Origin of the sequence: Pseudomonas sp. efr-133-TYG-23 (assembly GCF_030209215.1) — a bacterium.
In the GTDB taxonomy this organism is placed as follows: Bacteria; Pseudomonadota; Gammaproteobacteria; order Pseudomonadales; family Pseudomonadaceae; genus Aquipseudomonas; species Aquipseudomonas rhodesiae.
This window is the reverse complement of sequence record NZ_JARVSL010000002.1, coordinates 170226-227245: the sequence shown is the minus strand read 5'-3', so window position 1 is coordinate 227245 and position 57020 is coordinate 170226. Positions and strand designations below refer to the sequence as shown.

Genomic DNA, 57020 nt, shown 5'->3' with positions numbered 1-57020 from the left:
GGCGAAGCTCACCGGCAGCAGCCGGTTGGCCCAGAAAAACGCCGCAATGGCGATCAACAGCCCGGACATGCTGGCGATGTTCAGCACTTCCACCAGACGCAGTTCAAACGGCATCCCATCGGTTTTGGCATGTTTGAGTTGCCGCTTACCCAGCCAGATCACCAGCCCGGTGCCGATCATGGCCGTGCCCGCCAGGCCACAAATAAAGTACAACCAGCGCAACACCGGCCCGGCGAAATGGCCCATGTGCAGACCGTAGAAACTGCCGCCGACCACCGCCGGCAACGATGGCTCGCCGCTGACCCGCAGCAGCTCGCCGGTGGTGCCGTTGAACGACACGGTGCTGCCAAAGTCATGCACCACGCTGTCGGAACCGGCGCGGAACACATTCACTGACGCATTCACATCGCTGGGATTATTCACCGCCACACGTCCGACATGGCCGCCCGCCCACTGCGCTCGCGCCTGTTCGTACATCGACGCCAACGGCAGCAAGCGGCCAGGCTGGCCGAGGGCCGGGGCGTTATCGGTGGCCGGGAATACTTCGCTGAAGAATGCCCGTGTGTCGTTGCCGTAGGAGGCCAGGATCGGCGCCGGCATCACCATGCTCATGAAAATCACCAGGCTGCTGTAGGTGATCATCAAATGGAACGGCAATACCAGCACACCCACGGCGTTATGCCCATCGAGCCAGGAACGTTGGCCTTTGCGCGGGCGGAAGGTGAAGAAGTCCTTGAAGATTTTTTTGTGGGTGATGATGCCGGTGATCAGCGCCACCAACATCACCATCGCGGCCAGGGTGGACAACCAGCGCCCCCACGGATGGGGCATTTGCAGTTGGAAGTGGAAACGATAGAAGAACTCGCCGCCCATGCTTTCCCGAGCCTGCACGGCGAGGCCGGTCAGCGGGTCGAGGGTTTTCTGTATGAAATTGCCGCGTTTGCCGGGGTCAACTTTGTCTTGCCACATCACCGAGAGGCCGGGGTCGCGGGCATCCGGCAGGTTGATAAACCAGCGCGCGGCGGTCGGGGCGTTTTCCTGCAAGTACTGTTGCGCCACATTCAGGCTGCGCACGTCGTCCAGCGGATGCGCCTGTACTTCGGGCTGCATCCAGTGGCTGATCTCTTCCTTGAAATAGGCCAGGGTGCCCGTCAGAAAAATCGCGAACAGCAGCCAGCCGAAGATCAACCCGGCCCAGGTGTGCAACCAGGCCATGGCCTGACGGAAGCCTTCTTTCATGTGCGCGCCATCCAAAAGCCCAGACCCGCCAGGGTGGCAAACACCGCACTGGGCAGCATCACGCCGAGCCAGGCGCGCATGGCGCTACGGCAGGCGAAGCACCAGAGCACGGCCAGCAGATAGAACACAAAGGAACTCATCATCCCGGTGATCACCGCGTCGGCACGAGAAGTCGGCAACCACAGCGCCAGGCAGATACTGGCCAGGGAGGCCATCAGGTAGCCGCCAATGACCGCCGCCAACACACGTGACGTGACGGCAAAGCGGTAAGCCAGAGGCAGTGAGGGTTTGCTTTTCATGGGAGGGCGCCAGGTTCGTCAGCGCGCAATATTAATGATAAATATTCTCATAAGCAAAACAGAACGGATGAATCACCTCCCCGTTGCGATTGCCGAACCCCGTTGCCGGCCCTACAATGCGAACAATTCTTGTTCTCTAACGCCTACCGATGCTTGCGGAGTGTTCGCGTTGTCGCCGTCCAACACCGTCGAAGTTTTGTACAACGACCATCACCACTGGCTCACCGGCTGGTTGCGACGCAAGCTCGGCTGCCCGGAAAGTGCCGCCGACCTGGCCCAGGACACCTTTATCCGCGTGCTCACCGCCCGCGAAACCCCGACGCTGATCGAACCGCGCGCCTTCCTCACCACCGTGGCCAAGCGCGTGCTGTACAACTTCTATCGCCGCCAGGACCTCGAACGCGCCTACCTCGAAACTCTCGCGCAGATGCCCGAGCAGGTAGCGCCCTCGGAAGAAGAACGCGCAGTCATCCTGCAAACCCTGATGGAGCTGGACCAATTGCTCGACGGCCTGCCCGTTCAGGTCAAACGCGCCTTTCTGCTGGCCCAGCTCGACGGCCTCACTTACGCGCAGATCGGCGCCGAGTTGGGCATCGCCATCGCCACCGTCAAACGCCACCTGCATAAAGCGGCGCTGCGCTGCTACTTCGCCCTATGAACGTTTCCCACCAGGTGGCTGAACAAGCTGTGCACTGGCTGCTGGAAATGCAGCAAGGCGCGCTCACCCCGCGTCAGCAGGCCGCCTGGCAGCAGTGGCTGAACGCCCACAGCGAACACCAGCGCGCCTGGGAGCATATCCAACGCGTCAATCAACGCCTGCGCGGCATGCCTTCGCCTTTGGCCCACGCAGCGCTGAATGCGCCAACCTCCAACAGTCGGCGCCAGGCGTTGAAGTTGTTGTTGATCCTGGGTGCCGGCTCGGCCGCGGCCTGGAGCCTGCGCCAGCAGCATATCCTGCCGCCGCTGACCGCCGATTACCGCAGCCCCGTCGGCCAGCGACGCAAGGTACAGTTGGCGGACGGCAGCCAATTGCAGCTCAACACCGGCAGCGCGGTGGATGTGCATTTCGATGGCGAACAACGCCTGGTGCGCCTGCTCGAAGGCGAGATCCTGCTCAACGCCAACTCCGGCAGTAGCCCGCTGCAAGTGCTGACCGGCCAGGGCCTGCTCAGCAGCCAAGCCGCGCGCGTCAATGTGCGCCAGTTCAACGACCACACTCAAGTGGCGGTGCTCAATGGCCGCGTCGAGGTGATGCCCAACACCTACAGCGGCCTGCCGCTGACGGTGGAGGCGATGCGCCAGGTCAATTTCACCCGCAAGGGCTGGGACACGCCGCGCGCCACCGACGCCAACAGCGGCGCCTGGGCCGAAGGCATGCTGATGGCCGCCCATATGCGCCTGGAAGACTTCCTCGGCGAACTGGGCCGCTATCGCCGCGGCCAGCTCAATTGCGATCCGCAGGTGGCCAATCTGCTGATTTCCGGCAGCTATCCGTTGGATGACAGCGAGCGCATCCTCGACCTGCTGGAAATAAGCCTGCCGGTGAAAGTCCGGCGTTTCACCCGCTACTGGGTCACGGTGCAGGCGCGCGCTTAAATTATTTCCAAACACCGTGAGCCGTTTTCCGTACCTCGCGTGACAGAGAAGGAAAGCCCCCTTGATCCTTCCCTTCTCAGGACCGCCCGTCATGCCCCAGCAACCCACCCTTCTCGCCCGCACCCTGCGCCAACTGCTGCTCGGCGCCAGCCTCAGCCTGACGGTGCTGCCGTCGGTGATGGCGGCCGAGACCAAGCCTTATCACATCGCCCCCGCCTCCCTTGAGGCGGCGCTCAATCAATTTGGCCGCGAAGCTGGTGTGTTGATTTCGTTCGGCTCCGAGGTCACCGCCGGCCTGCAGAGTCGCGGCCTATCCGGCAACTACAGTGCGGCCGACGGCCTGCAAAAGCTGCTGGAAGGCACCGGCCTGCAAGCACGCGCCGAGGGCGACAACGCCTACAGCGTGCAACCGGCCAGCGCACCGGCCACTATTGAGTTGGGTACTTCCAGCGTGGTCGGCGACTGGCTCGGCGATGCGGCACAGACCAACGTATTCGAACACCCCGGCGCCCGCGACGTGATCCGCCGCGACGAGTTCGAACGCCAAGGTGCCACCCAGGCCCGCGATGTGCTTAACCGCATTCCCGGCGTCAACGCCCCGGACAACAACGGCACCGGCAGCCACGACATGGCGCTCAACTTCGGCATCCGTGGCCTCAACCCGCGCTTGGCCTCGCGCTCTACTGTGCTGATGGACGGAATTCCGGTGCCGTTCGCGCCCTATGGCCAGCCGCAGTTGTCCTTCGCGCCGATCAGCATGGGTAACATGGACGCCGTGGACGTGGTACGCGGTGGCGGCGCCGTACGCTACGGCCCACAGAACGTCGGCGGCGTGGTCAACTTCGTGACCCGTGCGATCCCGGACGCGCCCACTGTCAAAGGCGGCCTGCAGACTGAAACCAGCCCATCCTCCAGCCACGATGGCTTCAAGACCACCGGCAACTTGCTGGCCGGCGGCACTGCCGACAATGGCCTGGGCGGCGCGCTGCTGTACTCCGGCACCCGTGGCGGCGATTGGCGCGAACACAGCGACACACGCATCGACGACCTGATTCTCAAAGGCAGGTACCAACTCGACGACGCCAACAGCTTCAATGCCATGGCGCAGTACTACGAAGGCCAGGCCGATATGCCCGGCGGCTTGAACGTCGCGGACTACAAGGCCGACCCGTATCAGTCCACCCGCCCCTACGACAAATTCTGGGGTCGCCGCACGATGTTCAACGTTGGCTACCGCTACGAGCAGGACCGTCGCGAATTCACCGTCAACAGCTTCTTCACCAAGACCCTTCGCAGCGGTTACCTGGACCAGGGTACGTTCCTGTCGCTGTCGCCGCGTGAATACTGGGTACGCGGTCTGGAAACCCGCTTCGCCCAAGGCTTCGACCTCGGCCCGACCAGCCATGAAGTCGGCGTCGGCTACCGCTATATCAACGAAGCCGGCCACGAACTGCGCTACCGCACGCCGATCAACGCCAATAACCAGCAGCTCCCCAACACCGATAGCCGCAACGACCGCGACACCCGGGGCGGCACCGAAGCCAACGCGTTTTTCATCGACGACCGGATCGATATCGGCAAATGGACCCTCACCCCGGGCATTCGCTACGAGATGATCGAGTCCCAGCAGACCAACAACCTCACCAACGTCAAGTACAAGGGCGACTACAACACCGCGTTGCCGGCGCTCAACGTGCTGTATCACGTCACCGACGATTGGAACCTCTACGCCAACACCGAAGGTTCGTTCGGCAGTGTGCAATACAGCCAGATGCCCAATCGCGTGACCAGCGGCGAAGTCAAACCGGAAAAAGCCCGCACCTGGGAACTGGGCACCCGCTATGACAACGGCACCCTGCGCGCGGAAATCGGCGCGTTCCTGATCAACTTCGACAATCAGTACGAAAGCAACCAGACCAACGATTCGGTGATCGCCCGTGGCGAAACCCGGCACCAGGGCATCGAGACCAGCGTGAACTACGCCCTCGACGGTTTGAGCCCGGCCCTGGCCGGTTTCGACGTGTACGCGTCCTACGCCTATGTCGACGCCACCATCCGCGAAGACGGCCCAAACAAAGGCAACCGCGTGCCCTTCTCGTCCAAACACAAGGGCACGCTGGGCGTGGGTTACACCGAAGGCCCCTGGAAGCTCAACCTCGACAGCAGCTACCAGAGCAGCCAGTTTGCCGACAACGCCAACACCCGTGCCGAAACCGCCGACGGTGCCAATGGACGCATCCCCGGCTACATGCTGTTCAGCAGCCGCGCGGCATACGACTTCGGCCCGCAGCTGTCGGACCTGAACGTCGCGGTCGGGGTGAAAAACATCTTCAACAAGCAGTACTTCACCCGTTCGTTCGATGACAACAACAAGGGCAAATACGTCGGCGAACCGCGCACGGTGTATGTGCAGACCTCCATCGCGTTCTGATCAACTGCCCGCCAGGCACGAGGGCGTGCCGGCCACCAGCGCGTCGATGGCACAGCGCGTCTTGGCCGGCAGGTGAGTGGCCGTTGGCCAGATCACATGGATCGGTGCGGGCTGCTCACGGCAGTCCGGCAGCACCACCAGCAATTGCCCACGCAGCACGTAATGGGCAATCAACCAACTCGGCAACCACGCCAGGCCGACACCCGCCATCGCGGCATCGGCCACGGCCTGTAGGTCGTCCATGATCAACGGCGAGGCGATGCCGGCACGCTGCGTAGGTTGGCTGCGATAGGCGATGCTACGGCGACTGGCAAGGTCGTCGACATGATGGATCGGTCCCGTGCGTTGCAAGTACGCCGGTGACGCGGCCAAGCCCATCACTTGTTCGCCCAGGCGTCGTGCGCTGAGCCGGTCGGTATCGGGCAATGCGCCGATGCGTACGGCAATATCGAACCCTTCCTGCGCCAGGTCCGTCAGCCGATCGGCGAAGCAAATCTCCACCTCCAGCCCTGGATACCGGTCCATCAAGCCCCACAGCGCCGGCGCCGCGTAGTGATGACCGAACGCCAACGGTACGCTCGCCCGCAGGCGCCCGCGCGGTTGCTGCCGACCGCTTTGCAGCACCGATTCGGCAGCCTCCAGCTCCGCCTGGGCGCGCAAGCAATGTTCGTAGTACGCCTGGCCATCCTCGGTCAGACGTTGACGGCGGGTGGAGCGCTGTAGCAAACAGGTGCCCAGCCGCGCTTCCAGCCGCGCCAAGCCCTTGCCAACGGCGGACCGCGTGAGGTGCAAACGTTCGGCGGCCTCAGTCAGGCTGCCGCTTTCAACGATCTGCAAAAACAATTCAACGCCATCGAAACGGGGGGTGACCATGATGTGATTGTCGCCTTTAATTCCCTAACTGGCGGAAAACTTATCACGGATAAAGAATTCAATTCCCCTGAAAATAGCTAATCCATTTTTGTTTACAGGAGAATCCCATGCCCGCCGCCGATACCTTGACCGCCAGCCCCGCGCGCGCTCCCCGACAGGCCATCGCCCTCACCGCCGTGTGCCTGGTGGCGCTGATGTTCGGCCTGGAAATCTCCAGCGTGCCCGTGCTTCTGCCCACACTTGAACATGCACTCGGCACGGGTTTCCAAGACGCCCAATGGATCATGAATGCCTACACCCTGGCCTGCACCAGCGTGCTGATGGCGGCCGGCACCCTGGCTGATCGCTTTGGGCGGCGACGCGTGCTCGTGCTGTGCTTGTGGCTATTTGGGCTGGCGTCACTGGCCTGCGGGCTGGCCGACAGCGCCGCCACCCTGATCACGGCACGCTTTGTTCAGGGCATCGGCGCCGGGGCGATGATGATTTGCCAGTTCGCGATTCTCTCGCATCTGTTCCGTGAACCGGCGGCACGGGCGCGGGCATTCGCCATCTGGGGTGTGATCGCCGGTATCGGCCTGGGCTTCGGGCCGATGGTCGGCGCGTTGATCCTCGCGGTCGCGGATTGGCGCTGGGTGTTTCTGGTGCATGTGCCGCTGACACTGTTCACCCTGTTGCTGTTGCGCATCAGTGTGCAGGAATCCCGCGATCCGGCCGCCTACCGCCTGGATATCGGCGGCATGCTGACCCTGACATTGGCGGTGTTTGCCCTGGTGTATGTCATCACCCAGGGCAGCGAAAACGGCTTCGCCACGCCGGCGATGCTGGGCTGGGCCAGTCTGTCAGCGGCCGCCTTATTGTTGTTCGTGCAGATCGAACGGCACAGTGCGCACCCGATGTTCGATTTTTCGGTGTTCCGCATTCGCCGCTTCAATGGCGCGCTGATGGGGTCGATCGGCATGAACGTCAGTTTTTGGCCATTCATGATCTACCTGCCGCTGTATTTCCAGACCGGCCTGGGCTACGACACCCTCACTACCGGCGCTGCGCTGCTCGCCTACACACTGCCCACCTTGCTGGTGCCGCCTCTAGCCGAGCGCCTGGCATTGCGCCATGGTGCCGAGCGCATCATTCCGCTGGGCCTGGGTTTGATGGGGGCGGGTTTTCTGGCGATGGCCGCCGCTAACCAAGCCGAGCACGCCGCTGTCGGATGGATACTGGCCAGTTGTGTGATCGCCGGCGTGGGCCTGGCGCTGATCAATTCCCCAACCACCAACACCACTACCGGTTCGGTGTCGGCGGATCGGGCGGGAATGGCGTCGGGCATCGATCTGAGCGCGCGCCTGATTACGTTGGCGCTCGCTATTGCGCTGATGGGCCTGGTGGTATTGCTGGGCATCAGCCACTACCTGGGCAGTGTGCTGCCTGCCAGCTCGGCCCAGACATGGCCGGCCATCAGCCAGCAACTTGCAGCGGGCAAACTCAACGCGGCGGGGCTGACAACGGCGGATGCACAGGCGGCGCTGCGCCACGGGGCTGGCTGGGCGATGGTATTCGCGGGGTTGGGAGCGGCTGGGTTGGGGCTGTTGAGCGGGTACTTTTTCCGACGAGTCCAGTAACGAAAAACGGGCCTGCGTGTGCAGGCCCGTTTCCAGAGGGGATGACAGAACGGTCAGTGATCAGCCGTTGAAAACGGCGCGTTCTTTTTCCAGGAACTCCTGTTCAAGCTCATCTTCGTTGACTTTGGTGGTCGGCTGGCCTTTGCCGGCAGCGCGAGGCTTGCCTTGCAGTTTACCGAACAGGTGTTCCAGCGCGTGGTCCAGCTTGGTCGCTGCACCGTCGATCGCTTGTTCCAAGGTATCGGCCTTGTGCAATACCGACAGCGCTTGATGGCCTTTTGGCCGCGCTTCCAGGCGGCAACTCAGATCATGGGGGCCAGGCTTGTCGCCGTTCTCATCCCGCAGGTAGACCTCGACACGGGTCAGGTCTTCTTCATAACGTTCGAGCGTGCTCTCAATGGTAGTACGTACCCACTCCTCCAGTCGGATGCTGCTTTCAATATGGTTATCGCTATTGACTTGGATTTGCATAGTTCTTCCCTTATTTCAGCTAGCTCGCGAGAGATCACAAACTGCAACACCGTTGTGGTGAAACCATGACCTCTTGATTACACAATTGAGCACCTGCGGAAACAATTCAACCCCTTTGCAAAGATAAATCCTACATTACAAATTAACCCTGACGACAAGCAAAAACGCTGGTAGGGTGGGGAGTTAGTTACATCTTCTTACGTCCTATCGATCTTCATCATTGCGCCTCTCCCAACGGGTGCAAACTGCGAAAAACCCCCGCTTCCTCTACCAGCCAGTCATGTACCGCGCGCACGCCCGGGTGGCTCAACGCGCCTGGCGCGTACAGCAACACGTAACGTTTGTGGTTCGGCACGGCAAGGCCGAACGGCACGATCAAGGTGCCGCGCTCCAGCTCATCGTTGAGCAAGGTACGCCGCGCAATGGCCACCCCCATGCCGGCGATGGCCGCTTCGATGGTCAGGTGGTTGCGGTTGAAGGTATGGCCGCGGCGCACATCGGCGTCGTGACAGCCGATGGCATTCAAGTAGAACTCCCACTCGGCGTACTCATAACTCCCACGCCAGGCGGTGATGTCGTGCAACAGCGGGAAATGCGCCAGGTCGACGGGGCCATGCAACGGCGGGCGTCCGCGCAGCAGGCTCGGCGCGCACACCGGGAAGATCTGTTCGTCGAGCAAGGCTGTGGATAAAAGGCCAGGGTAGCTGCCGTCGTTGAGGTCGATGGCCAGGTCGAAGTCGCCTTCGTGCAGGGCGACGCTGCTGTCTTCGGCGACCAGGCGCAGTTGGATATCCGGAAAGCGTTGCTGCAGACGCGGCAAGCGCGGGGTCAACCACTTACCGAGGAACGACGGGATCGACCGCAGCCGCAAGGTGCCGCTGATCATGCCCGCGTCCAGCCGCCGCAACTCGGCGTCGATGCTGCCGTAGGCCTCCCCCACCGTCGCCGCTAATCGCTGCCCCTCGGCACTGAGTTCCACGCCCCGGGCGCGCCGATGGAACAGGCGAAAGCCTAGGCGCTCCTCCAATTGGCGAATCTGCTGACTCACCGCCCCCGGCGTGATGTGCAGTTCTTCGGCGCAGCGGGTGAAAGACAAATGCCGCGCCGCACAGGAGAAAACATGCAGCCAGACGTACGTCTGACCATGGAGTGGCCGAACCATAGGGTTTAGTCCTGCTAAAGGGTTTCTTAGGAGAATTCGTTGGTCAGTGGTGTTACAGGCGCTCAGTATCGCGCCAATTGCGCTCGTCCTACAAAAAATGGCAGCGATTCCCACTCCATTGCTTGTAAGGCTTTAGCATGGCTATCAGTGTTTTCGACCTATTCAAAATCGGCATCGGCCCGTCCAGCTCTCACACCGTCGGCCCCATGCGCGCAGCCGCGACCTTTGCCAAGGCGCTGACGGAGCAACAATTGCTCAGCCGCACCCGCCGCGTCGAAGTGCGCCTGTATGGCTCGCTGTCCGCCACCGGTGTCGGCCATGCCACGGATCGCGCCTGCTTAATGGGGTTGATGGGCGAGTGGCCGGATCAGGTCGACCCCTCCTCGATCAATCCGCGTATTCAGCAACTGCGCGACAGCGGCCGTTTACTGCTGGCAGGCACCGAGGATATCGCCTTCAACTGGCACGCCGACCTCCTGCTGCTCGAAGAGAGCTTGCCCTACCATCCCAACGCCATGTCCCTACATGCCTATGGCGACCATGGCCTGGTGAGTGAAGAAACGTACTACTCGGTGGGCGGCGGTTTCATCATCGAGGCGGCCGAGGCGGCGTCGGGCATCACGCCGGTCAGCGATGTGGCATTGCCTTATGACTTTTCCAGCGCCGCCGAACTGCTGGCGCTGTGCAAGCAGCACGGTTTAAGGGTGTCGGAGCTGATGATGGCCAACGAACGTGCGTGGCGCAGTGACGCAGACATTCGCAGCGGTCTGCTACATATCTGGTCGGTGATGCGCGAATGCGTCGAACAAGGCTTGCGCGATGAAGGCATCTTGCCTGGCGGCCTCGACGTTCCGCGCCGCGCGGCAAAATTGCACCGCAACTTGTTGGAAATCGGCAAACCGAATGTCATCACGTCCACCTTGTCGGCAATGGAGTGGGTCAACCTGTTCGCCCTGGCCGTCAACGAAGAAAACGCCGCGGGCGGGCGCATGGTCACGGCACCGACCAACGGCGCGGCCGGCATCATCCCGGCGGTGCTGCATTACTACATGAAGTTCAACGCCGACGCGTCTGACGACGACGTGGTCAATTTCTTTTTGGCCGCAGCCGCCGTCGGCATCCTGTGCAAGAAAAACGCCTCGATCTCCGGGGCCGAGGTCGGTTGCCAGGGCGAAGTCGGCTCGGCCTGCGCCATGGCCGCCGCCGGCTTGGCCGAGATCCTCGGCGCCACGCCCGGGCAATTGGAAAACGCCGCCGAAATCGGCCTGGAACATAACCTGGGCCTGACCTGCGACCCCGTCGGCGGCCTGGTGCAAGTACCGTGCATCGAGCGCAATGCCATCGCGGCGGTCAAGGCGATCAACGCAACCCAAATGGCCTTGCGCGGCGACGGCAAGCACTTCATTTCCCTCGACCGGGTGATACGCACCATGCGCGACACCGGCGCCGACATGCATGACAAGTACAAAGAAACCTCTCGGGGAGGCCTGGCGGTGAGCTGGGTGGAGTGCTGATTGCGCTGTGTGAGATCGTTTTGCCGGTAGTGCCCTGAAATAGATCACGGGCCTGAAACAATTGTGAGAGAGGGCTTGCCCCCGATGGCGGTGGGTCAGTGGTAGATGGGCTGACTGACCCAGCGCTATCGGGGGCAAGCCCCCTCCCACATTGGGATGGTCGGTATACGGCACGGCCCTTGCTGTAAGGCTCTTGAGGCAAACGGAATTTGTGCCCCTCAGCGACGAATTGGCCGGTGGTCAGGCAATGCGAACTAATCCAGACACCGGTCGTCAATGACTGCATGTTCTTATCAGGCGGTAACGCACCATGGACAATCCTTTTCAGATCATCACCGACACATTCAGCCCAAAATATCGCGTCAACCTGAGCATTCAACGGCTCGACGGCAGCATCATGCTCACCCTCTCGAATGAGACGGGCGTGGTAGCCAAGCGCATGATCAGTGCCGAGCAACGCAACGACCCCGAACGGCTCAAGCGCCTGGTGCAGAGCATCCAGTTCGGCATCGCCATCGAGCAGGGCCACAGCGCCATGGAAATCCTGGCGATCATGACCGACGGCGACAACCACAAACTTATGCAGCCACCGCCGGCCCGTGACCTGCCGTTCAGCGTCGGGCTTTAAAGCTCACCCTTCTCGGTCTCCAGGCTCGCCTCGCCTTTGCGCCGCGGGCTTTCGACCTTCACCGAAGGGAACGACGACGATGCGTAACGCACCACCAGGATCGCGAACGCTAACAGCAGAATCCCGCCGCACAGGTAGATGATGCCCAGGTCCGGCGGGTTGTGATGGGATACGTTGGAGATCAACAGACGTGTCAGCGCAGTGATCGCAACGTAGATCAGGAAGCGCACGGGCATGTGGTTGGTCTTGAAGTAAATCCCAACCATCGCGCCCAATTCCAAATAGATGAACAGCAGCAAGATGTCATCGATCTTGATGTGCCCGTTCTCCAGCATCCCCAGAAACTCCATCACCGCCGCCCAGGCCGTGACCGCGCCAATGGCGAACAGCGCCAGGTAGTGGAACGACTCCACAAACAGGTTCCCCAGCGACTCGGCCAGGCCATGGACCTGGTGGCGCAACTTTTCGGCCCAGTTGATTTTCACGATGATGCTTCCTTAGGTCGGTTCGACCGGATAATGCGGGTTGGACGTGACGGTTGTTCTGCATGCAGAAAAAAGGCCAGAGCGTAGAAAGTGAGATGATGTCAGCATGACATGAGGCACACCGGCAGCCTGATAGCCTTGATGCGTCGTCCCACACGTCCATTTCCCTACTACATTAAAAAACTGCTACCCAAACCCCACGGTTTGGCTTACCCTTTTCGCTGTATATAAATACAGTAGTCGCAAAAGACAACTATCGTGAAGGCATGTGAGGTGGTGAATGGCCGTCGAAGTGGTATACCGCAGCAGCCGAGATCTGGAGCGTTTGTTCATGGATAAAGCCGAAGCTGACCGTCATGACAAAATGCTTGAACTCGCTGAGTTGCTGGCAGAAGTGTTGCAGAAAGCCGTGCCGTCCTTGAGCGAGCAGCAGGTGGAGGAAGCCGGGATCTACATGGCGAAGAACCGCGATGTATTTGCCAAGGCATTCAAGAGTCAGCCGGACGCGTTGTCCGAGTTGCTCAACCCGCCGGCAGAGTAAAGCCCGAATTGAACAGGCCCTGAATCATTGATTCAGGGCCTTTTTAATCGCCGCTCATTGGTAGAGCAGGCGCTCGGCCAGTTCGTCCGCTACCCGTGCGGGCGAGCGTTTTTCGGCTTGGGCATGGGCATAGATTTCGGTCAGGCGTGAGCCAATGTTCGACAGGTGCGCGGTGATGGTGGGCAGTTCGGCGCCGCTGTGTTTGAGCGCGACGTAGATCAGGCCGCCGGAATTGATCACATAGTCGGGCGCATAAAGAATGCCGCGCCCCTCCAACTGATCGGCCACTTGCAGGTTGGTCAGTTGGGCGCTGGCGGAACCGGCCACGGCGGCGCAACGCAGTTGGCCCACGCTGGTACGGTTGAACACCGCACCCAGGCCGCAGGGCGCAAGAATGTCGCAGGGGGTGCTGAGCAAGGCGTCGTTGGCGATGGGGTGTGCGCCGAACTGCTCCATGGCCAGTTGCACCTTGCCATGGTCGATATCGCTCACCAGCAATTCGGCGCCGGCGGCGTGCAGCTGTTCGGCGAGGGCGTAGCCGACGTTGCCCAGGCCTTGTATGGCCACCCGCAGGCTTTCGAGGTTGTCGCTGCCCAAGCGCGCCATGGCCGTGGCGCGGATGCCGGTAAACACGCCCATGGCGGCGTGGGGTGCAGGGTCGCCGGCGGCGGTGGTGCTGGTGACGAAACGGGTTTGTTGAGCGATGCAATCCATGTCGGCCACCGAGGTGCCGCTGTCGATGGCCGTGATGTAGCGGCCATCCAGTTGTTCCACGCAGCGCCCAAAGGCTTCGAACAGCGCCGCGCGGCTTTCAACATGGGCGGGCCGCAGGATCACCGCGGTGCCACCCCCTACCGGCAACCCGGCCAGGGCGGCTTTATAGCTCATGCCTTGGGCCAGGCGCGCCGCATCGGCCACGGCCGTTTCGTCGTCGGGGTAGGCAAGGTAACGACAGCCGCCCAGGGCGGGCCCCAGGCGGCTGTTGTGAATAGCTATGACCGCCTTCAAGCCTGTCACCGGGTCGATGCTCAGGTGCAGCGATTCAAGGCGGGTGCGGTGCATGAGAGCAAACATCGTCGAGCTCCCGAATCACTTCTTGTGTCGCCAAGTATAGGCTTGCAGCAGAAAACTGCCGAAGTGCGCTGGAATAAGTCGTCCGATTTTGTAGGTTCTGCGACATAAGCGCGCAGGATCTTTCTTAAGTCACTGGACGAAAATTCCCAGCAAGGCTAAAACGGGGGCATCCGCCGGAGAATGCAATGAAGCCCCGCCAAGCCTTTTTCGCCTGCCTGGAACGCTCGCCCCCTGCACTGTTCGAGGCCGCGCTGTGGATTGCCGCCGAACATGACGCGACGGTGCAACCGTTGCAGATTCTGCAAGAACTGGGGTTGCTGCAACAACAGGTGAGCGCAGGCATGCCCGTGCTGCCGGCGGATGAATTGGGCCAACCGCTGCTGCGGCGCATGAACGATCTGGGGTTTGCCCAGGATGACTTCACGCCCCTGCGCCCCGCCGCTGCGCTGTTGGATAAAGTCCTGCTGCGCAAACGCGGGCAGCCCCTGGCCATGGGCTTGATTGCCATGGAACTGGCGCGGCGCCTGCACATTCCCATGGTCGGCGTGAACTTCCCAGGGCACTTCCTGCTACGCGTCCCCGGCGCTGATCACTTGTTGGACCCCTGCGGCGGTCGGCGCCTCTACACCAACGATTGCCGCGAACTGCTGCAACGCCAATATGGCCCCAACCTCAAGTTGCAGGCCGAACACCTGCATACCGCCGAACCGCGCTCGATGCTCCAACGCTTGTCGCGCAACCTGCGCCAATTGCACTTGGCCAATGACGATCCACTGGCGGCGCTGATCGACGCCGAGCGCGTGCTGGAACTGGGCAATGCCAGCGCCGCCGATTACCTGGCACGGGCCAGTCTGTATCAACGCCTGGACTGCCCCAACGCCGAACGCTTCGATCTGGAACATGCGCTGCTGCTCAGCGAAGATCCGATCCAACGCCTGCGCCTGACCGAGCGGTTGGGGCATCTGCCGCCCAACACGGTGGTGCATTGACCAACACGTTGGCTTCTAGTTAAGGCGCGAGGTTTTTTGTGGCGAGCGCACCTGGATGATCAACAACGCGGCCATCACCGCCGGAATCGCGCAGAAGAAAAAAATCTGCTGCACCGGTATCTGCATCGCCAGCAGCAGACTGCCCAGCAACGGCCCGAGGATCGAGCCGAAGCGCCCCACTCCCAGTGCCCAGCCCGTGCCGGTGGCGCGCACGTGGGCCGGGTAGAAGTTGCTGGCGAAGGCATTCAAGGTCAGTTGCCCACCGATGATGCAGAAGCCGGCGGCAAACACGCACGCCACCAAGTAGCGCGGATTATCGTGGTTCAAGCCCAACAGCACGGTGCACAGCCCGGCCGCGAACAACACGCCGCACAGCAGGCGGACTTTATTTTTCAGGCGGTCGGCAAACCAGGCCATGCCGATGGCACCCAAGGTGCCGGCAAACAGGAACATCGACGTCACCAGGTTGGCCTGCTTGAGTGCCAGGCCACTTTCCAACAGCAACGACGGCAGCCAGCTGATCATGAAATACAGCAGGATCAGGCTGACGAAAAAGGTTGCCCAGATCAGCAAGGTCGGGCGGGCGTAACCGTTGCGAAACAACTCAACCACCGTCAATTGGCTGCCCCGCGCCTGCTGGTCATCGGCGGTGCTTGCCAACGGCGGTTGCCAGTCGGGCAACAGGCGCGCCGTGACCCGCTGCAGACGCCAGTAAGGCGGCGCGTCCTGCAATAATCGCGGCAAGGATTCGGGCAGCAGCCACACCAGAAACGGAAACAACAGCAGCGGCGTAACACCGCCTGCCAGGAACACCGCCTCCCACCCGTAATGCTCAATAAATCCTGCAGCCACGAACCCACCCGCCGCGCCACCAAACGAAAAGCCGCACGCGGCCAAGGTCACCATCAGGGTGCGCAGGCGCGGTGGCGAATAGTCCGACATCAAGGCCATGGCACTGGGCATCGCCCCACCCATGCCGATCCCGCAGATAAACCGTGCGGCCATCAGCGTGGTCAGCGAGTCGGCGAACACCATCAGCACCGTGAGGCTGGCGTAGATCAGCACGCAGGCCAACAGAATCCGGCGTACGCCGAAGCGGTCCGCCAGTGGCGTCACCAGCAGTGAGCCAAGGGTGAGCCCCAGCAAGTTGGCACTGAATACCGGGCCGAACGCGGCTTTTTCCAGCCCCCAGTCCGCGGCCAGCGCCGGCACTACGTAGCCCAGCACTTGGGCATCGTAGCCATCGGTCACCAGCAGCAACGCCAGCAACAAGAGGATCAACCACTGGAAGCGCGACACCGGACGGGCGTCGAGTGCCGCGCGAAAGCTGGCAATCTGAGTGTGCATCGCAAGGTACCTGTCTTATTTTTATGGGTGTCGCACAGCGGATTTACGGGGCCTCAGGGGTATCCGGTTGATTGGCGGGATGGGCTTGAATAAACGCCGGATGCTGCCTGGCCAAGGCCGCAACACGGCCGATACGCGGGTAATCGGCCAGCGACACTTTGAACCGCTCGGCTGCGTACAACTGTGGGATCAAAAACACATCGGCCATGCCTGGCTGGTCGCCAAAACAAAACCCTTGATCACCGATCAGTTGCTCCACCGCGCCGAGGCCCTGGCTGATCCAATGCCCGACCCACGCCAGCACCTGCGTTTCGTCATGCCCCCACTGGCGCAACAGGTTCTGAGTGCTGGAGTTGTGCAACGGGTGGATGTCACAACCGATGATCGATGCCACCGCACGCTCGTGGGCGCGGGTCGCCAGGTCTTGGCTCAGCAGCGGCACCTGTGGATAACGTTCGTCGAGGTATTCGATGATCGCCGGCGACTGGATCAACAGGTCGCCGTCGTCAGTGCGCAGGGCCGGCACGCGCCCCTGCGGGTTGATGGCCAGGTACGCCGGCTGGCGGTTGGCGCCCCCTGCCGGCACCAGCAGGTTGACCGGCACCGCCGTGAACGCCAGCCCCTTGAGCGCCAAAGCGATGCGCACGCGATACGACGAAGTAGAGCGGTAATAGGTATAGAGTTCCATCCCCCGCCCTCCTCAGCGCGCTGCGACCACAGTGCCACGGCATTCGCCAAAACCGATGGAGGCATAGCCTTCACGGTTGCAGCGCGCACGCAGAATGATTTCGTCGCCGTCTTCGAGGAATTTACGCACTTCGCCGGACGGCAGTTCGATCACTTTTTTACCGCCCTCGGTGATCTCCAACAGGCTGCCGAGTTGGCTGGCTTGCGGCCCGGACAAGGTGCCCGAACCGAACAGATCGCCGGGCTGCAGTTGGCAACCGTTAACGCTGTGGTGGGCCACCAATTGCGCGGCGGTCCAGTACATATGCAGGCTGTTGCTCAGGGCCAGGCGATGGGCCGGCAGGTTTTGTTCGCGCATGGCGGCCGTGGTCAGTAGCACTTCCAGTTCGATATCCAAAGCACCGCCGGCCTGATCGCGTTGATCCAGCAAGTACGGCAGCGGCTGCGGATCGCCTTCGGGGCGTGCCGGTTGAGCCTTGCGGAATGGCGCCAACGCTTCAGCCGTGACCACCCAGGGCGAGACGGTGGTAATAAAGCTCTTGGACAGGAACGGCCCCAGCGGCTGGTATTCCCACGCTTGGATATCCCGCGCCGACCAGTCGTTGAGCAGGCAGAAACCGGCGATATGTTCGGCCGCGTCACCGATGGCGATCGCTTCGCCCATGGCGTTGCCCTGGCCGATCCAGATGCCCAGTTCCAACTCGTAGTCCAACCGCGCACAGGGGCCGAAGGTGGGTTCGGATTGGCCGGCAGGCAGGGTCTGGCCTTTGGGGCGACGCACAGCCACGCCCGAGGGGCGCACGGTGGAGGCGCGGCCGTGATAGCCGATCGGCACATACTTGTAGTTGGGCAGCAACGGGTTGTCGGGGCGGAATAGCTTGCCGACGTTCTGCGCGTGTTCGATACCAACGTAGAAGTCGGTGTAGTCGCCGATTTTGGCTGGCAGGTGCAGTTGGCAATCAGCCGCGCGGTGCAGCACCTGCGCCTCGCGGGCTTGCAGCGGGCTGCCCTCGACCAGCAGCTCCAGCAGGCGCTCGCGCAGGGCCACGCGTGGGCCGCGGCCCAGGGCGAACAACCCGTTCAGTTGACCGCCGGCAGTCGCCTCCACGGCACGACGGGCCTCGCCGTCGAATGCGTCCAATGCCGCGTGAAGATCCAGGATGAAATCCCCAATCGCCACGCCGCTGCGCGGGGGCTCGCCATTGCGACTGAAGATGCCCAGCGGCAAGTTCTGCAGCGGGAAATCCGCGTGACCGTTGGCGGACGCTACCCAACTACGGGCAGGGGTGGGCTGAGTCATGGGTTATCTCCGATTCGGGTTGAAGGTGACGGGCAGCGAGGCCCAGCACGCGTCGTAAGCAGGTTGCAGGTGCGGACAGTCCAGGGCGAACTGGGTGGGACGCAGCACTTGGCTGGTCTCGAACATGAACGCCATGGTGTTATCGATCTTGTGCGGCGCCAGTTCCACATTGATGGCCTTGGTGCAGGTTTCGCCATCCGGGCCGTGGGCGCTCATGCAGCTGTGCAGCGACGCGCCCCCGGGCAGGAAACCCTCGGCCTTGGCGTCGTAGGCGCCTTGGATCAAGCCCATGTATTCGTTCATCAGGTTGCGGTGGAACCACGGCGGACGGAAGGTGTTCTCGGCCACCATCCAGCGCGGCGGGAAAATCACGAAGTCGAGGTTGGCCAGGCCGTGCACGCTGGTGGGCGAGGTCAACACGGTGAAAATCGACGGGTCCGGGTGATCGAAACTGACGGTGCCGATGGTGTTGAAGCGGCGCAGGTCATATTTGTACGGCACGTTGTTGCCGTGCCAGGCCACCACGTTCAGCGGTGAATGGTCGAGCTCGCAGGCCCACAGTTCGCCGAGAAACTTCTGCACCAACGTCGTCGGTTGCCGCAAGTCTTCGTAATGGGCGACGGGGCTGAGGAAGTCCCGTGGATTAGCCAGGCCGTTGCTGCCGATGGGCCCCAGGTCCGGCAGGCGCAGCGGCGCGCCGTGGTTCTCGGCGATGTAGCCGCGGGCCTGAGCGTCCAGCAGTTCGACGCGGAATTTAAGGCCACGGGGCAGCACCACGATTTCCAGCGGCTCCACTTCCAGCACGCCCAGTTCCGTGACGAGACGCAGGCGCCCCTGCTCGGGGACGATCAACCATTCGCCGTCGGCGTTGAAGAACACCCGCTCCATGGAGCGATTGGCGCGATAGTGGTGGATGCTGATACCCGAGGGTTTCTCCGACGCCGAATTGGCGACCATTGCGACCAGACCATCAATAAAATCGGTCGGTTTGCTAGGCATATCCAGTGGGTTCCAGCGCAGCCGGTTGGGCGTCACCGCACCCAACGGACCGCCGGCCAATTGCCGTTCCAATTTGGCGAACGCTGGGTGATTGGCCGACGGCTGGATGCGGTACAACCAGGTACGCCGGGCTTCGCTGCGGGTCATGGTGAACGCAGTGCCGGAGAACAGTTCGGTGTACAGGCCGTAGGGTGCTTTTTGCGGGGAGTTCTGGCCGACCGGCAAGGCGCCGGGCAGGGCTTCGCTGGCGAATTCATTGCCGAAGCCCGACAGGTATTCGAGGGTCATGGATCGTCCTCTGAGCGGAAGTTGTTTTTATCGTAATCCAGTTACGCATAACGTAATTTGATCACCGTCGAGCGTCAAGCTATAAAGACGCCCATTCATCTTTCGGAACCCCGCCCCTCCATGGAAAAGCCCCGCGACACCGGTAAACAAAAAGTCCGTTCGGCCGAAGTGGGCACCGATATTCTCAAGGCCCTGGCCGAACTATCCCCGGCCACGTCGCTGTCGCGCCTGGCCGAGCATGTGCAGATGCCGGCGAGCAAAGTGCATCGCTACCTGCAAGCATTGATCGCCTCGGGGTTCGCCGAACAGAACACCGCCACCAACCATTACGGCCTGGGCCGCGAAGCGTTGCGCGTGGGCCTGGCTGCGCTGGGCAGCATGGACGTGCTGAAAGTCGGCGCGCTGCCCCTGGCGGAACTGCGCGACCAACTGAACGAGACCTGCTTTCTGGCGGTGTGGGGCAATCAGGGCGCGACCGTGGTGCAGATCGAGCCGGCGGTGCGCGCGGTGACGGTGGTGACACAACTGGGGTCGGTGTTGCCGCTGCTCAGTTCGTCCACCGGGCTGGTGTTCAGTGCGTACCTACCCTCGCGGGAAACCGTGGAGCTGCGCCAGCAGGAGATCGAGGCGGGCATCGCCCACGCCCTGGCGGACGATCAAACCTACGCCACGGCCTGCGAACAGATCCGCCAGCGTGGCCTGCACTTTGTGCACGGCTTGCTGATGCCGGGGGTGGACGCCTTGTCGGCACCGGTGTTCAACGCCATCGGCCAGGTGGCGGCGGTAATGACCGTGGTTGGCCCTACCTCGCTGTTCCACGCCGATGAAGACGGCCCGGCGGCCCAGCAATTACTGGCGGCGACCCGGGCCGTAAGCTGGCGCATGGGCTACCAGCCCTGAACTAGTCCCGCCACTGGGCCAGGGCCTGGGCCACGCGATTTTCCACGGCGCGCACCGGCGCGGCGTTGCACAGGTAGTTGTTGCTGACCATCGAAAACACCAGACGCCGGCCGTCGGCGTCGGTGATATAGCCACTCAATGAAGACACGCCGGCCATGGAGCCGGTCTTGGCATGCAGGTTGTTTTGCGCCGCCGTCCCGCGCAGGCGATAGCGCAGGCTGCCACCCACCATGCGGTCCGCATTGCCGGCAATCGGCAGTGCGTTATACCAAGCGTCGAACCAGGGTTGTCTGGCGCTGGCCAGCAGCAGCTCGGTGAAGGTCAGGGACGACACCAGATTGCGCCGCGACAAGCCCGAACCGTCCACCTGGCTCAGGCTAGCCGGGTCCAGCCCCTGGCGTGTCATAAAGCCCGCCACTGCCGCCACGCCGGCCGCCGCGGTGCCTGCATTCGCAGTCTTGCGGCCCATGGCCTTGAGCAGGGCCTCGGACATATTGTTGTTCGAGAGTTTGAGCAGCGGCGTGATCAACTCCTGCAACGGCGCCGACTGATGTTCGGCCAACAATGCGGCCGTCGCAGGCGTGGCGCCACCGATCACGCGCCGGCCCTGCACCTTGATGCCCTGCTGAGCCAGCGCCTGTTCAAACAGGTTCGCCACCAGTTGGGTCGGCTCCCACACACTCACCCACTGCCGGCTCTGCTTGCCGGGGGCCAGCGCACCGCTCAGTTGCAGCAGGTTGGTGCCGTGCTGGCGGGTAATGCCGTACGTGTTGCCGGGGCCGCTGATGGCGCGATTGCTCAGTTGCACGTAGTCGGTGGCCGGGCTCACGGTAACGCTCACCGGTTGGCCGACGGCCACGGGCGCTTTCGCGGTGACGATCAAGGTACCCGCGTCGAAATCCGTGTTGGGCGACACCGTCAACGCGGAGATCTGCGCGCCGTAGTAGGTGCTTTCGTCATCCTGGGCCCAATCGACGCCCAGGCGCTCGGCATCGAACCAGGTGTCGTCGAACACCAGATCGCCCTGCACTTCTCGCACGCCATCGCTGGCCAACTGTGCCGCCAGCGCCTGGTAATCGGCGAACTGCACGGTGGGATCGCCCAAGCCGCGCACGTACAGATTGCCCGCCAGCCGCTCGCCCTGGCGGCTGCCGGTGCTCAGTACCTGAGTGGAAAACCGGTATTGCGGCCCCAGCACATCCATCGCCGCAGCAGTGGTCAACAACTTGAGGTTTGAGGCCGGCACCAGACGCGTGCGCGGGTTGTGCTGGTAGAGGGTGGTGCCGCTGCGGGCGTCGCGCACCATCAAGGAGACCGTGGCGCCATTGAAGGCCGGGTCGGCCATGAGATGGTCAAGGATGGCCGGGGTGGAGGTTGGCGAAACGCTCGCGCAACCGCCCATGAAAACGCTCAAGCACAGCAGGGGTAGCCATCGTCCAACATGCATCAGTGTCAAATTCCGCAAAATCTTCAGTGGCGGCAACGCTAACAGCTCCACCTGCCCGTGGCGAGCGGGCCGGTGGAGCAAGCTGCTGGGGGGCATGGAATTGTCGTGGTGGTGAGCCGGGTTGTCGAATCGTCGCACCGCCCGCGCTGGGTGGCGAAGCCGCTCCATCGATGATGCTGCATAGCTCCAGTTGGCAGTGAGGCGTCTAGAGTTGGGGCCGCTTCGCAGCCCAGCGCGGGCGGTGCGACGATTCGACAAGCCCGCTCACCACAAAAAGCAGTTCACACAGCGTCGCAGCCAACGCGCCCAGCACCAGCCTTAGAATTCCAGCGTGCTCGACACCGACACCTGCCGTGCATCCCCCAGCGATACAAAGAAGCGGCTGGCCGCCGAGGTGTAGCAGGTGCGGTCGAACAGGTTTTTCACGTTGAGCTGGAACTTGACTTTCTGCCCGTCGAGTTTGGTGTCGTAGGTGGCGAAAGCATCGGCCACGGTGTAGCCCGGCAAGGTGAAGTCGTTGGCGGCGTCCCCTGCCCGCTCGCCCACGTAGCGCGCGCCTGCGCCCATGCGCAGTTGATCGCCACCGAACAGGCTGCCGAAGTCGTAGGCCAGCGCCAGCGAGCCGGTGTGTTTGGCGACGTTCTGCAAGCGGTTGCCTTCCAGGGTCGGGTCGTTGTCCTTGATGTCCTCGGCGTCGGTGTAGGCATAGCTGCCGATCACGCTCCATTGGTCGCTCAACTGGCCGGTGGCGTCCAGTTCCAGGCCACGGGAACGCACCTGGCCGGCGATGCTGTAGATCGTGTTCGCGCCGGAACCCACCGAGACCAGCACATTGCGCTTGTCGATGGTGAACAACGCCGCGCTGGCGGTGATGCGCCCAGGAATGTCGAGCTTGGCCCCCAGTTCCCAGGACTTGGCCTGCTCGGGCGTAAGATCGCCGGTGAGGGTGCTGCCATCGGCCAAGGCGGCGATGGTGGAGTTGGGTTTGAACGACTCGGTGTAACTGCCATAGAACGACAGTTGATCGGTGTAGCGATACACCAGCCCGGCACGCGGCACCCAGGCCTGGCCGTTGCCATCGGTGTTGGCTTTGAACGGCACGCCTTTGCCGGCGTATTGGTCATACATCTGGTAGCGCGCACCGGCTACGAAAATCCATTGGTCGGTCAGGTGAATCGAATCCTGGAAGAACAGCGAGTCGCTGCGCAGCAGGTCGGTCTGGGCGCTGTCGGCGGCGCTGACGGTGCTGCCCGCCACTTCGTTGCCGTATACCGGATTGTTGTAGTTGAACGTGCCCCGCGAGGCCTGGCGGATCAGGTCGGCGCGGTAGATTTTGCGGTACTCGTCATCCAGGCCGAACACCAGGTCATGTTGCATGCCCAGCACGCTGACCTTGCCTTCGAGGCTGGCGGTGGCGAACCGGTCGGTGGTAATTGCGCCCTGGGTGCCGTCCATTCGGCGGGTCAGGGTGCCATTGGCGTTCACCGCGCTGACGCGTACTTGGCTGGCGTCGTAGGTTTCACGGTTCCAGCTGTAGCCGAAGTGAGCTTTCCAATCGTCGTTCAGATCGTGATCGGCTTCGAAGCGGTACAGGTCGGAGCGGCCTTCCATATTGTTGAACGGCTCGTCCAGGCGGCGGGTCGCCGGGATATCCAACGGATGGTTGGTCTTGGGATCGATGGCCGTGCCGCGGTCGAACGGTGAGAGAAACTCACGGTGCTCATAAGCGAACAGCAGTTGAGTGGAATCGCCGTACCAGGCCAGGGACGGCGCCACCAGCGATTCGCGGTGAGTGCCGAAGTTGCGCCAGTAATCTTCGTCTTCGTGATCAACGATCAACCGGTAGGCCAGCCCTGAATCGCCCAACGGCCCGGTGGTGTCGAGGTTGCCGCCGCTGCCGTTCTTGCCGTCGCCGAAGGTGGAACCGCGCACAGTCAGGGCGGTGGATGGGGTCAATTCAGGCTTTTTGCTGACGATGTTCACCACGCCGCCCGGGTCCTGGATGCCATACAGCAGCGACGACGGGCCCTTGAGCACTTCAACCCGCTCGGCAGTGGCGTTCAACGCGCGGCCCTGCACCACCGGCATGCCGTCGCGCATGATCGAGCCGTTACGGTTGTCGCCAAAGCCGCGCAACATCACCGCGTCCTGGGTGCTGGCCAGGGTGTTGGCCTGGGTGATACCGCTGATATTGGCCAGGGCGTCATCCAGGTTGCGCGGGGTCTGATCGCGCAGCGCCTGGGCCGGCACCACGTTGACGGTTTGCGGGGTTTCCAGCAATAGACCGCGCGAGCGCATCACCGAGCTGGTGGGCGGCGGCTGGTAGCTGGTGCTGTCGTCAAGTTGGCCTATGCCGCTGATGGTGGTGGCGCCCAAGTTGAGTGCGCCTTCGGTGGGCACGGGTTCCAGGGCCAGGGTGCGGGCGTCGATCTGGCGGAAGGTCATGCCGGTGTTGCCCAACAGGCGTTGCAGGGCCTGGGTCGCGCTCATCTGCCCGCGCACTGCCGGGGCGCTGAAGCCATAGGGCGCTTCATCGGTGTAGATCACACTGATTCCGGTGACCCGGCTGAAATCGCTGAGAGCCTGGGGCAACGGTTTGGCCGCCAGGGCAAAGTCGAACTGCGCGCTTTGCTGCTCCTGCGCCCGCGCCACGCTCAACGGCAGCAAAGCCACCGCTGACACCGCCAGTACCGAGGCTCCCAGCCACTGTTTTACCCAACCGCCCGCCATCGACTTCATGCTGTGAGAACCCGTGTAGAAAACGCTGTTAATGCGAATTGATCGCAGTTTCAAGCACTACACGGATGGGCGGATGGTTTACCTCACCTGTTGTGGATAAATAATTTCATTCACTGCGCCTGGATACGGAAACCGAAGCGCGGGAAGTGCACATGCACAGTGCCTGCGCGCTCGTCGCTACGGCGCAGGATCAGCTCCTCGCGCCCGGCAAACAGCAGCTCGCCGGCCACTGGGTCGACGCCGTAGTCGATCGCGCTGATGGTCACCGCCTGGCCGGGATGGAAGCCGTTCAAGTCTTCAAACGCTTCGTCCGGCAACGCCGCCGGGGTGGCGTTGCGCGCAATCTCCAGCGCTTGTTCGGCGGTCATTTGGCTGGGCGTGCCGTGGCCGAAACCAAGCACGCGCCCCAGCCACGCGCACACTGCCGGGTAGGCGTCCACCAGGGGTGCTGTGACTGGCGTGGCTTTGAGGAACCACAGCGAATGGGCCAGGGAGAAGTCGGCAATCGAGGGCTCGCCAAACAGAAAATCCCCCGCCTCGCGCTGCAACTGTTGCTCCAGGCGCGTCATGATCGCTGGCCATTGATGCTTGGCCACGTCGGCGCTCAGCTTGCTCGCCGAACCGCCGCTGAACAACGCGGCGCGGTCGGCCATAAAAGCTTTGATCGCTTCCGGCGGCAATTTGCCGAAGCGCACCGCCACCGATTCCGGCTGGAACACCAGGCTCACCGCGTGAGCGAACACCACGCTGTCGGCCCAGGTGGCGAAGGTCTGGGTGATCATTTCCTGGCCGAGAGGGAACAGCGCCGGCGCGGCTTTTTCCTGCTCCAGGCGTCGGGCGATCAGCGCGGTGTCACAGTAGATATCGGCGCCGACCTGCAACACCGGAGTCTTGCGGTAGCCGCCGGTGAGCGCGGTCAGGTCCGGTTTGGGCATCACCGGCGAGATCAGCACGGACTGCCAGGACAGGCCTTTGAAGCCCAGCAGCAGCCGAGCTTTTTCTGCAAAGGGTGAGGTGGGGTAGTGGTGAAGAATGAGCTCAGACATGCCAGGGTCCAGTTGTCAGGTTGAGCTGCCAGCTTAGCGCGCAATGGGTGGCGATGCCGTGATGGGAACCCATCAGTCGAATCTATGCACCACTGGCGGCCAGGCACTCCTTGGCGCTCTTCTTGAGTTTTTTGATCAGCCGTTCCTGACGCAAGGCGTCGCCTTTGCTTGCACATTGCTCGGTGTACACCAGCGCCACCGCCGGGCTGGACTGAAAAAACCGCGCGCCCTTGCCGCTTTGATGCTGAGCGAAGCGGCGCATCGGGTCATTGCTGATGCCGCAATACAGCGCGCCGTTGGCGGCGCGCACCAGGTAAACGAACCAGGGTTTGGGGTCGGTGGGAGTCGTCACGGATCGAGTCGGTCAACCAGAAGAGCGCCCAGCTTATCAACGACTGGCCTGGAATGCCTTGAGACCTTTGCGTGCCTGGGCGCGTACGGCGTTTTTCACCAGCGGCGTCCAGCCCAGCAACAGACCTTTGGTGCCCAGGGCCTGACGCGACCAACGCCACAGATCGAAGTGGTCGTGGTGCTCGCAGATCTTGCCGTCACGGAACACAAAACGCGCCTGGATATCATTGACCACTGTGTTGCCGGTGGCGCTGAACAGGTAGGTCGCCACCCAATGGGCGCTGCCGCGGGTGTCGTCGCTGCGCACTTGGTCGAAGGTCAGCGAGAAGTCCTTGGCGCGGGTGGTGAGCATGCGCCACATATCGCCGACGTCCCGACCGCGCAGCTCACCGAACGCCGGGTCGCTGAAGATCACGTCGTCGCTATAGCAGGCGCTCATGGCGTCGGCGTCCAGGCGTTGGAACGCGCGGTAGAACTCGGTGATCAGGGCGTTGTGGGCATCACTCATGGGCAGGCTCCGTCGACGGCGAAAAAGATAGGCGCACGATAAGCCGCTCGCGCCGCCAAGGCTACTGACATTCACCGCGCCAATAGCCCGCCTCAGGGCACCATGCCGCAACTGCGGGCATAGGCGAAGAGGTCTACGTCGGTGGAAATGCACAGCCGGTTCATGGCAGTGCTCTTCTGCTTGCTGATGGTGGACACACTGCGATTGACCCGCGCCGCGATCTGGCTGACGGTCATGCCGCTGGCCAGCATGCGTACCACCTCACGCTCTTTTTCGGACAATTGCGGCTGTCGCGATTGGTCACCCGGCCCGGCTTCCACCAGCTGGGCCCGCAGGCATTCACTGACAAAGGTCTGGCCCGCGCTTACGGTCTTGATCGCCAGCGGCAGCTCCTTGGCCGACGCACTTTTGGCCACGATAGCCCGCGCGCCGTGGGCAAAGGAGGCTCGCAACGTGGCGATATTGGCAAACATGGTCACCAGGATCACCGGCAACGTCGGGTACTGGCGGTGCAGCAGGCTCAACAAACCGTAGCCGTCCGCCTGCTGGCCACCAGGCATGGCGAAATCGGTCACCAGCACATCGCAGGGTGTGGTCGCCAGCACACGCAGCAGTTGATCGGGACCGTCAGCCTCGCCCACCACTTTGCACCGTCCATTCGCCTCGATCACCACTCTCTGCCCGATGCGTACGATGGGATGATCGTCAGCAATGATTACGCGAAGCATAAATACCCACAGATGATGGCCACTAGATTCCGCGCAAAATACCCCCGCCGCCATCCCTCAACAACCGCAGAAGTCTCGGCGTTTTTCCTCACGATCAATGTTTGATAGCCGCCGCTTTTGGACCTACAAAATAAAAAGAAAATACCTACAGCTATTACCCTCAACACAGCCTTCCCTTTCCCTACAAATGTCTGCGGGCATCACAATGAGCCCAAGTAAGTGAGGTAAGCACGTAGGTCGGTCTGGAAGGCGTCCAGGTGCGCCTCATTCAACACCACGCCCTCGGCATGCACCCGCTCGATCAGGCTCATGCCGCGTAGCTCCAGCTCGGCCATGCCCAGAAAAGCCAGGCTACCCACCAAGCGGTGCAGGCTTTCGGCGGTCAACGACGCGTCGCGGATTTTGCGTGCATGGTCGAGCATCAGGGTGTCTTCCCGCGCTTCGCGCAGCAGGCTGACGAGCATCTGGTCGACAACCCGCGCATCCCCGAAGGCTTCGATGAGACCCGCACGGGTCGGCCAGCCCGTGGTCTTGGGCAGCACCGGCACCACATCGGACGGCCCCGGTAACCAGCACGCCAACACCCCATGCAGTTGTTCAAGGGTCAACGGTTTGACCAGCCAGGCGTCCATGCCGGCGTCGCGACAGCGCTGCGGGTCGTCATGCACCAGGTTGCCGGTCAGGGCAATGATCGGCACCCGCCGCTGTGCGTTGGCATGTTCGCGCAGGCGAATCGCGCGGCTCATGGTGTAGCCGTCCATCTGCGGCATCTGACAATCGCTGATCACCAGGTCGAAGGGGGTCTCGGCCAGGGCAGCCAAACCGTGCTGCCCGTCATTTGCCAGTTGGTGGCCCAAGCCGAGCTTTTTCAATAGCCACCCCATCAAGACGCGGTATGTCGCATGGTCTTCCACCACCAGGACCTTCAGGTGCCGCCAATGGCGGGGCGGCTCGGTCGAAGGTGTCAATTCACGGGAAAGCACTGCGTCCGAAGATACGTCAGTCTCCATGGTCACCTCATGGTTGCGGTCGTTTTTGCAGCGCGCGGTATTCGCAACAAACCGACAGCGCTGACGTAGCAGCCAGGCGAACAGAGTCGAAACACTCACATGACTACTTATCGCGACGTCACGCTATCTCCATGGGTGGCGTCATGACGATGCAAAAACTACGAAAAAACCAACTTTCCTACATATTCGGCAAACCTATTCCGACAAGCATCCGACACACGTCTGCCGCTCGATCATTCTCGTAATAGTTGTATTCCCCCTCCTGTGCCCCGTCGCTAGATTGCACCCCACCCCGATCACTGGGAACGGACGACCGCACCGCGGCGCCTCGAAACCGACATGCTTGCCAACCACCGACTTTGTATTGGAACAACCTGAAATGAACACGTCGTTAAACCTGGTGGGTGCCGCCCTCTTGCTCGCCAGTGCCTCATCCGCGTTTGCGGCCAGCTCCGTGGAGCTGACCGTCAAGGGCACCATCACCCCCAGCGCCTGCACACCCAGCCTGCCTGGGGCCGTGGACTTTGGAAAAATCTCGGCCAAGGACCTGACCCCCGACAACCACACCGTGCTGGAAGTCAAAACCCTGCAACTGACGGTGAGTTGCGAAGCGCCGACGCTCTTTGCCATCCACCCCGTCGACAACCGGGTAGGCACCTCGACCCGCTCCGGGGCTTATGGCTTGGGGCTGGTGGACGGCACCACGGAGAAACTGGGCCGGTATTTCCTGTCGCTGCGCAACCCCGTGGCGGATATTCCGTCGACGTTGTTGGGGCAGTACACGACGGATCGATGGTCGCCCGTGGATGAGGACGAGGCGATCATCCCCGGCATGCTGGTGGCTTTCGGCAGCCTCGACGCCCAAATCGGCTGGCTCCCCCATCCCCTGCAAAATGCCGCCGCAGAGTTCGTCTTCAACACCGCGATTGCCCCGGCAAACGACCTGACTCTTACCAACGACGTGGCATTGGACGGCTCCGCCACGCTGGAGCTGAAGTACCTGTAACCCACTCAACACTGCGTTGACCTCTCCCGAAAGGACTCTGTGCCCATGAAAGCCTTTGCTTACCGGCTCCTGCTGACACTGCTGTGTGTACCGCCGGCGTTCGCCGCCAGCTCCACCGACCTCGCCGTCAAGGGCAGCATCACCCCCAGCGCGTGTGCGCCATTGATGTCCGGCGGCAGCGAAATCGACTTCGGAAAAATGACCGCCAAGGACCTTAACTCGGATCACTACACCTCTTTGCCGGGCCAGTCCCTGCACCTGAGCGTGGTGTGTGAGGGGCCGACGTTTTTTACCTTAAATACCATCGACAACCGCGCCGGCACTTCCGCCAGCCCCAGACATTGGCATGGCCTGGGCATGACGCCCCATGACGAAAAACTCGGCGGCGTGGCCTTCCGCGTGCGCAACCCCGTGGCCGATGGCGCCGTGGTGAGGATGGTGATATCCAGCGACGGTGTGACCTGGAACCCCAGCGACATCCTGAGCTACGCATTCAAAAGTGCGGTCGCCAGCGATTCCGGCCAACTGGCGCCCATTGCGGTGAAGGACTTTAACGCCGATCTCAGATTATTCACGCGGGTTGCCCCCGCAGACGAGTTGACGCTGATCGATGAGGTGCCCATCGACGGTCACGTCACCGTACAACTCAACTACCTCTAACTGCCCATTGACTCGAAAGGAACTCGCTCCCGATGAAAAGCCTGCTCACTCCCCTCGCCACCGGCCTGTTGTTGCTCGGCTCTGCCGCCACTTATGCGGCGTCCACGGTCGACTTGACCGTCAAGGGCCTGATCGTACCCAGCGCCTGCACGCCGAGCCTGACCCGGGGCGGCGTCATCGATCACGGCAAGATTTCCGCCAAGGACCTGCGCCCGGACAACCCAACGCTGATCGGCACCCACACCATGACCATGGCGGTCATCTGCGATGCACCGATTCAATTTGCCCTGCATTCCGTCGACAACCGTGCCGGCTCATCGGCCTCTCCCGCCAATTACGGCCTGGGCCTGATAAACGGCACCCAGAAACTGGGTTGGTTTCTGCTGACCGTGCGCAACCCGGTCGCCGATGGCGCGCAGATGCAGTCGATTGTCTCCGGCGATGGCGGCAATACCTGGTACGGCGATAACGCCTGGGACGCCGGCCTGTACGTGTCGATCGCCACCATGGCCGACCCTAGCCAGCCGGCCTCGGTCAAGGAAATGGTCACAGATCTGGAAGTGCAAACCGTGATCGCCCGTACCGATGGCCTGGACCTGAGCAACGAGGTCACCATCGACGGCTCCGCCACGCTTGAAGTGAAGTACCTGTAACCCTGGGTGCCCATGCCTGGCTGACGCGTGCAGCATGGGCTTTTTTTCGGATCTGCCGAGCTTGCCTCGGCCAATGGCGCAATCGATGAACACCTACCCCTGCACTGCGGTGATCGTGTTTTGGCTGACCAGCGCCGCTGCGGGCCACGCCGCATCGAAGGTGGACGTCACCGTGACCGGTCGGCTGACCCCGGACGCCTGCCTGGTGACGCTGTCCGACGAAGGCGTGATCGACCACGGCAAAATTCTTTCCCATACCCTCAGCGACGACGTGGTCACCGAGCTGCCCAGTCGCGTACTGCAACTGCATGTGCAGTGCGGCCGGCCGATGCTGTTCGCCCTGGTGGGGCTCGACAACCGAGCGCAATCCTCCCTGGACCCTGATGTGCTCTATGGCCTGGGCCGAAATATCCATGCCCCGGCCGAGCGCCTGGGCTCGGTGGCCCTGTCATATCGCAACCCGGTGGGGGACGCCCAAGCCTTGCAAGTGCTGGCCTCCGATGACAGCGGCGAAACCTGGCGCCCGGCGTCCGAAGCCTGGCCCAAAACCTATATCGGCTTTGCCCCGGTCGGGGATCGCCAGCCCGATTTCATCGGCCAGTTAAGCGCCCAACTCCAGATCGACACGTCCATCAACGCGACCCAGTACCTGACCCTGGATCAGGCGGTGCCGCTCGATGGCTCCGTGGTGCTGGACCTACGCTACCTCTGACCTCTATGGAACCCCTCTCATGACCACAGTGCTCAACCCCGCAACCTGCCTTATGGCCCTGGCGCTGCTGCTCGGCGGCACGGGCGCACGGGCTGACGGCATGGTCCCGGACACCTCCGTGGTGATCGTTCACGAAGCCGAGGGCGAAGCCGCCGTGTCGGTCACCAACACCGACAGCCAACTGGCGCTGCTGCATGTCACGTTGCAAGACATCCCCGAAGACACCGAACCCTTGCTGGTGGTCACGCCGCCGCTGTCGCGGGTGGAGCCGTCCAAATCGCAACTGGTGCGCTTCATCCTGCAAAGCCAGCAACCGCTGCTCACCCAGCGCCTCAAACGCGCGATTTTCGAAGGCATGCCCCAGGGCCGCCCCGCCACGCAAGCCGGGCATGCCCGGGTGGGTGTGACGGTGCGCCAGAACCTGCCGGTGATCATTCATCCCAAGGGCTTGGGGCCCAATCGCACACCTTGGACTGAGCTGACGTGGTCACAGCACGGCAATACGTTGCAGGTGCGCAATACCAGCCCTTATGTGGTGCGCCTGGCCCAGGAGCTGCGGCTGCTGCCCGGCGACGGCAAGGCGATGTTGCCGCGCACCTATGTGTTGCCGGGGGAAACCCTGAGTGTGCCGGCCAGCGGTGGTCCGGCCACCAAGGTCCGGCTGCAACCGGCCACGGTGTACGGCTTTGCCGTGGCGGCCTACGAAGCACCGATTACCTGACGAACAACCCCAGGCGGTTACCGCCTGCATCGAAGTGACGGCTCGATGACCGTCACCAGGACGCTCCAGCGTCCATCATTCGAGTGCCCTTTGTGAAAACAGTATTGAGTTACCGTGACGGCGCCACTGTGCCCGTCACTATCACGCTGCTGCTGGCCTGTACGCTGGCACCCTTGGCCGCCAGCGCCGATGCACGCCAAGGCTTCGATGCCACCACCCTGCGGCAACGCGGGATTGACCCGCACCTGGCCAGCCTGCTGCTGGAAGCTCCGCGCTTTGCCGCAGGGCGGCATGCCGTCAGCCTGCGGGTCAACGGCCAGCACCGCGGTCGGCTTGACGTCAACTTCGATCAACAAGGTGCCGTGTGCTTCGACCGTGCCCTGTTGGACGCCGCCAACCTGCGTGTACCTGACGACAACGGTCCCTGCCACGACTTTCTCGCACAGTATCCCCAAAGCCTGGTGGAACCGGACCCAGCCACGCTCACGGTAGCGTTGGTGGTGCCGACCGAGGCGCTGCGCCCGCTACAACAGGATGTCTCGGGCTATGAAACCGGTGGCGTGGCCGGCCTGCTCAACTACGACCTGACCGGGTTCTATAACCGCTTCGGCGACAGCGACAGCCGCTTCGGCTCGGCCAACACCGAGGTCGGCTTCAATGCCGGCGATTGGATCGTACGCAGCCGTCAGGTGCAGACCTGGCAGGACGGCCTCTCGCGCAGTACGCACCTGGAGGCCTATGCCCAGCGCACCTTTGCCAGCCACCAGGCGGTGCTGCAGGCGGGGCAGGTCAATCTGTACAACCCGGTATTGCCCGGCGCGCAGATCACCGGCGTGCAGGTCCTGACCGAGCAGGCGCTGCAAGAGCAGAGTCAGGGCGCGACCATCGACGGTATCGCCAACAGCCCGGCCCAAGTCGAAGTGCGCCAGAACGGCACGTTGATTCACTCCACGGTAGTTCCCGCCGGGCCGTTTTCCTTGACGGGCGTGCGGCGCCTGAACTCGCGCTCCGACGTCGAGGTGACGGTCAAGGAAAGCAACGGTGGCGAACGGCGCTTTACCGTTCCGGCCGCCATGCTTGGCCTGGGGTTGCCGGCGCCGGGTTACTCGGTGTCGGCGGGGCGCGTGCGCAACATCGGCGATGCCCAGGGAGACGATCCCTGGGTGGTCAGCGCCGGTTGGACCGGTGCCGTACACCCGCAACTGTCGCTGGGCAGCGGCGTGCTGGCCGCCAGCGAATACCGAGCCGCCGGTGTGAGCCTGGGCTGGTTGCCGGGGTTGGACAGCCAGGTACAACTGGCCAGCCAAGTGGCCGACACGCATGCACGGGACCAGGTGCGCGGGGTGCAGACCGACCTGTCGTGGTCCCAGCGCCTGAACGATCAATGGTCGTTCAGCGTGGCCAACGCCTGGCGCACGCCGGGTTATCGCGAACTGGAGGAAGCCACCTACGAGGCCGAAACCACCCAGCAGCGCCGCTCGCGCTATCGCGACCAACAAAGCGCCAGCCTGGGCTGGGCGCATCCGTGGCTGGGTGCAGTCAGTGCCGGGGTGTCGCGCTCCAGCAACTTCGACGGCGACAGCAGCAGCCGGGGCTTAGTGTCCTGGGGCACCAGCGTCAGCGGCGTATCGTTATCGGCCAGTGCCGAGTGGCAGATGGGCGGGCGCCAACAGCAGGACAACGCGTTCTACTTCAACGTCAGCCTGCCCTTGGGGGATAACCGGCGCGTGCGGGCCTGGGTGCGCAATTCAGGCGGCGAGCACCGTACCGGCGTGGGGGTGAACGAGCAGATCGACGACCAACTGAGCTACCGCGTCAGCGCCGAACACGACACCCGCGACCAACAAGTGGAAACCACCCTCGGCCTTTCGGCCCTGCCCCGCTACAGCCAGCTGGATGTCAGTTACAGCCGCTCCGACGCCGAGCGTTCGAGCTATCAGGGCAGCGCTCGCGGTGGCGTGGTGGTGCATGGCGGCGGGGTCACGTTGTCACCCTATCCGGTGCGTGACACCTTTGCCTTGGTCTCGGTGGGCGACATCAGCGGCATCAAGCTCAGCACCCCCAGCGGCCCGGTCTGGACCGACTGGCAAGGCCAGGCCGTGGTCCCTCAGATCAGCCCCTATGGCCGCAGCCCGGTGGAAGTGCAAACCCGTTCGCTGCCGCGCAATGCCGATATCAATAACGGCCTGGCGATGCTCGCGGCCGGACGCGGCGCCGTGGACCGCGTGGAGTTCGGCGTGAGCCTGACCCGTCGCGTGCTGCTCACCGCCCGCACCGAACAGGGCGTGTTGCTGCCTCGCGGCGCCAGTGTCAGCACCGCCAACGGCGAGTTCGTGACCTTGGTTCAGGACGGCGGCCAGGTGTTTCTGCCCAATGTGCTGGCCTCGTCCGGCCTGTGGGTCAGTGCCCCCGGTTTGCCCCGTTGTCGCTTGCAGTTCGAGCTGCCGGATGAGGGCGATCCCGAGGTGTATTTCGAAATCGCACTCGCGCGCTGTACCCCATCATGAGGACCGTAACCATGCCCCCTATTCGCCTGCTGCGGCAGTTGACGGCCGCATCGCTGCTCATCGTCGGCGCCACAGCCAACGCGTTGGCCAACGACGAGTGCCAGTTGACCCTCAGCGAATCGCTGCTGGACCTGGGCCTGATGAACCGCCTGGCGCAAACCGACAGCGCACCCCAGCGCCTGCTCGGCGAGCGCCGCTTGCGCCTGACCCTTGCGTGCCCGCAAGCGCAGGACCTGAGTGTGTTCTATCGCGCCCTCGCCGCCAGTGCCGAACGTCTGCAATTCACCGAACACGGCAGCTACGCGCTCGAACTCAGTGACGGCGTAGTGGATGGTCGGTCGGTGGAGTTGGGCTTGATGCCCGTGGCCGGGCAACCGCCAGCCGTGGTTGGCTCCCGCTTGACGTGGCGCACTGGCCACCTGGTGGCCCCCGTGCAAGGCGGCGCGGTGGTACAGGGCAAAAACTTTTCCCTGCAACTGAGCCTCAGCGCCTGGGCGGACAGGGCCGCAACCTACGTGCGGGACGCCACCACCTGGGAGGTCAACGGGACGTTCGAGGCCCAGCGCAGCGGTCGTTACCGTGAACTGACCCTGCGCGCGCACTTCGCGCCGGTGGCGTGCACGCCGCAGTTGTCCAACGGCGGACTGGTGGATTACGGCACCTTGCTGGCCAAGGACCTGAGCGTCACAAACGAAACCCCATTGCCCACCCGCACCCTGCAAATGACCGTCAGTTGCGACGCGCCCGTGCCCTTCGCCTTGCGCATGCACGACAACCGCGAAGGCTCGGCCACCGGCGGCACCGACGAGACCGCCTACGGCCTGGACCGCGACGGCAGCCAGAACAAGATCGGCCGCTTCTACGTAAACATCGACCCGGAAGACTTTTCCGCCGATGCCTACGGCGCGCTGTATCGCACCGACTCCACCAGCAACGGCGCCGCCTGGAGCAGCGCCAGTGCGCGGCAGATCCCTATCGCCGCCAACAGCTATATGGGCTTCACCCACCTGGCGGGCAGCACCCAAGGCCCGGTGGCGATCCAGCACCTGAGCGGCACGTTACGCATCAAGGCTTACCTGGCGCCGACCCAATCCCTGGATCTGCGTCAGGTGGTGCAGATCAACGGCTCCGGCACCCTCGAAATCATCTACCTCTAACTTCTCGAATTGACGCCATGAACGCTTATCCCATCGTTTTTTACAGCCTGCTGTTATTGACCGCCACGGCCCACACCCAGGCCGCCTCCAGCGTCGATCTGACGGTCAAAGGCGTGGTCACGCCCACCGCCTGCGACCCTCAGTTGTCCGGCGGCGGGCTGATCGACTACGGCAAGATGTCCCAGCAGGATCTGAACCTGGAGACCAGTACGCGGCTGCCGATCAAACACCTGCAAGTGAGCATCGCCTGCACGGCGCCAAGTCGTTTTGCGCTGCGCATGCGCGACAATCGCGAGGGCACCGCAACGGTCAACAGCGAGATTTACTACGGGCTCGGGCTGGACAACAGCGGCAACCGGCTTGGGCTTTACTCGATGACCTTCGACCCCCGCAACACGCTGGTGGACAGCACCGTGACGGTGTACGGCACCGAGTCCACCACCGGCGGGCTGGCCTGGCGCACCGCCAACCTCAACCCCATCGATATTGGCGCCAATAGCTACCTGGGCTTTACCGCCAGGCAGGGCAGCACCGCCGGGCCTTCGGCGATCCAGGAGCTGATCAGCACGGTCAAGGTCCAAGCGGTGATCGACGCACGGCAGAACCTGGACCTGAGCACCGACACCCTGCTCGACGGCTCGGCGACCCTGGAAGTGATCTATCTCTAGCGTTTCTCGCTGGTGACCTGCACATAACGCGCACGCCCTGCGCCCAGGCCGGCAATGATCGCGCCCAGGCCGATCACCGCGAAAATCCAGCCGATGGCGCTCCAGCCGCCGGTCCAGTCGTGCACCAGGCCGACCGCAAACGGGCCAAGGGACGCCAGGGTATAGCCGAAACCCTGAGCCATGCTCGACAGGTTCGCGGCGACGTGGGCATCCCGCGAGCGCAGCACAATCAAGGTCAACGCCAGGCTGAAGGTGCCGCCCTGGCCCAGGCCGAGCAGGATCGCCCAGCCCCACAGACCGTCCAGCGGCGCATAGAGGCAACCGAACAACCCGCCGAGGGTCAGCAGCATCACCACCACGATCGCCAGGCGCTGGTCGCGGCCACGAGTGGCCAACCAGGGCGCGGCCAGCGAACTGATCAATTGCAGGATGATCGAGCCGGACAGCGCCAGCCCGGCCTCGGTGGCGCTGAGGCCGCGGCTGATCAGAATCGACGGCAGCCAGCCAAACACGATGTACGCCAGGGACGATTGCAGGCCCATGTACAAGGTCACCTGCCAGGCCAACGGATCGCGTAACAAGCCTTTGACCTTATACGCGACGCGATGGGCGCCGTGTCGTTGCCCGACCTGGGGCCACCACACCAACGCCGCCACCACCGCCGGCACCATCCAGAAGCCCAGGCCCATGCTCCAGCGGTCGCCGAACACATGGCTCAGCGGCACTGTCGCCCCCGCCGCCAGCGCGGCGCCCAGGCACAACGCCATGGTGTACACGCCGGTCATGGCCCCGGCCTGGCGAGCGAAATCACGCTTGACGATGCCCGGCAGCAACACGCCGATAATGCCGATGCTCGCCCCGGCAATCAGGCTGCCGGCAAACAGCCCGACCTCACCGAATGCACTGCGCAGAATGATGCCACCGGCCAGTGTCAGCACGATCCCCAGCACCACACGCTCGGCGCCGAATCGCCGCGCCAGAATCGGCGCCAATGGCGCAAACAGCCCCAGGCACAGCACGGGCAAAGTGGTCAGCAAACCGGCCTTGGCCGCCGACAAGCCCAGGCTGGCCGACACATCGCTGAGCAACGGCGCCATGCTCGACAACGCGGGGCGCAGGTTCAACGCCACCAGCACCAGGCCCAGCAGCAACAGCCACGGGCGGCTGACCTGCGGCGGGGTGTGCTGGACCTCGTCGTCATCGGCCTCGGCATCGATCAGCAGTTCTTCGAGTTCGGGTGTGCGTTGGGCTTCAGGGTTCATGGATCAACTGTCGGCAGAGGGATTTGGCGCGTTCCGGGTCTTGCTGCTCCACCGCTTCAAGCAAGGCGCTGTGCAGGTCGAACACCGCCTGGCGGCGTGGTGAAACACTGAGGGTCTGGCGCAACTGGGCGCCGACGATGGCGGAAAAATACTGGTACAACTCGCTCAACGCCGGGTTGTGGGCGGCATCCACCAGACGGGTGTGGAACACCAGGTCGGCGTGGATATAGGCCTCCAGGTCACCGTGATACAGCGCGGCGCTGGTGCGCAGGGCTTGATGCAACCCCTGAAGGTCTTGCTCGGTACGGCGTTGCGCCGCAAGACCAATGGCCTCCACTTCGAGGATCTGCCGGGTCTCCTGCGCCTGCACCAAGGTGCAGTGGGACAACGCACGCATCGCCCCCAAGGGATCAGTCATCGAGCGCAGATAACTGCCGTCTCCCTGGCGGATCTCAATCAACCCGGAAAACGCCAACACCCGCATGGCTTCACGCACGGTATTGCGGCTGATCCCCAGCTCGGCGGACAACTCCGGCTCGGTGGGCAAGCGCTCGCCGACAGCCCATACGCCCTGGGCTATGCGCAGGCGCAACTGTTCAAGGGCCTGGTCGACCAGGGAGCGTTTGATCAGTGGGGCGATGTCTGTCATGGATTTTGCGCTTTCGTCCAATCATAGGATGAATTTTCCTACAGCCTATTAGGACTCACCTACAAAGGCAACGCACTAGGGTGAATGGGCGGAAAACGAAGCAAAATTTTCGATTGGTAAAATTACCCTTAAAGGGTAATTATCAACTTAGGTGTCTTATGGAAAAGCACACACCTCATTACGATTTGGCTCAAGTCAAGGAAGAGGTCATCCGGCTAGGTGCGCGCGCTTTCACCGCCAGCGCCCGAGAGGGAGGGCGGCAGCTGGAGTTGAGCCTCGGTCAGATGCGACTTGCCGTTTGCGCTCTGGAAGCTCGAATGTTGTACAAGTCAATGACGACATACGCAGACCATCGGATATGGCAGGACGTCTATCTGATCAAGATTTACGGCACGGAGATTTACATCAAAGTGACCTACCGTCCAAGCGGTGGGCCGCCGGTAATCTCCTTCAAGGAGAAAGCTTTATGAAAACCCGACAATGCGTGAACTGCGGCGCTGCTGAAGGCATGCAGCATTTCGAAGGTCGCACCTTCACGATCAATACCCGCGGCATGCTGCGCAAGATTCCTGATATCGCCGGCTGGGAATGCCAGGTCTGCCATGAAAGGGAGTTCGATATGGACACCGACAGTGCAGAGCGTTATTCCACTGCCAGTGATCAACTGTTGGTCGATGCGCGAAAAGTCATTGCCGCCGAAATAAAGCGAATTCGGCGCAAATTACATCTGACCCAAAAGGAGGCTGTGAGGCTGTTGATTGGCCGCGGCCACAACGCATTTTCCCGGTACGAAAGGGCCGAGGTGTTTCCACCTGAGCCATTACTCATCCTGATGCGCTTGTTGGATAAACATCCCCACCTGTTGGCGGAGATAGAGACGCTCAACGTTGGCGAAGATCTTAACCGGCTGCTCATCGCCAAAGACGCGCAACAGCTTTCAGCTCAGGCGTCCTGACACGGTAGACAGGCAAAAATAAACCCGGCGCCAAGGCCGGGTTTATCTTCAAGCATTACCGCAGGATCAATGCAGAATCTGGCTCAAGAACAACTTGGTCCGATCATTCTGCGGGTTGTCGAAGAAGTCATTCGGTGCCGCTTGTTCCACGATTTCGCCTTTGTCCATGAAGATCACACGGTTGGCCACGGTACGGGCAAAGCCCATTTCGTGGGTTACGCAGAGCATGGTCATGCCGTCTTCGGCCAGGCCGATCATGGTGTCGAGTACTTCTTTCACCATCTCTGGGTCCAGTGCCGAAGTCGGCTCATCGAACAGCATGATTTTCGGTTTCATGCACAGGGCACGGGCAATTGCCACACGCTGTTGCTGGCCGCCGGACAGTTGCCCCGGAAACTTGTGGGCCTGCTCCGGGATGCGCACGCGCTCCAGGTAGTGCATGGCGATTTCTTCGGCCTTGCGCTTGGGCATCTTGCGCACCCACATCGGCGCCAGCGTGCAGTTCTGCAGGATGGTCAGGTGCGGGAACAGGTTGAAGTGCTGGAACACCATGCCGACTTCGCGGCGGATCGCCTCGATCTGCTTGAGGTCGTTGGTCAGCTCCACGCCATCGACCACGATGCGGCCCTGCTGGTGTTCTTCCAGGCGGTTGAGGCAGCGGATGGTGGTGGACTTGCCGGAACCCGACGGCCCGCACAGCACGATACGCTCGCCCTGCTTGACGTTGAGGTTGATGTCTTTCAACACATGGAACTGGCCGTACCACTTGTTGACGCCCTGCATCTGGATAATGCCTTCAGGGCCCACAGGCTGTTTGATTGCTTCGCTCATCAAAAGAACTCCTAACGCTTGTGGCCTGTGTCGAGCTTGCGTTCCAGGTGCATGGAATAGCGCGACATACCAAAACAGAAAATCCAGAACACCAGGGCGGCGAACACGTAGCCTTCAGTGGCCATGCCCAGCCATTTAGGGTCGGCGGCGGCTTGCTTGACGCTGTTGAGCAGGTCGAACAGGCCGATGATGATCACCAGGCTGGTGTCCTTGAACAGCGCGATGAAGGTGTTGACGATCCCCGGAATCACCATCTTCAGGGCTTGCGGCAGAATCACCAGGCCCATGCTGCGCCAGTAGCCCAGGCCCATCGCTGCGGCCGCTTCGTACTGGCCTTTAGGGATGGCCTGCAAACCGCCACGCACCACTTCGGCCACATAGGCCGACTGGAACAGGATCACGCCGATCAGCGCCCGCAGCAACTTGTCGAAGTTCATGCCTTCGGGCAGGAACAACGGCAGCATTACCGAGGACATGAACAGCACGGTAATCAGCGGCACGCCGCGCCAGAATTCGATGAAGGTCACGCAGACCACACGAATCGCCGGCATGTTCGAACGCCGTCCCAACGCCAGCACAATACCCAAGGGCAAGGCGCCGGCGATGCCGACGGTGGCGATCACCAGGGTCAGCATCAGGCCGCCCCATTGGCTGGTGGCCACGGTGGCCAGGCCAAATACACCGCCATGCAGCAGGAAGAAGGCGATGATCGGGTACAGCACCAGGAAGCTCAGCCCGTAGATTGCCTTGCGCGGGAAGCGCGAGATGAACAACGGTGCCACGCCGACGATGGCCAGCCACACGGTCAGGTCCACGCGCCAGCGCAGGTCACCGGGGTAGTAGCCATACATGAACTGCCCGAAACGCTGTTGGATGAACACCCAGCAGGCGCCCTCCTTCGTGCAGTCGGCGCGGGTGGTGCCAACCCAGTTAGCGTCCAGGATGGCCCAATGCAGGATGGGCGGCACCACCAGGTACACCAGGTAGATCGACAGCAGGGTCAGCAGTGTATTGAGCCAACTGGAAAATAGGTTGGCGCGCATCCATGCCATTGGCCCGAAGACTTTGCTCGGCGGCGGCATATCAGGTTTGAAAGTATGCGAACTCATGTGCGTTTCCTCACCGCTCGATCAGCGCAATGCGCTTGTTGTACCAGTTCATCAGCAGGGAAATGCTGATGCTGATCGCCAGGTACACGCTCATGGTGATGGCAATGACTTCGATCGCCTGGCCGGTCTGGTTGAGCACCGTGCCGGCAAACAGCGAAACCATTTCCGGGTAACCGATACCGGCGGCCAACGACGAGTTCTTCGCCAGGTTCAGGTATTGGCTGGTCAGCGGCGGAATGATCACCCGCAGGGCCTGCGGGATGATGACCTTGCGCAGCGTCGGACCGTTGCGCAGGCCCAGGGAGCGAGCGGCTTCGGTCTGGCCATGGCTGACGGACTTGATGCCCGAGCGCACGATCTCGGCGATAAACGCTGCCGTGTACACCGTCAGTGCCAGGGTCAGCGCCAGCAGTTCGGGGATCAATACCCAGCCGCCGACGAAGTTGAAGCCTTGCAGCTTGGGCATTTCCCAGTGCAGCGGTGCGCCGAAGATCAACGCGCACAGTGCCGGGATCACGATGAACAGCGCCAGGCCCGCCCAGAACTTATGGAACGGCACGCCCGTGGCTTCAAAGCGTTTATTGGCCCAACGCGCCATCATCACGATTGCCACGATGGCCAGCACAATGCTCGCCACGAACGGCCAGAAACCGTCAGCGGCCAGCGCCGCCGGCATGTTCAGGCCACGACTACTGACAAAGAAGGTATCGCCGAAATTATGGCTGTTGCGCGGCCCTGGCATGGTCAGGAACACCGCAAAGTACCAGAACAGGATCTGCAACAACGGCGGGATGTTGCGGAAAACTTCCACGTATACCGTCGCCAGTTTGTTGATCATCCAGTTCGACGACAGGCGCGCCACGCCGATGATAAAGCCCAGCAAGGTGGCCAGAATCACGCCGATGAACGTCACCAGCAAGGTGTTGAGCAGGCCGATCACGAAGACCCGGGCATAGCTGTCCGATTCGGTGTAATCGATCAAATGCTGCGCGATGCCGAAGCCGGCACTGCGTTCAAGAAAGTCGAAACCCGAGGTGATGCCCCGGTGCTGAAGGTTGGTCTGGGTATTGTTGAAGAGGTACCAGCCCAGCGAGACCACCGCCACAATCGTGATGATCTGGAAGAGCCACGCACGCACTTTGGGGTCGCTGAAGCTGAGCTTCTGCTTGGGTGCGCCGATTTGATTTTGCATGAAGTGCCCCGGAAAGAATGGAACAGAACATCACCCGGCGGTTGGCCCACCGGGTGACAGAACCATCAGCGATCAGCGCACAGGCGGTGCGTATTGAATGCCGCCGTTGTTCCACAGTGCGTTCAGGCCACGGTCGATTTCCAGCGGGGTGCTCTTGCCCAGGTTGCGCTCGAACACTTCACTGTAGTTACCGACTTGCTTGACGATCTGTACGACCCAGTCCTTCTTCACTTTCAGGTCTTTGCCGTATTCACCGTCAGCGCCCAACAGACGAGCTACGTCCGGGTTCTTGGTGGACTTGGCTTCAGCCTCGACGTTCTTGGAAGTGATACCGGCCTCTTCCGCGTTGAGCATGGCATAGCCTACCCAGCGCACGATGGCCAGCCACTCGTCGTCGCCGTTACGTACGACCGGGCCCAGTGGCTCCTTGGAAATGGTTTCCGGCAGTACCACGTAATCCTTCGGCGAGGCCAACTTGCTGCGCTGGGCGAACAGTTGGGACTTGTCGGAGGTCAGCACGTCGCAACGCCCGGATTCGAGCGACTTGGCGCTTTCGTCGGAGGTGTCGAAGGTGATCGGGGTGTATTTCAGACCGTTGCCACGGAAGTAGTCGGAAACGTTCAGCTCGGTGGTGGTACCGGCCTGGATGCAGATGGTTGCACCGTCCAGTTCCTTGGCGCTTTTGACGCCCAGCTTGTTGTTAACCAGGAAGCCGATGCCATCGTAGTAGGTAATGAAACCCGGGAATTTCAGGCCCATGCCCGCATCGCGGGAGCTGGTCATGGTGGTGTTACGGGACAGAATGTCGACTTCGCCCGATTGCAGCGCGGTGAAACGCTCTTTGGCATTCAACTGGCTGAATTTGACCTTGGTGGCGTCACCGAACACGGCAGCCGCCACAGCGCGGCATACGTCAGCGTCGATCCCCAGGATCTTGCCGCTGGCATCCGGTACCGAGAAACCCGGCAAGCCGTCACTCACGCCACACTGTACAAAGCCTTTCTTCTGCACAGCGTCCAGGGTTGCGCCGGCTTGGGCGAAACCGCTGACACCCAGTACAGCGGCCGCGCATACGATGGCCAGGGTGGATTTCAATACCTTCATTCAAACCTCCAGTTTTGCTCTTGTTGTGTCGGAGCTCGAATCCCAGCGCACCCTTATGAGGCGATATTGACCCGTGTTGGCTTTTTTTAGGGTCAAGCGGCATGGGACTGTCGCATTAATTCCAGCGGCTATCTCCCAAGCGGCACTCACTGATAGTGTTACCGACCGAGGATAGTTCTGACATCGACCTACACATAGCAAGCGCCGTACCAGAGTGACGGCTGAGTCGTTTCAGCCCAGGTTCAAGTGTAAAAGATTCAACGTTGCGACATCTTGTTAACAAATCAACCCGCTGCGCACCGTTCCGACGCACCCAATCGGAGCGAGCGCACGTTTATGGAGCGAACATGACCGACCCCCTTATTCTTCAGCCCGCCAAGCCTGCCGATGCCTGTGTTATCTGGCTGCATGGCCTGGGCGCCGATCGCTATGACTTCATGCCCGTAGCCGAAGCCCTACAGGAAGATCTGCTGTCCACCCGATTCGTCTTGCCCCAGGCGCCGATCCGTCCGGTAACGATCAACGGCGGTTACGAGATGCCCAGCTGGTACGACATAACGGCCATGAGCCCCGCACGCTCCATCAGCCTGGAAGAGCTGGAAATCTCGGCGCAAACCGTAATGGATTTGATCGAAGCGCAAAAAAGAACCGGGATAGACGCATCGCGAATTTTCCTCGCGGGGTTCTCCCAGGGCGGCGCCGTGGTTTACCACACCGCTTTTCTGAAGTGGCAGGGACCGCTGGGTGGCGTGATCGCCCTCTCCACCTATGCCCCCACGTTCAGCGATGAGCTGGAGTTATCCGCCAGTCAGCAGCGCATTCCGACCCTTTGCCTGCACGGCCAGTACGACGACGTGGTGCAGAACGCCATGGGTCGTACAGCAATGGAGTACTTGAAGCACCATGGTGTCACCGTGACATGGCAGGAATACCCAATGGGACACGAAGTGTTACCTGAAGAGATAGAGCGCATCGGCCAGTGGCTGAGCGAACGTCTGCGCTGAAACCCTGGCTTTATGTAGCCGTATGACAGACGCACTACGCCGCGCCCGAATCTTGCATTACACTGGCCGGCGTATATTCCTTAACCAATTAATGAGATCACCGTGCTCAAAGCACTCAAGAAGATGTTCGGCAAAAGCGAGGCTGAGCCGCTCGCGCCTGTTCCCAGCGCCCCTGTCCCGACGCCCGGCAGCCGCAATGACGGTCAACAGCCCGGCCGGACCGCACCTGTGGCCCCGCCCAGGAAGCCATCGGTGACCGCGCCCGAACAGACTGCACCGGCTGAGGCCGCGCCAGCCCCGCAAGCCAAAGCACCGCGCCGTCAACGCGCGCCCAAACCGCCGGTCACCCCATGGAAACTCGAAGACTTCGTCGTCGAGCCCCAGGATGGCAAGACCCGCTTCCATGACTTCAAGCTGGCTCCGGAACTGATGCACGCCATCCAGGACCTGGGCTTCCCGTACTGCACGCCGATCCAGGCGCAGGTGCTGGGCTTTACCCTGGCCGGCAAAGACGCCATCGGCCGCGCGCAGACCGGCACCGGCAAGACCGCCGCATTCCTGATCTCGATCATTACCCAACTGCTGCAAACGCCGCCGCCCAAAGAACGTTACATGGGCGAACCGCGCGCGCTGATCATCGCGCCAACCCGCGAGTTGGTGGTACAGATCGCCAAGGACGCTGCCGACCTGACCAAGTACACCGGCCTCAACGTCATGACGTTCGTAGGCGGCATGGACTTCGACAAGCAGCTCAAGCACCTCGAAGCCCGCCACTGCGACATCCTGGTTGCCACCCCGGGTCGCCTGCTGGACTTCAACCAGCGCGGCGACGTGCATTTGGACATGGTCGAAGTGATGGTGCTGGACGAGGCCGACCGAATGCTCGACATGGGCTTTATCCCACAGGTACGCCAGATCATTCGCCAGACCCCACCGAAAAGCGAGCGTCAGACCCTGCTGTTCTCCGCGACCTTCACCGAAGACGTGATGAACCTTGCCAAGCAATGGACCACCGACCCATCGATCGTGGAGATCGAAGCGGAAAACGTCGCCAGCGAAAACGTCGAGCAGCATATCTACGCCGTGGCCGGTGCCGACAAATACAAACTGCTCTACAACTTGGTCAACGACAACGGTTGGGAGCGGGTGATGGTGTTCGCCAACCGCAAGGACGAAGTGCGCCGCATCGAAGAACGCCTGGTGCGTGACGGCGTGAACGCCGCGCAACTGTCCGGCGACGTGCCTCAGCACAAGCGCATCAAGACCCTGGAAGGTTTCCGCGAAGGCAAGATTCGCGTGCTGGTGGCCACCGACGTGGCAGGCCGCGGGATTCACATCGACGGCATCAGCCATGTGATCAACTTCACTCTGCCGGAAGTGCCGGACGACTATGTACACCGCATCGGCCGTACTGGCCGCGCCGGAGCGGCGGGTGTGTCGATCAGCTTTGCCGGGGAAGATGACTCGTATCAGTTGCCGTCGATCGAAGCGCTGCTGGGGCGCAAGATCAGCTGCGAGACACCGCCGACGCATCTATTGCGGGCCGTAGAGCGCAAACGCCCGTAAGCTGGAATGCGATAAAAAGTGGGAGGGGGCTTGCCCCCGATAGCTATGCCACATTCAACACCTCTGTTGACTGACACACTGCTATCGGGGGCGAGCCCCCTCCCACATTTAATTTCAGCTGATTTTTGACCGTACTACTTCCAGCGATCCGCCGCAGTGTGGTCGCTGTCTCGCCCTTCCACCCAGCGCGCACCTTCCGGTGTGTTTTCCTTCTTCCAGAACGGCGCACGGGTCTTCAGATAATCCATCACAAACGCACAGGCGTCGAACGCCGCCTGGCGATGGGCACTGGCAGCCGCGACGAACACAATCGGCTCGCCCGGCTCCAGGGCGCCGACGCGGTGCAGCACTTCCAGTTTGAGCAATGGCCAGCGCTGCTCGGCTTCGGTGGTGATCTTGGCCAGGGCCTTTTCGGTCATGCCCGGATAGTGTTCGAGGAACATGCCAGACACATCGCGCCCATCGTTGAAGTCGCGCACGTAGCCAACAAAGCTCACCACCGCGCCCACGCCTACATTTGCGGCGTGCATAGCGTTGACTTCCGCCCCCGGATCAAAGGCCTCCACCTGCACACGAATGGCCACGCTCAGCCTCCGGTCACGGGCGGAAAAAACGCCACGTCATCACCGGCCAAGACCGGTTCGTCCAGATCACACAACTCCTCGTTGCGCGCGCACATCAGGCTCGCCTCGTTAAGTACGGCGAACTCGGGGTCGCTGGCCAAGGCCAGGCGCACGGCATCCACGGTGGCAAACTCGCCTTCCATCTCCAGCGAATCGAAGCCCACCGCCTCGGCGTAACGCGCAAAAAACAATACGTTGATGCTCATGCCTGGTCTGCCTTGAAATGCCCGCTCTTGCCGCCGAGTTTTTCCAGCAGGCGAATGTTCTCGATGGTCATGCCGCGATCCACCGCCTTGCACATATCGTAAATGGTCAGCGCGGCGACGCTGGCGGCGGTCAACGCTTCCATCTCCACGCCGGTCTGCCCCGAGAGTTTGCAGCGCGCGACGATATGTACGGTATTTTCCCCTTCAGCGGCCAGCTCGACCTTGACGCCCGTCAGCATCAGCGGATGGCACAGGGGAATCAGATCACTGGTCTTCTTGGCCGCCTGGATCCCGGCGATGCGGGCCACGGCGAACACGTCGCCCTTGGGGTGGGCACCGTCGACAATCATTTTGAGGGTCTCGGGCAGCATGCGCACCCGCGCTTCGGCCACCGCCTCACGGAACGTCACGGACTTGTCGGTGACGTCGACCATATGGGCGCGACCTTGGGAATCGAGATGAGTCAGCACGAGGCCTCCTTGAGGCAGCAAAAAAGCTAAAAGCTGCAAGCGGCAGGTCAAAAGCTCACCGGACCCACTTGCAGCTTGTAGCTTAAAGCTTGCGACTCAGAGATGCGACTCTGCGTATTCCGCCAGAATCGAGCGAGGCACCCCTTGCAGCGCGATATGCACGCCGTTCGGGAAATCCTTGAAGCGTTCGGTCAGGTAGGTCAGCCCGGAACTGGTCGCGGACAGGTAAGGAGTGTCGATCTGTGCCAGGTTGCCCAGGCACACCACTTTGGAACCGGCGCCGGCACGGGTGATGATGGTTTTCATCTGGTGCGGCGTGAGGTTCTGGCATTCGTCGATCAGGATCAGGCTCTGCTGGAAGCTGCGACCTCGGATGTAGTTGAGGGATTTGAACTGCAACGGCACTTTGCTGAGGATGTAGTCGACGCTGCCATGGGTGTTTTCGTCATCCATGTGCAAGGCTTCGAGGTTGTCGGTGATCGCCCCCAACCACGGTTCCATTTTTTCCGCCTCGGTGCCTGGCAGGAAGCCGATTTCCTGGTCCAGGCCCTGCACGCTGCGGGTGGCGATGATGCGGCGATAGCGCTTGGTGACCATGGTCTGTTCGATGGCGGCCGCCAGGGCCAGGATGGTTTTACCGGAACCGGCGGCACCGGTCAGGTTCACCAGATGGATATCCGGATCCAGCAGCGCATACAGCGCCAGGCTTTGGTAGATATCACGCGGTTTCAGGCCCCAGGCTTCCTGGTGCAACAGGGGTTCCTGATGCAGGTCGAGGATCAGCAGCTTGTCGACTTGGATTTCTTTGATCCAGCCCACGAAGCCCTGTTCGTCGATAATGAATTCATTGATATGCACCGCCGGCAGGTTGTCGATCAGTTGTACCTGATGCCAGGTGCGGCCATGGTCCTGACGGGTTTCCACCTTGCTGACGCGGTCCCAGAACGAACCGGTCATGGTGTGATACCCACGGGATAGCATCGAAACGTCATCGACCAGTTGGTCGGTGCTGTAGTCCTCGGCCGCGATCCCACATGCGCGAGCCTTGAGGCGCATATTGATGTCTTTGGTCACCAGCACCAGACGCAGGTCCTTGTCACGCGCGTGCAGGTCGATCAATTGGTTGATGATTTTGTTGTCGTTCAGGTTTTCCGGCAGCAGGCTGTTGGGCTCGCTGCGCTTGCTCATCAGAATCGACAGCAAGCCCTTGGGCCCGCTCTTGCCGCGCTGGATCGGCACACCGACCTCAACATCTTCAGGCGAGGCCTCGCCCAGGGTCTTGTCGATCAGGCGGATGGCCTGGCGACATTCGGCGGCAACGCTGTGGTGGCCGCTTTTGAGTTTGTCGAGCTCCTCAAGCACGATCATCGGGATGGCGACGTGGTGTTCTTCGAAATTGAGCAGTGCGTTTGGATCGTGGATCAATACATTCGTATCAAGCACATAAAGGATTGGCTGGTCGGAAGAAGGGTTACGTCCATGATCATCCATACTCGGTCACCTTTTGTGGGAGCCAGTCGACGCAATACCTGGGCGGTGCTGCGCCTCGATTCGACCACCGAATGCACCTGAGTGACGTCAAGTGCATGCCCACATGAGGAGTCTTGGAAGACGCCACCTGTGCTGCAGGTTTCGGCGATCTGACTTCGTAATACCGCAAAACGTGTGACAGGAAAAAGCACTTTGACGCTTTTTTGAAGTTTATTTTTCAGGATGACGAATAGCACTAGCCGAGTGCCAGCTGCGCCGTTAAAGTCGGAAGTCCGCCTGCATCGAAATGTCGCACAAAATCACCCCGAAACCTGCGCAAACCCAATAGGGCCGGGCACTTCATCGAAACGCTTCGCGACAGTCCTGCCAACCCAGGCCGCTCTGCGCGGTCGCCTGCAGCAACCACGGCAATGCCACCCGCGCCTTGTCCTGAGTGTCGTGAAACACAATCACGCCCTTGCGCCATAACAGCATCAGCGTGAGCACGCGCTGCGCCGACTCTTCAGCCTTGAGCTTGCCCGGCTCGTCCTGGGAATCGATGTCCCACAACGCCACCTGCAAGCCCTGTGATTGGAAAAACCCCTGGCTGTCCGCGCGGCGCTGGCCATAGGGTGGGCGAAACAGTGGCAGGTAGTTTTCCGGCATCAGGTTCTGCACCAACTGGGCGCTGCGGGTGATCGAACTTTGCCAGTCCACCCAATGGCTATGGGAACGGTACTGCCAGCCCTGGGTGCCCACACACTGGCCTTGGTACAGCGCCTGCACGTCGGCGGCGGAGCTGCGCTCCACGCGGGTTTGCAGGCTGCTACCGAGGACAAAGAACACCCCGTTCATCTTCTGTTTGCGCAGATAGTCGGCCAGCCAATCAGTGTTGCCGCTGACGGGCGCGGGGCCGCCGTCGAAGGTCAGCAGGAACAGGCGGTCATTGAATTCATCGCCATTGCGTTCATGGTCGCCGAACCGCGCAACTTCACTGCTGATCTGCGGAAACAGCGCGGCCTTGCGCAGCAGTTCATCCAGGTAGCGCTCATGGAAGGCATGGCTGGGGGCGGCCCAATCTATATAGAAGGAGCTTTCGCTGATCTGGAACTTGCCGGCCTCCTCGCGAAGGTCGTCCATGTTTTCCACCAGGTAGCAGAACGACGCATCCACCTCGCAACTCTGCTGGGCGACGCTGTAGTTCTCCAGCAAGCGTTGCCACAGCTCACGGCGCAGGTCGTTGATGGCCGCCAGGTTGATGATCTTCAATCCCAGGCGTTGTTTAAGGGCCGCTTCATCCTGGGACTCGCTGGCCAGCAGGCTGTGGGCGAACATCAGGATCTCGGCGCGCGAGCCCACATCGAACAGCGCCGGCGTGCTGAGCTTTTCGGGCCAGGCGCCACGGTTCAGGCTGGCCACGTCCACCGGCGCGGCCTGGGCGCTTAGGCACAACAGACAAGCGGACAATAAAAGCGCTATTCGCACACAGGGTCTCCCTTTCCAGAACTACCGGCCATCATAGCGGATCGCGCCTATCGCCATCATAGGTGGAGTCAAATCGCCCAAGCCCCTAGAATCGCGCCCACGATTACAGGAGCCAACTTCATGCTGATGGTGATTTCCCCCGCCAAAACCCTCGATTTCGAGTCAAAGCCGGTCACTGCGCGCTTCACCCAGCCGCAGTACCTGGATCACTCACAGGAACTGATCGAGCAACTGCGCGAATTCAGCCCGGCGCAGATCAGCGAATTGATGCACGTGTCCGACAAGATCGGCGGCCTGAATGCCGCGCGCTTTGGCAGTTGGACGCCCGCCTTCACCCCCGAAAACGCCAAGCAGGCCCTGCTGGCCTTTAAGGGCGACGTGTATACCGGCTTGAACGCGGAAACGTTTAGCGACGCCGATTTCAGCTACGCCCAGGACCACCTGCGCATGCTCTCGGGCCTGTATGGCTTGCTGCGCCCGCTGGACCTGATGATGCCGTATCGTCTGGAAATGGGCACCAAACTGGCCAACGCCCGTGGCAAGGACCTGTACGCCTTCTGGGGCACACGCATCAGCGAATGGCTCAACGAAGCCCTGGCCGCCCAAGGTGACGATTTGCTGCTCAACCTGGCGTCCAATGAGTACTTTTCGGCGGTCAAACGCACGGCCCTGAACGCGCGGATCATCAACACCGAGTTCAAGGACCTGAAAAACGGCCAGTACAAAATCATCAGTTTCTACGCAAAAAAGGCGCGCGGCATGATGAGCCGTTTTGTGATCGAAGAACGCATCAATGACCCCGAAAATCTCAAGGGGTTTGATGTACAGGGCTACCGCTTCAATGCGGAGCAGTCCAAGCCGGACAACCTGGTGTTTCTGCGCGACCACGCACCGGAATAAGGCCGTACCCGCCTCTCTCAGACAAAAAAATGCAAATGTGGGAGGGGGCTTGCCCCCGATGGCAGCGCATCAGTCGATATATAAATTGACTGACACAAAGCAATAGGGAGCAAACCCCTTCCACATTTCTGTTCGCCCTTCACATCGAAAATCGTCATTTATTTGACGTCAAAAAATATCACGACACAACCCTATCAATAGTTTCACTCGACATTCATCAATTTTTTTCGTAGTGGCACCCGTTTTTTTTAACACTAGTGGCACAAAACTATCCCCGCGTGCCAACTCCCCACAACTACTGGCCCAAATAGCAAGTGCTATCAATATAGTACTAGTGCCATCTCCCCTCATATTTCAAGAAATTTCAGGAAACAGGATGAGTGGCTAGGAACTTCATCCTAAAGCGCCGCTCATACCACCGGTAACGAAATTCTCTGTTTCTGTAGGAGATGACTTACATGGCGACCAACGGAAGTAGCGAAGTTGTCATATTCAACTTCGACTCATGGGTCATATTACCAACTGACTAGTTAAAGGCGGCGATAAGGAATTATTGCCACGAACTATAAGGCCAAGGTCGTGCTTACCCCAATGGGTCAGTGATACATCCCAAAGCTTTGATATCTATAGGCTTATTGCCCGTATCAAAGCTCTGCGGCACTGGCGCCAGGCCCTTCTCCCAGGAAGGCCGGCTGCATTTGAGGGCAAGCCCCAATAACAAGGCCACGTTGCGCACAACTTGAGTGCAATAGTTAGTCACTCACTATTTAACATGCCTGTACACGGTAAGTCGGCGTCTATTCGCCTAACTTCCGTGGAAACAGTGACGCTTGCAAACATGAACTCCGGCCATCTATTGGCATGATTAACACCGTCTTCAATGACAATGAGGTAAATGCGATGCGCATCAGCATATTTGGTTTGGGTTACGTTGGCGCAGTCTGTGCCGGTTGCCTGTCTGCCCGTGGCCACGAAGTGGTCGGCGTGGACATCTCCAAGGAAAAGATCGACCTGATCAACGCTGGCAAATCGCCAATTGTTGAACCGGGTCTGGGCGAACTGTTGAGCCAGGGTATCCAAACGGGTCGACTGCGCGGCACCACCAACTTCGCCGAAGCCATCCGCGATACCGACCTGTCGATGATTTGCGTCGGCACGCCGAGCAAGAAAAACGGCGATCTGGAACTCAACTACATCGAATCGGTATGCCGCGAGATCGGTTTTGTCCTGCGTGACAAGACCACCCGCCACACCATCGTGGTGCGCAGCACCGTGTTGCCGGGCACCGTCGCCAACGTGGTGATCCCAATCCTCGAAGACTGCTCCGGCAAGAAAGCCGGCGTCGACTTCGGTGTTGCGGTCAACCCGGAATTCCTGCGTGAATCCACCGCCATCGCCGACTACGACCTGCCACCGATGACCGTTATCGGCGAGTTCGACAAAGCCTCCGGCGATGTCCTGCAGTCGCTGTACGAAGAACTCGACGCACCGATCATCCGCAAGGACATCGCCGTGGCCGAGATGATCAAGTACACCTGCAACGTGTGGCACGCCACCAAAGTTACCTTCGCCAACGAAATCGGCAACATCGCCAAGGCGGTCGGCGTCGACGGTCGCGAAGTGATGGAAGTGGTCTGCCAGGACAAGACCCTCAACCTGTCCCAGTACTACATGCGCCCAGGTTTCGCCTTCGGCGGCTCGTGCCTGCCAAAAGATGTTCGCGCCCTGACCTACCGCGCCGGCTCCCTGGACGTGGAAGCACCGCTGCTCAACTCCCTGATGCGCAGCAACGAGTCCCAGGTGCAGAACGCCTTCGACATCGTCTCCAGCCACGACAAACGCAAAGTCGCCCTGCTGGGCCTGAGCTTCAAGGCCGGTACCGATGACCTGCGTGAAAGCCCGCTGGTCGAGCTGGCCGAGATGCTGATCGGCAAGGGCTACGACCTGAGCATCTACGACAGCAACGTCGAATACGCGCGTGTTCACGGCGCCAACAAGGATTACATCGAAGGCAAGATCCCTCACGTGTCGTCCCTGCTCAACTCGGACTTCGACGATGTGATCAACAACTCCGACGTGATCATCCTGGGCAACCGCGACGAGAAGTTCCGCTCCCTGGCCCATAACGCGCCGGAAGGTAAGCAAGTGGTCGATCTGGTGGGCTTCATGTCCAAGGCAACCAGCGCGAGCGGCCGTACTGAAGGCATCTGTTGGTAAGGGGCAGCGGCTAGTTTCAAGCGGCAAGCGGCAAGTTAGAAGCGATCGTTTTTCAGCTTATAGCTTGCCGCTTGTGGCCCTACTCCCCCGTGACGGACACAAATATGCAACGGTTAAACCAAGCTACTGGCTGGCTAGTATTTCTGGCGCTTTTAGCGCTTCTAGCTCTGGCTTTGCCAGCCAGCACATTCGACTCCGAGTCGAAGAATTTTATTTTCCTGATTGGCGCCGTCGGTATCTGGCGCTACTCGATGGGTGCTACGCATTTCTTTCGCGGCATGCTGTTCCTGTATGTGGTCTACCCGCACCTGCGCCGCAAAGTCCGCAAGCTGGGCAAGGCCGCCGACCCGTCCCATGTGTTTTTGATGGTCACCAGTTTTCGCATCGATGCCCTGACCACCGCCCAGGTGTACAGCTCGGTGATCCGTGAAGCGATCGACTGTGGTTTCCCGACCACGGTGGTTTGCTCGCTGGTGGAAATGTCCGATGAGCTGCTGGTCAAGAGCTTGTGGGAAAAGATGAACCCACCAGAACACGTCAAGCTCGACTTTGTGCGTATCGCTGGCACCGGCAAGCGCGACGGCCTGGCCTTCGGTTTCCGTGCTATTTCGCGTCACTTGCCGGATGACCGCGCGGTCGTGGCGGTGATCGACGGCGACACCGTGCTCGCCGAAGGCGTTGTGCGCAAGACCGTGCCGTGGTTCCAGCTGTTCGGCAACGTCGGCGGCCTGACCACCAACGAGTTCTGCGAAGTGCGCGGCGGTTACATCATGAGCGAGTGGCACAAGCTGCGCTTCGCCCAACGCCACATCAATATGTGTTCCATGGCCCTGTCCAAGCGCGTACTGACCATGACCGGTCGTATGTCGGTATTCCGCGCCAGCGTGGTCACCGACCCGGGCTTTATCGCCGACGTGGAAAGCGACTCGCTGCAACACTGGCGCCTGGGCCGCTTCAAGTTCCTCACCGGTGATGACAAGTCCAGCTGGTTCAGCCTGATGCGCCTGGGCTACGACACCTTCTACGTGCCGGATGCCGCGATCAACACCGTGGAACACCCGCCGGAAAAGAGCTTTATCAAGGCCAGCCGCAAGCTGATGTTCCGCTGGTACGGCAACAACCTGCGTCAGAACTCCCGTGCCCTGGGCCTGGGTGTGCGTCGCCTGGGTCTGTTCACCAGCATCGTGTTGTTCGATCAGCGCGTGTCCATGTGGACTTCGCTGCTCGGCCTGACCGTGGCAATCATCGCCACCTTCAAGTACGGCGGCGCATTCATCCTCGCGTACCTGCTGTGGATCGGCATCACCCGCCTGATCCTGACCCTGCTGCTTTCGTGCTCCGGCCACAAGATCGGCCCGGCCTACCCACTGATTCTCTATTACAACCAGATCATGGGCGCGTTGGTGAAGATCTACGTGTTCTTCCGCCTTGATCAACAGTCCTGGACCCGCCAGGACACCAAACTGACCCGCGATTTGGCCAGCTTTCAACGTTGGTTCAACACCTGGTCGTCTCGGACCATGACCTTCTCCGCCGGCAGCATTTTCGTCGCCGTGTTGCTGATGATGGTCTGACCCAGCCAAGCCTGAATTAACCTAGGAATTACACCGTCATGAACAGCCAAGTAAACGCCAACGTTGTCCACGAATCCGAAGCCCAGCGTCAGCACGCCCGGGTCAAAATCCCGGCCAAGCTGCGCTTCTTCAACACCGACCGCAGCCAGACCGAAGCACGGGTGATCGACCTGTCCGCCGGCGGCCTGGCGTTCACCGCCACCCAGCCGCTGAACGTGGGTGAAGTGCACAAGGGTCGTCTGCAATTCGTCATCGATAACCTTGGCTTGGCCATGGACGTCGAGCTGCAGATTCGCTCCTACGACCGCCAGACCGGCCGCACCGGTTGCCAGTTCCAGAACCTCGACGCCCAGGATATTTCCACCCTGCGCCACCTGATTACCTCGCACCTGTCCGGTGACATCGTGACCATGGGCGACGTGCTGGCGACTCTGCAGCGCGACAACTTCACCAAGGCGCGCAAGGTCAAGGACGGCGGCAGCAACATGAGCGCCTTCGGTCGCTTGCGCGCCGTGACCTTCAGCCTGGCGATCTTCCTGGTGGGCCTGGCAGCGTTCGGGTTTGTCTTCAAGTCGATCTACAGCATGTACTTTGTCAGCCACGCCCAGGCCGGCCTGGTCAGCGTACCGGGCATGAACGTGACCATGCCGCGCGACGGCACCGTGCAGAGCCTGCTCAAAGGTGATGCGGTCGCCGCCAAGGGCGCACCACTGGCCACCTTCAGCACCAGCATGCTCGATGTGCTCAAAGGCCACCTCGACGAAGACCAACTGCAACCGGCCAAAGTCGAAGAGCTGTTCGGCAAGCAAATGACCGGCACCCTGACTTCGCCCTGCGATTGCGTGGTGGCGCAGCAACTGGTCGCCGACGGCCAATACGCCAGCAAGGGCGATGTGATCTTCCAACTGGTACCACGCGGCAGCGAAGCCAACGTCGAAGCGCGCTTCACTTATCGCCAGTTCGCCGACGTGCGCCCAGGTACACCGGTGAGCTTCCAGGTCGCCGACGAAGAACAGACCCGCACCGGCACCATCGTCAGCAGCACCAGCCTGAACAGCGCCGACCTGTCCTCCGACATCCGCGTGCAGATCAAGCCTGATGCCCCGCTGGACAGCACCTACGCCGGCCGCCCGGTGGAAGTGATCAGCGACCGCGGCCCATCGCTGAACTGGCTGATCGACAAAGCCATGGCTCACGGTCTGTAAGCGAGGACATGCCTGTGAACCTTATCTCGACAACAACACTGGCCCCTGTGGGAGCCGGGCTTGCCCGCGATGCTGGCGACTCGGTTTACCAGGCTGACCGCGCCGATACGCTCGCAGGCAAGCCATCTCCCGCACAGCGCAAATCCCACTTCGCCTCGGCCTACTGTGCGCTGGCCCTGGCCATCTCGCTGGCCGGTTGCGTTGGCCTGCCCGACCAACGCCTGGCCAATGAAGCGCTCAAGCGCGGCGACACCGTCACCGCGCAGCAGAACTACCAGCAACTGGCCGACCTGGGTTACAGCGAGGCCCAAGTGGGCTTGGCCGATATCCAGGTTGGCACTCGTGACCCGGCGCAGATCAAACAGGCCGAGGCCACGTACCGCGCCGCAGCGGATACTTCGCCCCGCGCCCAGGCGCGCCTGGGTCGCCTGCTGGTGGCCAAGCCCGGCGCCACCGAGGCCGAGCACCACGAAGCCGAAACCCTGCTGAAAAAAGCCTTTGCCAATGGCGAAGGCAACACCCTGATTCCACTGGCGATGCTGTACCTGCAATACCCTCACAGCTTTCCCAATGTGAATGCCCAGCAGCAGATCAGTCAGTGGCAGGCGGCGGGTTATCCGGAAGCGGGCCTGGCCCAGGTGCTGCTGTATCGCACCCAGAACACCTACGATCAGCATCTGGATGATGTGGAGCGCATCTGCAAAGCCGCGCTGAACACCACCGATATTTGCTACGTCGAATTGGCTACGGTCTACCAGAAGAAAGCCGAGCCAGAAAAACAAGCCGAACTGCTCAAGCAGATGGAAGCCGGCTACAGCCGTGGCACCGTCACCGCTCAACGGGTCG

55 protein-coding genes (2 of these 55 cut by a window edge) are annotated in these 57020 nt (G+C 61.6%); 26 read left to right on the top strand and 29 right to left on the bottom strand.

The window, feature by feature from the left end:
• Positions 1–1239 carry the 5' portion of a PepSY-associated TM helix domain-containing protein gene (locus QRN41_RS01750; protein ID WP_034137109.1) on the bottom strand. It extends 336 nt beyond the left edge of the window, so the window shows 1239 of its 1575 coding nt (coding positions 1–1239); its start codon is at positions 1237–1239; its stop codon lies off the left edge, out of view.
• Positions 1236–1538, bottom strand: coding sequence for a DUF3649 domain-containing protein (locus QRN41_RS01745; protein WP_034137108.1), 303 nt, complete (start codon positions 1536–1538; stop codon positions 1236–1238). The genes QRN41_RS01750 and QRN41_RS01745 overlap by 4 nt, the downstream gene beginning before the upstream one ends.
• Before the next feature lie 169 nt (positions 1539–1707).
• Between QRN41_RS01745 and QRN41_RS01740 the strand changes: the two genes are divergently transcribed.
• The 3 genes from QRN41_RS01740 to fecA all read left to right on the top strand — a co-directional run bounded on the left by QRN41_RS01740 (position 1708) and on the right by fecA (position 5565).
• Positions 1708–2196: a sigma-70 family RNA polymerase sigma factor gene (locus tag QRN41_RS01740; RefSeq protein ID WP_285421097.1), complete on the top strand. Its 489-nt coding sequence runs from the start codon at positions 1708–1710 to the stop codon at positions 2194–2196.
• Positions 2193–3134, top strand: coding sequence for a FecR domain-containing protein (locus QRN41_RS01735; RefSeq protein WP_285421096.1), 942 nt, complete (start codon positions 2193–2195; stop codon positions 3132–3134). Before QRN41_RS01740 ends, QRN41_RS01735 begins: the two co-directional genes overlap by 4 nt.
• A 91-nt stretch (positions 3135–3225) precedes the next feature.
• The gene (fecA, locus tag QRN41_RS01730; RefSeq protein WP_285421095.1) at positions 3226–5565 is read left to right on the top strand and encodes a TonB-dependent Fe(3+) dicitrate receptor FecA; all 2340 of its coding nucleotides are present in this window, start codon (positions 3226–3228) and stop codon (positions 5563–5565) included.
• Here fecA and QRN41_RS01725 read toward each other — a convergent pair whose 3' ends face one another.
• Positions 5566–6438, bottom strand: a complete 873-nt coding sequence (locus QRN41_RS01725) for a LysR family transcriptional regulator (RefSeq protein ID WP_285421094.1) — start codon at positions 6436–6438, stop codon at positions 5566–5568. It abuts the gene before it with no gap.
• Positions 6439–6545: 107 nt separating this feature from the next.
• Here QRN41_RS01725 and QRN41_RS01720 point away from each other — a divergent pair, with 107 nt between their 5' ends.
• Positions 6546–8054 carry an MFS transporter gene (locus tag QRN41_RS01720; protein ID WP_167417245.1) on the top strand — a complete coding sequence of 503 codons (1509 nt, stop codon included), beginning with the start codon at positions 6546–6548 and terminating at the stop codon, positions 8052–8054.
• A 60-nt stretch (positions 8055–8114) separates the two neighbouring features.
• Here the strand turns inward: QRN41_RS01720 and QRN41_RS01715 are convergent, their stop codons facing one another.
• Both QRN41_RS01715 and QRN41_RS01710 read right to left on the bottom strand, forming a co-directional pair.
• Positions 8115–8525: an HPF/RaiA family ribosome-associated protein gene (locus QRN41_RS01715; RefSeq protein WP_167417246.1), complete on the bottom strand. Its 411-nt coding sequence runs from the start codon at positions 8523–8525 to the stop codon at positions 8115–8117.
• A gap of 217 nt (positions 8526–8742) precedes the next feature.
• Positions 8743–9687, bottom strand: coding sequence for a LysR substrate-binding domain-containing protein (locus QRN41_RS01710; protein ID WP_167417247.1), 945 nt, complete (start codon positions 9685–9687; stop codon positions 8743–8745).
• A 137-nt stretch (positions 9688–9824) separates the two neighbouring features.
• On the opposite strand from QRN41_RS01710, the gene QRN41_RS01705 reads away from it, so the two are divergent.
• A complete protein-coding gene (locus QRN41_RS01705) occupies positions 9825–11201 on the top strand; it encodes an L-serine ammonia-lyase (protein WP_167417248.1) in 1377 nt (458 codons plus the stop codon).
• 310 nt (positions 11202–11511) lie between these two features.
• On the top strand, positions 11512–11829 hold the full coding sequence (locus tag QRN41_RS01700) for a DUF3509 domain-containing protein (protein ID WP_034096031.1): 318 nt from the start codon (positions 11512–11514) through the stop codon (positions 11827–11829).
• On the opposite strand, the gene QRN41_RS01695 is transcribed toward QRN41_RS01700, so the two are convergent.
• On the bottom strand, positions 11826–12314 hold the full coding sequence (locus QRN41_RS01695) for a phosphate-starvation-inducible protein PsiE (RefSeq protein WP_034096030.1): 489 nt from the start codon (positions 12312–12314) through the stop codon (positions 11826–11828). The two genes, QRN41_RS01700 and QRN41_RS01695, sit on opposite strands and share 4 nt — an antisense overlap.
• 280 nt (positions 12315–12594) lie before the next feature.
• Here QRN41_RS01695 and QRN41_RS01690 point away from each other — a divergent pair, with 280 nt between their 5' ends.
• A complete protein-coding gene (locus QRN41_RS01690) occupies positions 12595–12855 on the top strand; it encodes a YebG family protein (RefSeq protein WP_010564043.1) in 261 nt (86 codons plus the stop codon).
• A 54-nt stretch (positions 12856–12909) separates the two neighbouring features.
• Here the strand turns inward: QRN41_RS01690 and QRN41_RS01685 are convergent, their stop codons facing one another.
• Complete coding sequence (locus QRN41_RS01685) at positions 12910–13929, bottom strand: Leu/Phe/Val dehydrogenase (RefSeq protein ID WP_047881608.1); 1020 nt, start codon at positions 13927–13929, stop codon at positions 12910–12912.
• Between the two features lie 185 nt (positions 13930–14114).
• On the opposite strand from QRN41_RS01685, the gene QRN41_RS01680 reads away from it, so the two are divergent.
• The gene (locus QRN41_RS01680; RefSeq protein ID WP_034096028.1) at positions 14115–14918 is read left to right on the top strand and encodes a SirB1 family protein; all 804 of its coding nucleotides are present in this window, start codon (positions 14115–14117) and stop codon (positions 14916–14918) included.
• 15 nt (positions 14919–14933) lie between these two features.
• On the opposite strand, the gene QRN41_RS01675 is transcribed toward QRN41_RS01680, so the two are convergent.
• The 4 genes from QRN41_RS01675 to hmgA are packed head-to-tail and all read right to left on the bottom strand — an operon-like array spanning position 14934 to position 19539.
• On the bottom strand, positions 14934–16265 hold the full coding sequence (locus tag QRN41_RS01675; RefSeq protein ID WP_285421093.1) for an MFS transporter: 1332 nt from the start codon (positions 16263–16265) through the stop codon (positions 14934–14936).
• Positions 16266–16308: 43 nt separating this feature from the next.
• Positions 16309–16953: a maleylacetoacetate isomerase gene (maiA, locus tag QRN41_RS01670; protein WP_094065366.1), complete on the bottom strand. Its 645-nt coding sequence runs from the start codon at positions 16951–16953 to the stop codon at positions 16309–16311.
• 12 nt (positions 16954–16965) lie between these two features.
• On the bottom strand, positions 16966–18252 hold the full coding sequence (gene fahA / locus QRN41_RS01665) for a fumarylacetoacetase (protein WP_285421092.1): 1287 nt from the start codon (positions 18250–18252) through the stop codon (positions 16966–16968).
• A 3-nt stretch (positions 18253–18255) separates the two neighbouring features.
• Positions 18256–19539: a homogentisate 1,2-dioxygenase gene (gene hmgA, locus QRN41_RS01660; RefSeq protein ID WP_167417252.1), complete on the bottom strand. Its 1284-nt coding sequence runs from the start codon at positions 19537–19539 to the stop codon at positions 18256–18258.
• A 120-nt stretch (positions 19540–19659) separates the two neighbouring features.
• Here hmgA and QRN41_RS01655 point away from each other — a divergent pair, with 120 nt between their 5' ends.
• On the top strand, positions 19660–20439 hold the full coding sequence (locus QRN41_RS01655) for an IclR family transcriptional regulator (protein WP_167417253.1): 780 nt from the start codon (positions 19660–19662) through the stop codon (positions 20437–20439).
• A 1-nt stretch (position 20440) separates the two neighbouring features.
• Here the strand turns inward: QRN41_RS01655 and dacB are convergent, their stop codons facing one another.
• The 7 genes from dacB to QRN41_RS01620 all read right to left on the bottom strand — a co-directional run bounded on the left by dacB (position 20441) and on the right by QRN41_RS01620 (position 28268).
• Positions 20441–21886: a D-alanyl-D-alanine carboxypeptidase/D-alanyl-D-alanine endopeptidase gene (gene dacB, locus QRN41_RS01650; RefSeq protein WP_285421091.1), complete on the bottom strand. Its 1446-nt coding sequence runs from the start codon at positions 21884–21886 to the stop codon at positions 20441–20443.
• A gap of 318 nt (positions 21887–22204) precedes the next feature.
• A complete protein-coding gene (locus QRN41_RS01645; protein ID WP_285421090.1) occupies positions 22205–24625 on the bottom strand; it encodes a TonB-dependent siderophore receptor in 2421 nt (806 codons plus the stop codon).
• Between the two features lie 110 nt (positions 24626–24735).
• Positions 24736–25671: a glutathione S-transferase family protein gene (locus QRN41_RS01640; RefSeq protein ID WP_034096021.1), complete on the bottom strand. Its 936-nt coding sequence runs from the start codon at positions 25669–25671 to the stop codon at positions 24736–24738.
• Between the two features lie 82 nt (positions 25672–25753).
• A complete protein-coding gene (locus QRN41_RS01635; protein WP_034096020.1) occupies positions 25754–26023 on the bottom strand; it encodes a GIY-YIG nuclease family protein in 270 nt (89 codons plus the stop codon).
• A 36-nt stretch (positions 26024–26059) separates the two neighbouring features.
• Positions 26060–26530, bottom strand: coding sequence for a nuclear transport factor 2 family protein (locus QRN41_RS01630; protein WP_034096019.1), 471 nt, complete (start codon positions 26528–26530; stop codon positions 26060–26062).
• Positions 26531–26622: 92 nt separating this feature from the next.
• Positions 26623–27258 carry a response regulator gene (locus tag QRN41_RS01625; protein ID WP_034096018.1) on the bottom strand — a complete coding sequence of 212 codons (636 nt, stop codon included), beginning with the start codon at positions 27256–27258 and terminating at the stop codon, positions 26623–26625.
• A 200-nt stretch (positions 27259–27458) separates the two neighbouring features.
• Positions 27459–28268, bottom strand: a complete 810-nt coding sequence (locus tag QRN41_RS01620; RefSeq protein ID WP_285421089.1) for a response regulator — start codon at positions 28266–28268, stop codon at positions 27459–27461.
• A 379-nt stretch (positions 28269–28647) separates the two neighbouring features.
• Here QRN41_RS01620 and QRN41_RS01615 point away from each other — a divergent pair, with 379 nt between their 5' ends.
• From QRN41_RS01615 to QRN41_RS01580, 8 genes are all read left to right on the top strand, one after another.
• A complete protein-coding gene (locus QRN41_RS01615) occupies positions 28648–29274 on the top strand; it encodes a DUF1120 domain-containing protein (RefSeq protein WP_034096016.1) in 627 nt (208 codons plus the stop codon).
• 45 nt (positions 29275–29319) lie between these two features.
• Positions 29320–29934 carry a DUF1120 domain-containing protein gene (locus QRN41_RS01610; RefSeq protein ID WP_034096015.1) on the top strand — a complete coding sequence of 205 codons (615 nt, stop codon included), beginning with the start codon at positions 29320–29322 and terminating at the stop codon, positions 29932–29934.
• A 32-nt stretch (positions 29935–29966) separates the two neighbouring features.
• Positions 29967–30587 (top strand): DUF1120 domain-containing protein, encoded by a 621-nt coding sequence (locus QRN41_RS01605; RefSeq protein ID WP_167417257.1) that lies wholly within the window; start codon positions 29967–29969, stop codon positions 30585–30587.
• Between the two features lie 85 nt (positions 30588–30672).
• Complete coding sequence (locus QRN41_RS01600) at positions 30673–31299, top strand: DUF1120 domain-containing protein (protein ID WP_285421088.1); 627 nt, start codon at positions 30673–30675, stop codon at positions 31297–31299.
• Positions 31300–31318: 19 nt separating this feature from the next.
• Positions 31319–32020 carry a fimbria/pilus chaperone family protein gene (locus QRN41_RS01595; RefSeq protein ID WP_285421087.1) on the top strand — a complete coding sequence of 234 codons (702 nt, stop codon included), beginning with the start codon at positions 31319–31321 and terminating at the stop codon, positions 32018–32020.
• Between the two features lie 92 nt (positions 32021–32112).
• On the top strand, positions 32113–34527 hold the full coding sequence (locus QRN41_RS01590) for a fimbria/pilus outer membrane usher protein (RefSeq protein WP_167417259.1): 2415 nt from the start codon (positions 32113–32115) through the stop codon (positions 34525–34527).
• 11 nt (positions 34528–34538) lie between these two features.
• Entirely contained in the window at positions 34539–35684 is a 1146-nt protein-coding gene (locus tag QRN41_RS01585) for a DUF1120 domain-containing protein (RefSeq protein ID WP_167417260.1), read from the top strand.
• A 17-nt stretch (positions 35685–35701) separates the two neighbouring features.
• On the top strand, positions 35702–36352 hold the full coding sequence (locus tag QRN41_RS01580; RefSeq protein WP_094065354.1) for a DUF1120 domain-containing protein: 651 nt from the start codon (positions 35702–35704) through the stop codon (positions 36350–36352).
• On the opposite strand, the gene QRN41_RS01575 is transcribed toward QRN41_RS01580, so the two are convergent.
• On the bottom strand, positions 36349–37614 hold the full coding sequence (locus tag QRN41_RS01575) for a CynX/NimT family MFS transporter (RefSeq protein ID WP_167417261.1): 1266 nt from the start codon (positions 37612–37614) through the stop codon (positions 36349–36351). The genes QRN41_RS01580 and QRN41_RS01575 overlap by 4 nt on opposite strands.
• Positions 37604–38263 carry a FadR/GntR family transcriptional regulator gene (locus QRN41_RS01570; protein WP_167417262.1) on the bottom strand — a complete coding sequence of 220 codons (660 nt, stop codon included), beginning with the start codon at positions 38261–38263 and terminating at the stop codon, positions 37604–37606. The genes QRN41_RS01575 and QRN41_RS01570 overlap by 11 nt, the downstream gene beginning before the upstream one ends.
• Positions 38264–38421: 158 nt before the next feature.
• Between QRN41_RS01570 and QRN41_RS01565 the strand changes: the two genes are divergently transcribed.
• Entirely contained in the window at positions 38422–38733 is a 312-nt protein-coding gene (locus tag QRN41_RS01565) for a type II toxin-antitoxin system MqsR family toxin (protein WP_034137048.1), read from the top strand.
• Positions 38730–39218 carry a type II toxin-antitoxin system MqsA family antitoxin gene (locus QRN41_RS01560; protein WP_034137047.1) on the top strand — a complete coding sequence of 163 codons (489 nt, stop codon included), beginning with the start codon at positions 38730–38732 and terminating at the stop codon, positions 39216–39218. The genes QRN41_RS01565 and QRN41_RS01560 overlap by 4 nt, the downstream gene beginning before the upstream one ends.
• A 66-nt stretch (positions 39219–39284) precedes the next feature.
• On the opposite strand, the gene QRN41_RS01555 is transcribed toward QRN41_RS01560, so the two are convergent.
• The 4 genes from QRN41_RS01555 to QRN41_RS01540 all read right to left on the bottom strand — a co-directional run bounded on the left by QRN41_RS01555 (position 39285) and on the right by QRN41_RS01540 (position 43454).
• Positions 39285–40049 (bottom strand): amino acid ABC transporter ATP-binding protein, encoded by a 765-nt coding sequence (locus QRN41_RS01555; protein WP_034096008.1) that lies wholly within the window; start codon positions 40047–40049, stop codon positions 39285–39287.
• 11 nt (positions 40050–40060) lie between these two features.
• Positions 40061–41158: an amino acid ABC transporter permease gene (locus tag QRN41_RS01550; RefSeq protein ID WP_034096007.1), complete on the bottom strand. Its 1098-nt coding sequence runs from the start codon at positions 41156–41158 to the stop codon at positions 40061–40063.
• Positions 41159–41168: 10 nt separating this feature from the next.
• Positions 41169–42350 (bottom strand): amino acid ABC transporter permease, encoded by a 1182-nt coding sequence (locus QRN41_RS01545; protein WP_258695406.1) that lies wholly within the window; start codon positions 42348–42350, stop codon positions 41169–41171.
• 72 nt (positions 42351–42422) lie between these two features.
• On the bottom strand, positions 42423–43454 hold the full coding sequence (locus QRN41_RS01540; RefSeq protein ID WP_285421086.1) for an amino acid ABC transporter substrate-binding protein: 1032 nt from the start codon (positions 43452–43454) through the stop codon (positions 42423–42425).
• 347 nt (positions 43455–43801) lie between these two features.
• Here QRN41_RS01540 and QRN41_RS01535 point away from each other — a divergent pair, with 347 nt between their 5' ends.
• Positions 43802–44458: an alpha/beta hydrolase gene (locus QRN41_RS01535; protein WP_285421085.1), complete on the top strand. Its 657-nt coding sequence runs from the start codon at positions 43802–43804 to the stop codon at positions 44456–44458.
• A 96-nt stretch (positions 44459–44554) separates the two neighbouring features.
• A complete protein-coding gene (gene rhlB / locus QRN41_RS01530) occupies positions 44555–46024 on the top strand; it encodes an ATP-dependent RNA helicase RhlB (RefSeq protein ID WP_285421112.1) in 1470 nt (489 codons plus the stop codon).
• Positions 46025–46158: 134 nt separating this feature from the next.
• Here rhlB and moaE read toward each other — a convergent pair whose 3' ends face one another.
• From moaE to QRN41_RS01505, 5 genes are all read right to left on the bottom strand, one after another.
• Positions 46159–46608 (bottom strand): molybdopterin synthase catalytic subunit MoaE, encoded by a 450-nt coding sequence (gene moaE, locus QRN41_RS01525; RefSeq protein ID WP_167417263.1) that lies wholly within the window; start codon positions 46606–46608, stop codon positions 46159–46161.
• Between the two features lie 2 nt (positions 46609–46610).
• Positions 46611–46853 carry a MoaD/ThiS family protein gene (locus tag QRN41_RS01520; protein ID WP_034096001.1) on the bottom strand — a complete coding sequence of 81 codons (243 nt, stop codon included), beginning with the start codon at positions 46851–46853 and terminating at the stop codon, positions 46611–46613.
• On the bottom strand, positions 46850–47323 hold the full coding sequence (gene moaC, locus QRN41_RS01515; protein ID WP_034096000.1) for a cyclic pyranopterin monophosphate synthase MoaC: 474 nt from the start codon (positions 47321–47323) through the stop codon (positions 46850–46852). The genes QRN41_RS01520 and moaC overlap by 4 nt, the downstream gene beginning before the upstream one ends.
• Before the next feature lie 96 nt (positions 47324–47419).
• Positions 47420–48814, bottom strand: coding sequence for a PhoH family protein (locus QRN41_RS01510; protein ID WP_024073562.1), 1395 nt, complete (start codon positions 48812–48814; stop codon positions 47420–47422).
• A 339-nt stretch (positions 48815–49153) separates the two neighbouring features.
• A complete protein-coding gene (locus QRN41_RS01505; protein ID WP_285421084.1) occupies positions 49154–50278 on the bottom strand; it encodes a polysaccharide deacetylase family protein in 1125 nt (374 codons plus the stop codon).
• Positions 50279–50398: 120 nt separating this feature from the next.
• Here QRN41_RS01505 and yaaA point away from each other — a divergent pair, with 120 nt between their 5' ends.
• The 5 genes from yaaA to algK all read left to right on the top strand — a co-directional run.
• Complete coding sequence (gene yaaA, locus QRN41_RS01500; RefSeq protein WP_167417266.1) at positions 50399–51178, top strand: peroxide stress protein YaaA; 780 nt, start codon at positions 50399–50401, stop codon at positions 51176–51178.
• A gap of 900 nt (positions 51179–52078) precedes the next feature.
• Positions 52079–53395: a nucleotide sugar dehydrogenase gene (locus QRN41_RS01495; protein ID WP_034137093.1), complete on the top strand. Its 1317-nt coding sequence runs from the start codon at positions 52079–52081 to the stop codon at positions 53393–53395.
• Between the two features lie 104 nt (positions 53396–53499).
• Entirely contained in the window at positions 53500–54969 is a 1470-nt protein-coding gene (alg8, locus tag QRN41_RS01490) for a mannuronan synthase (protein ID WP_034137041.1), read from the top strand.
• A 38-nt stretch (positions 54970–55007) separates the two neighbouring features.
• Positions 55008–56174, top strand: coding sequence for an alginate biosynthesis protein Alg44 (locus tag QRN41_RS01485; protein WP_034095996.1), 1167 nt, complete (start codon positions 55008–55010; stop codon positions 56172–56174).
• A 170-nt stretch (positions 56175–56344) separates the two neighbouring features.
• Positions 56345–57020: the beginning of an alginate biosynthesis TPR repeat lipoprotein AlgK gene (algK, locus tag QRN41_RS01480; protein WP_034096762.1), read on the top strand. The gene runs 686 nt beyond the window's last position; only the first 676 of its 1362 coding nucleotides appear in the window; its start codon is at positions 56345–56347; its stop codon lies off the right edge, out of view.

Coding starts and splice junctions, on each gene's coding strand:
- QRN41_RS01680 (WP_034096028.1), top strand. CDS start 14,115: ATGAAGCCCCGCCAAGCCTTTTTCGCCTGCCTGGAACGCTCGCCCCCT.
- QRN41_RS01710 (WP_167417247.1), bottom strand. CDS start 9,687: ATGGTTCGGCCACTCCATGGTCAGACGTACGTCTGGCTGCATGTTTTC.
- QRN41_RS01485 (WP_034095996.1), top strand. CDS start 55,008: ATGAACAGCCAAGTAAACGCCAACGTTGTCCACGAATCCGAAGCCCAG.
- QRN41_RS01705 (WP_167417248.1), top strand. CDS start 9,825: ATGGCTATCAGTGTTTTCGACCTATTCAAAATCGGCATCGGCCCGTCC.
- QRN41_RS01575 (WP_167417261.1), bottom strand. CDS start 37,614: ATGAACCCTGAAGCCCAACGCACACCCGAACTCGAAGAACTGCTGATC.
- QRN41_RS01655 (WP_167417253.1), top strand. CDS start 19,660: ATGGAAAAGCCCCGCGACACCGGTAAACAAAAAGTCCGTTCGGCCGAA.
- QRN41_RS01675 (WP_285421093.1), bottom strand. CDS start 16,265: ATGCACACTCAGATTGCCAGCTTTCGCGCGGCACTCGACGCCCGTCCG.
- QRN41_RS01715 (WP_167417246.1), bottom strand. CDS start 8,525: ATGCAAATCCAAGTCAATAGCGATAACCATATTGAAAGCAGCATCCGA.
- fahA (WP_285421092.1), bottom strand. CDS start 18,252: ATGACTCAGCCCACCCCTGCCCGTAGTTGGGTAGCGTCCGCCAACGGT.
- QRN41_RS01555 (WP_034096008.1), bottom strand. CDS start 40,049: ATGAGCGAAGCAATCAAACAGCCTGTGGGCCCTGAAGGCATTATCCAG.
- QRN41_RS01545 (WP_258695406.1), bottom strand. CDS start 42,350: ATGCAAAATCAAATCGGCGCACCCAAGCAGAAGCTCAGCTTCAGCGAC.
- QRN41_RS01645 (WP_285421090.1), bottom strand. CDS start 24,625: ATGAAGTCGATGGCGGGCGGTTGGGTAAAACAGTGGCTGGGAGCCTCG.
- QRN41_RS01700 (WP_034096031.1), top strand. CDS start 11,512: ATGGACAATCCTTTTCAGATCATCACCGACACATTCAGCCCAAAATAT.
- QRN41_RS01630 (WP_034096019.1), bottom strand. CDS start 26,530: ATGAGTGATGCCCACAACGCCCTGATCACCGAGTTCTACCGCGCGTTC.
- alg8 (WP_034137041.1), top strand. CDS start 53,500: ATGCAACGGTTAAACCAAGCTACTGGCTGGCTAGTATTTCTGGCGCTT.
- maiA (WP_094065366.1), bottom strand. CDS start 16,953: ATGGAACTCTATACCTATTACCGCTCTACTTCGTCGTATCGCGTGCGC.
- QRN41_RS01600 (WP_285421088.1), top strand. CDS start 30,673: ATGAACACCTACCCCTGCACTGCGGTGATCGTGTTTTGGCTGACCAGC.
- QRN41_RS01735 (WP_285421096.1), top strand. CDS start 2,193: ATGAACGTTTCCCACCAGGTGGCTGAACAAGCTGTGCACTGGCTGCTG.
- QRN41_RS01565 (WP_034137048.1), top strand. CDS start 38,422: ATGGAAAAGCACACACCTCATTACGATTTGGCTCAAGTCAAGGAAGAG.
- QRN41_RS01585 (WP_167417260.1), top strand. CDS start 34,539: ATGCCCCCTATTCGCCTGCTGCGGCAGTTGACGGCCGCATCGCTGCTC.
- hmgA (WP_167417252.1), bottom strand. CDS start 19,539: ATGACCCTCGAATACCTGTCGGGCTTCGGCAATGAATTCGCCAGCGAA.
- QRN41_RS01720 (WP_167417245.1), top strand. CDS start 6,546: ATGCCCGCCGCCGATACCTTGACCGCCAGCCCCGCGCGCGCTCCCCGA.
- QRN41_RS01580 (WP_094065354.1), top strand. CDS start 35,702: ATGAACGCTTATCCCATCGTTTTTTACAGCCTGCTGTTATTGACCGCC.
- QRN41_RS01620 (WP_285421089.1), bottom strand. CDS start 28,268: ATGGAGACTGACGTATCTTCGGACGCAGTGCTTTCCCGTGAATTGACA.
- QRN41_RS01605 (WP_167417257.1), top strand. CDS start 29,967: ATGAAAAGCCTGCTCACTCCCCTCGCCACCGGCCTGTTGTTGCTCGGC.
- QRN41_RS01550 (WP_034096007.1), bottom strand. CDS start 41,158: ATGAGTTCGCATACTTTCAAACCTGATATGCCGCCGCCGAGCAAAGTC.
- fecA (WP_285421095.1), top strand. CDS start 3,226: ATGCCCCAGCAACCCACCCTTCTCGCCCGCACCCTGCGCCAACTGCTG.
- QRN41_RS01510 (WP_024073562.1), bottom strand. CDS start 48,814: ATGGATGATCATGGACGTAACCCTTCTTCCGACCAGCCAATCCTTTAT.
- QRN41_RS01640 (WP_034096021.1), bottom strand. CDS start 25,671: ATGTCTGAGCTCATTCTTCACCACTACCCCACCTCACCCTTTGCAGAA.
- QRN41_RS01540 (WP_285421086.1), bottom strand. CDS start 43,454: ATGAAGGTATTGAAATCCACCCTGGCCATCGTATGCGCGGCCGCTGTA.
- QRN41_RS01625 (WP_034096018.1), bottom strand. CDS start 27,258: ATGCTTCGCGTAATCATTGCTGACGATCATCCCATCGTACGCATCGGG.
- QRN41_RS01595 (WP_285421087.1), top strand. CDS start 31,319: ATGACCACAGTGCTCAACCCCGCAACCTGCCTTATGGCCCTGGCGCTG.
- QRN41_RS01535 (WP_285421085.1), top strand. CDS start 43,802: ATGACCGACCCCCTTATTCTTCAGCCCGCCAAGCCTGCCGATGCCTGT.
- QRN41_RS01610 (WP_034096015.1), top strand. CDS start 29,320: ATGAAAGCCTTTGCTTACCGGCTCCTGCTGACACTGCTGTGTGTACCG.
- QRN41_RS01570 (WP_167417262.1), bottom strand. CDS start 38,263: ATGACAGACATCGCCCCACTGATCAAACGCTCCCTGGTCGACCAGGCC.
- QRN41_RS01685 (WP_047881608.1), bottom strand. CDS start 13,929: ATGTTTGCTCTCATGCACCGCACCCGCCTTGAATCGCTGCACCTGAGC.
- QRN41_RS01615 (WP_034096016.1), top strand. CDS start 28,648: ATGAACACGTCGTTAAACCTGGTGGGTGCCGCCCTCTTGCTCGCCAGT.
- QRN41_RS01560 (WP_034137047.1), top strand. CDS start 38,730: ATGAAAACCCGACAATGCGTGAACTGCGGCGCTGCTGAAGGCATGCAG.
- dacB (WP_285421091.1), bottom strand. CDS start 21,886: ATGCATGTTGGACGATGGCTACCCCTGCTGTGCTTGAGCGTTTTCATG.
- QRN41_RS01520 (WP_034096001.1), bottom strand. CDS start 46,853: ATGAGCATCAACGTATTGTTTTTTGCGCGTTACGCCGAGGCGGTGGGC.
- QRN41_RS01495 (WP_034137093.1), top strand. CDS start 52,079: ATGCGCATCAGCATATTTGGTTTGGGTTACGTTGGCGCAGTCTGTGCC.
- QRN41_RS01725 (WP_285421094.1), bottom strand. CDS start 6,438: ATGGTCACCCCCCGTTTCGATGGCGTTGAATTGTTTTTGCAGATCGTT.
- QRN41_RS01690 (WP_010564043.1), top strand. CDS start 12,595: ATGGCCGTCGAAGTGGTATACCGCAGCAGCCGAGATCTGGAGCGTTTG.
- yaaA (WP_167417266.1), top strand. CDS start 50,399: ATGCTGATGGTGATTTCCCCCGCCAAAACCCTCGATTTCGAGTCAAAG.
- QRN41_RS01745 (WP_034137108.1), bottom strand. CDS start 1,538: ATGAAAAGCAAACCCTCACTGCCTCTGGCTTACCGCTTTGCCGTCACG.